General features: G+C 65.4%; 49 protein-coding genes (1 of these 49 running past the window's edge). 24 read left to right on the plus strand and 25 right to left on the minus strand.

Annotated elements, in window-relative coordinates; all coding sequences use genetic code 11:
• Positions 1-312 precede the first annotated feature (312 nt).
• The 7 genes from J6595_RS13005 to J6595_RS13035 form a co-directional block, all read right to left on the minus strand.
• Positions 313-462, minus strand: a complete 150-nt coding sequence (locus tag J6595_RS13005) for a lmo0937 family membrane protein (protein WP_209595001.1) — start codon at positions 460-462, stop codon at positions 313-315.
• A 111-nt stretch (positions 463-573) separates the two neighbouring features.
• Positions 574-1,428, minus strand: a complete 855-nt coding sequence (locus tag J6595_RS13010) for an alpha/beta hydrolase (protein ID WP_342453179.1) — start codon at positions 1,426-1,428, stop codon at positions 574-576.
• A gap of 107 nt (positions 1,429-1,535) precedes the next feature.
• The gene (locus J6595_RS13015) at positions 1,536-2,237 is read right to left on the minus strand and encodes an ABC transporter ATP-binding protein (protein WP_209595002.1); all 702 of its coding nucleotides are present in this window, start codon (positions 2,235-2,237) and stop codon (positions 1,536-1,538) included.
• Between the two features lie 16 nt (positions 2,238-2,253).
• The gene (locus J6595_RS13020; protein WP_209595003.1) at positions 2,254-3,009 is read right to left on the minus strand and encodes an ABC transporter ATP-binding protein; all 756 of its coding nucleotides are present in this window, start codon (positions 3,007-3,009) and stop codon (positions 2,254-2,256) included.
• Positions 3,006-4,043, minus strand: a complete 1,038-nt coding sequence (locus tag J6595_RS13025; RefSeq protein ID WP_209595004.1) for a branched-chain amino acid ABC transporter permease — start codon at positions 4,041-4,043, stop codon at positions 3,006-3,008. The genes J6595_RS13020 and J6595_RS13025 overlap by 4 nt, the downstream gene beginning before the upstream one ends.
• A complete protein-coding gene (locus tag J6595_RS13030) occupies positions 4,040-4,966 on the minus strand; it encodes a branched-chain amino acid ABC transporter permease (RefSeq protein ID WP_209595005.1) in 927 nt (308 codons plus the stop codon). The genes J6595_RS13025 and J6595_RS13030 overlap by 4 nt, the downstream gene beginning before the upstream one ends.
• 257 nt (positions 4,967-5,223) lie before the next feature.
• Positions 5,224-6,405 (minus strand): ABC transporter substrate-binding protein, encoded by a 1,182-nt coding sequence (locus J6595_RS13035; protein WP_209595006.1) that lies wholly within the window; start codon positions 6,403-6,405, stop codon positions 5,224-5,226.
• A gap of 284 nt (positions 6,406-6,689) precedes the next feature.
• On the opposite strand from J6595_RS13035, the gene pyrC reads away from it, so the two are divergent.
• A complete protein-coding gene (gene pyrC / locus J6595_RS13040) occupies positions 6,690-7,739 on the plus strand; it encodes a dihydroorotase (protein ID WP_209595007.1) in 1,050 nt (349 codons plus the stop codon).
• A 628-nt stretch (positions 7,740-8,367) separates the two neighbouring features.
• Here the strand turns inward: pyrC and J6595_RS13045 are convergent.
• The gene (locus tag J6595_RS13045; protein WP_209595008.1) at positions 8,368-10,410 is read right to left on the minus strand and encodes a TRAP transporter large permease; all 2,043 of its coding nucleotides are present in this window, start codon (positions 10,408-10,410) and stop codon (positions 8,368-8,370) included.
• Entirely contained in the window at positions 10,407-11,051 is a 645-nt protein-coding gene (locus tag J6595_RS13050; protein WP_209595009.1) for a TRAP transporter small permease subunit, read from the minus strand. Before J6595_RS13050 ends, J6595_RS13045 begins: the two co-directional genes overlap by 4 nt.
• A 388-nt stretch (positions 11,052-11,439) precedes the next feature.
• Here J6595_RS13050 and J6595_RS13055 point away from each other — a divergent pair, with 388 nt between their 5' ends.
• Together J6595_RS13055 and J6595_RS13060 are read left to right on the plus strand one after the other, a co-directional pair.
• The gene (locus J6595_RS13055) at positions 11,440-14,934 is read left to right on the plus strand and encodes an indolepyruvate ferredoxin oxidoreductase family protein (protein WP_280891006.1); all 3,495 of its coding nucleotides are present in this window, start codon (positions 11,440-11,442) and stop codon (positions 14,932-14,934) included.
• A gap of 87 nt (positions 14,935-15,021) precedes the next feature.
• Complete coding sequence (locus J6595_RS13060; RefSeq protein WP_209595011.1) at positions 15,022-15,273, plus strand: hypothetical protein; 252 nt, start codon at positions 15,022-15,024, stop codon at positions 15,271-15,273.
• A 96-nt stretch (positions 15,274-15,369) separates the two neighbouring features.
• Here J6595_RS13060 and J6595_RS13065 read toward each other — a convergent pair whose 3' ends face one another.
• Positions 15,370-15,678 (minus strand): hypothetical protein, encoded by a 309-nt coding sequence (locus tag J6595_RS13065; protein WP_209595012.1) that lies wholly within the window; start codon positions 15,676-15,678, stop codon positions 15,370-15,372.
• 133 nt (positions 15,679-15,811) lie between these two features.
• Here J6595_RS13065 and J6595_RS13070 point away from each other — a divergent pair, with 133 nt between their 5' ends.
• From J6595_RS13070 to J6595_RS13080, 3 genes are all read left to right on the plus strand, one after another.
• The gene (locus tag J6595_RS13070) at positions 15,812-16,753 is read left to right on the plus strand and encodes a LysR substrate-binding domain-containing protein (RefSeq protein ID WP_209595013.1); all 942 of its coding nucleotides are present in this window, start codon (positions 15,812-15,814) and stop codon (positions 16,751-16,753) included.
• Positions 16,754-16,902: 149 nt separating this feature from the next.
• Complete coding sequence (locus J6595_RS13075) at positions 16,903-17,451, plus strand: regulatory protein RecX (protein ID WP_209595014.1); 549 nt, start codon at positions 16,903-16,905, stop codon at positions 17,449-17,451.
• 153 nt (positions 17,452-17,604) lie between these two features.
• Complete coding sequence (locus J6595_RS13080; protein ID WP_209595015.1) at positions 17,605-18,168, plus strand: type 1 glutamine amidotransferase domain-containing protein; 564 nt, start codon at positions 17,605-17,607, stop codon at positions 18,166-18,168.
• A gap of 21 nt (positions 18,169-18,189) precedes the next feature.
• Here J6595_RS13080 and J6595_RS13085 read toward each other — a convergent pair whose 3' ends face one another.
• Both J6595_RS13085 and J6595_RS13090 read right to left on the minus strand, forming a co-directional pair.
• Positions 18,190-20,238 carry a GumC family protein gene (locus J6595_RS13085; protein WP_209595016.1) on the minus strand — a complete coding sequence of 683 codons (2,049 nt, stop codon included), beginning with the start codon at positions 20,236-20,238 and terminating at the stop codon, positions 18,190-18,192.
• 172 nt (positions 20,239-20,410) lie between these two features.
• Complete coding sequence (locus J6595_RS13090; RefSeq protein WP_209595017.1) at positions 20,411-21,583, minus strand: endo-1,4-beta-xylanase; 1,173 nt, start codon at positions 21,581-21,583, stop codon at positions 20,411-20,413.
• A gap of 30 nt (positions 21,584-21,613) precedes the next feature.
• On the opposite strand from J6595_RS13090, the gene J6595_RS13095 reads away from it, so the two are divergent.
• Positions 21,614-22,927: a lipopolysaccharide biosynthesis protein gene (locus J6595_RS13095; RefSeq protein WP_209595018.1), complete on the plus strand. Its 1,314-nt coding sequence runs from the start codon at positions 21,614-21,616 to the stop codon at positions 22,925-22,927.
• On the opposite strand, the gene J6595_RS13100 is transcribed toward J6595_RS13095, so the two are convergent.
• From J6595_RS13100 to J6595_RS13115, 4 genes are read right to left on the minus strand one after another with little or no spacing between them, the layout of a single operon-like run.
• Positions 22,899-23,855 carry a DUF6492 family protein gene (locus tag J6595_RS13100; protein WP_425342153.1) on the minus strand — a complete coding sequence of 319 codons (957 nt, stop codon included), beginning with the start codon at positions 23,853-23,855 and terminating at the stop codon, positions 22,899-22,901. The genes J6595_RS13095 and J6595_RS13100 overlap by 29 nt on opposite strands.
• Complete coding sequence (locus tag J6595_RS13105; RefSeq protein ID WP_342453182.1) at positions 23,855-24,628, minus strand: WecB/TagA/CpsF family glycosyltransferase; 774 nt, start codon at positions 24,626-24,628, stop codon at positions 23,855-23,857. The genes J6595_RS13100 and J6595_RS13105 overlap by 1 nt, the downstream gene beginning before the upstream one ends.
• A gap of 35 nt (positions 24,629-24,663) precedes the next feature.
• The gene (locus tag J6595_RS13110; protein ID WP_209595021.1) at positions 24,664-25,902 is read right to left on the minus strand and encodes a glycosyltransferase; all 1,239 of its coding nucleotides are present in this window, start codon (positions 25,900-25,902) and stop codon (positions 24,664-24,666) included.
• A gap of 5 nt (positions 25,903-25,907) precedes the next feature.
• Positions 25,908-26,075: a hypothetical protein gene (locus J6595_RS13115; RefSeq protein WP_209595022.1), complete on the minus strand. Its 168-nt coding sequence runs from the start codon at positions 26,073-26,075 to the stop codon at positions 25,908-25,910.
• A gap of 50 nt (positions 26,076-26,125) precedes the next feature.
• On the opposite strand from J6595_RS13115, the gene J6595_RS13120 reads away from it, so the two are divergent.
• Together J6595_RS13120 and J6595_RS13125 are read left to right on the plus strand one after the other, a co-directional pair.
• Complete coding sequence (locus tag J6595_RS13120; RefSeq protein ID WP_209595023.1) at positions 26,126-27,106, plus strand: glycosyltransferase family 2 protein; 981 nt, start codon at positions 26,126-26,128, stop codon at positions 27,104-27,106.
• Entirely contained in the window at positions 27,075-28,391 is a 1,317-nt protein-coding gene (locus J6595_RS13125) for an O-antigen ligase family protein (protein WP_209595024.1), read from the plus strand. The genes J6595_RS13120 and J6595_RS13125 overlap by 32 nt, the downstream gene beginning before the upstream one ends.
• 39 nt (positions 28,392-28,430) lie before the next feature.
• Here the strand turns inward: J6595_RS13125 and J6595_RS13130 are convergent, their stop codons facing one another.
• Positions 28,431-29,612, minus strand: a complete 1,182-nt coding sequence (locus J6595_RS13130) for an acyltransferase family protein (protein ID WP_209595025.1) — start codon at positions 29,610-29,612, stop codon at positions 28,431-28,433.
• Positions 29,613-29,865: 253 nt separating this feature from the next.
• Between J6595_RS13130 and J6595_RS13135 the strand changes: the two genes are divergently transcribed.
• The 4 genes from J6595_RS13135 (at position 29,866) to J6595_RS13150 (ending at position 32,845) form a co-directional block, all read left to right on the plus strand.
• Positions 29,866-30,318 carry a DUF2948 family protein gene (locus J6595_RS13135; protein WP_209595026.1) on the plus strand — a complete coding sequence of 151 codons (453 nt, stop codon included), beginning with the start codon at positions 29,866-29,868 and terminating at the stop codon, positions 30,316-30,318.
• A gap of 107 nt (positions 30,319-30,425) precedes the next feature.
• On the plus strand, positions 30,426-31,718 hold the full coding sequence (gene hisD / locus J6595_RS13140; RefSeq protein ID WP_209595027.1) for a histidinol dehydrogenase: 1,293 nt from the start codon (positions 30,426-30,428) through the stop codon (positions 31,716-31,718).
• A 13-nt stretch (positions 31,719-31,731) separates the two neighbouring features.
• Positions 31,732-32,220, plus strand: a complete 489-nt coding sequence (locus J6595_RS13145) for a UPF0262 family protein (protein ID WP_209595028.1) — start codon at positions 31,732-31,734, stop codon at positions 32,218-32,220.
• A gap of 145 nt (positions 32,221-32,365) precedes the next feature.
• Positions 32,366-32,845: an arsenate-mycothiol transferase ArsC gene (locus tag J6595_RS13150; RefSeq protein WP_209595029.1), complete on the plus strand. Its 480-nt coding sequence runs from the start codon at positions 32,366-32,368 to the stop codon at positions 32,843-32,845.
• 6 nt (positions 32,846-32,851) lie between these two features.
• On the opposite strand, the gene yihA is transcribed toward J6595_RS13150, so the two are convergent.
• The 4 genes from yihA to rpmH form a co-directional block, all read right to left on the minus strand.
• Positions 32,852-33,520, minus strand: coding sequence for a ribosome biogenesis GTP-binding protein YihA/YsxC (yihA, locus tag J6595_RS13155; RefSeq protein WP_209595030.1), 669 nt, complete (start codon positions 33,518-33,520; stop codon positions 32,852-32,854).
• Positions 33,521-33,589: 69 nt separating this feature from the next.
• The gene (gene yidC, locus J6595_RS13160) at positions 33,590-35,401 is read right to left on the minus strand and encodes a membrane protein insertase YidC (RefSeq protein ID WP_209595031.1); all 1,812 of its coding nucleotides are present in this window, start codon (positions 35,399-35,401) and stop codon (positions 33,590-33,592) included.
• Positions 35,401-35,790: a ribonuclease P protein component gene (gene rnpA, locus J6595_RS13165; protein WP_209595032.1), complete on the minus strand. Its 390-nt coding sequence runs from the start codon at positions 35,788-35,790 to the stop codon at positions 35,401-35,403. The genes yidC and rnpA overlap by 1 nt, the downstream gene beginning before the upstream one ends.
• 34 nt (positions 35,791-35,824) lie before the next feature.
• Complete coding sequence (gene rpmH / locus J6595_RS13170; protein ID WP_163465494.1) at positions 35,825-35,959, minus strand: 50S ribosomal protein L34; 135 nt, start codon at positions 35,957-35,959, stop codon at positions 35,825-35,827.
• 363 nt (positions 35,960-36,322) lie between these two features.
• Here rpmH and J6595_RS22550 point away from each other — a divergent pair, with 363 nt between their 5' ends.
• A complete protein-coding gene (locus J6595_RS22550) occupies positions 36,323-39,148 on the plus strand; it encodes a LysM peptidoglycan-binding domain-containing protein (protein ID WP_245198280.1) in 2,826 nt (941 codons plus the stop codon).
• Positions 39,149-39,209: 61 nt separating this feature from the next.
• On the opposite strand, the gene J6595_RS13180 is transcribed toward J6595_RS22550, so the two are convergent.
• Entirely contained in the window at positions 39,210-40,796 is a 1,587-nt protein-coding gene (locus J6595_RS13180; RefSeq protein WP_209595033.1) for a gamma-glutamyltransferase family protein, read from the minus strand.
• A gap of 502 nt (positions 40,797-41,298) precedes the next feature.
• Between J6595_RS13180 and J6595_RS13185 the strand changes: the two genes are divergently transcribed.
• Positions 41,299-42,642, plus strand: a complete 1,344-nt coding sequence (locus tag J6595_RS13185; protein WP_209595034.1) for a L,D-transpeptidase family protein — start codon at positions 41,299-41,301, stop codon at positions 42,640-42,642.
• Between the two features lie 597 nt (positions 42,643-43,239).
• Here J6595_RS13185 and J6595_RS13190 read toward each other — a convergent pair.
• The 3 genes from J6595_RS13190 to J6595_RS13200 form a co-directional block, all read right to left on the minus strand.
• On the minus strand, positions 43,240-43,971 hold the full coding sequence (locus J6595_RS13190) for a proteasome-type protease (RefSeq protein WP_209595035.1): 732 nt from the start codon (positions 43,969-43,971) through the stop codon (positions 43,240-43,242).
• Between the two features lie 177 nt (positions 43,972-44,148).
• On the minus strand, positions 44,149-45,102 hold the full coding sequence (locus tag J6595_RS13195; protein ID WP_209595036.1) for an alpha-E domain-containing protein: 954 nt from the start codon (positions 45,100-45,102) through the stop codon (positions 44,149-44,151).
• Between the two features lie 3 nt (positions 45,103-45,105).
• Positions 45,106-46,500, minus strand: a complete 1,395-nt coding sequence (locus J6595_RS13200) for a circularly permuted type 2 ATP-grasp protein (protein WP_209595160.1) — start codon at positions 46,498-46,500, stop codon at positions 45,106-45,108.
• A gap of 273 nt (positions 46,501-46,773) precedes the next feature.
• Between J6595_RS13200 and J6595_RS13205 the strand changes: the two genes are divergently transcribed.
• From J6595_RS13205 to J6595_RS13245, 9 genes are all read left to right on the plus strand, one after another.
• Entirely contained in the window at positions 46,774-47,727 is a 954-nt protein-coding gene (locus J6595_RS13205; protein ID WP_209595037.1) for a sugar-binding transcriptional regulator, read from the plus strand.
• A 227-nt stretch (positions 47,728-47,954) separates the two neighbouring features.
• A complete protein-coding gene (locus J6595_RS13210; RefSeq protein ID WP_209595038.1) occupies positions 47,955-49,277 on the plus strand; it encodes an ABC transporter substrate-binding protein in 1,323 nt (440 codons plus the stop codon).
• A gap of 291 nt (positions 49,278-49,568) precedes the next feature.
• Complete coding sequence (locus tag J6595_RS13215; RefSeq protein WP_209595039.1) at positions 49,569-50,441, plus strand: carbohydrate ABC transporter permease; 873 nt, start codon at positions 49,569-49,571, stop codon at positions 50,439-50,441.
• A gap of 69 nt (positions 50,442-50,510) precedes the next feature.
• Positions 50,511-51,341: a carbohydrate ABC transporter permease gene (locus tag J6595_RS13220; RefSeq protein WP_209595040.1), complete on the plus strand. Its 831-nt coding sequence runs from the start codon at positions 50,511-50,513 to the stop codon at positions 51,339-51,341.
• A 12-nt stretch (positions 51,342-51,353) separates the two neighbouring features.
• Positions 51,354-52,379 carry an ABC transporter ATP-binding protein gene (locus tag J6595_RS13225; RefSeq protein ID WP_209595041.1) on the plus strand — a complete coding sequence of 342 codons (1,026 nt, stop codon included), beginning with the start codon at positions 51,354-51,356 and terminating at the stop codon, positions 52,377-52,379.
• Between the two features lie 151 nt (positions 52,380-52,530).
• Entirely contained in the window at positions 52,531-54,003 is a 1,473-nt protein-coding gene (locus J6595_RS13230; RefSeq protein WP_209595042.1) for a mannitol dehydrogenase family protein, read from the plus strand.
• Between the two features lie 363 nt (positions 54,004-54,366).
• On the plus strand, positions 54,367-55,416 hold the full coding sequence (locus J6595_RS13235) for a fatty acid desaturase (RefSeq protein ID WP_342453183.1): 1,050 nt from the start codon (positions 54,367-54,369) through the stop codon (positions 55,414-55,416).
• 114 nt (positions 55,417-55,530) lie between these two features.
• The gene (locus J6595_RS13240; RefSeq protein WP_209595044.1) at positions 55,531-57,198 is read left to right on the plus strand and encodes an FGGY-family carbohydrate kinase; all 1,668 of its coding nucleotides are present in this window, start codon (positions 55,531-55,533) and stop codon (positions 57,196-57,198) included.
• Positions 57,199-57,267: 69 nt separating this feature from the next.
• Positions 57,268-57,671 carry the 5' portion of a DUF3429 domain-containing protein gene (locus tag J6595_RS13245; protein WP_209595045.1) on the plus strand. The gene runs 103 nt beyond the window's last position, so the window shows 404 of its 507 coding nt (coding positions 1-404); it begins with the start codon at positions 57,268-57,270; the stop codon falls past the right edge of the window.

Here is a 57,671-nt window from a genome sequence, read left to right on the forward strand (position 1 = left end):
CGCCCTCGGTGCCATTCGCGCAAACACCCGTTTCAAGAGCTTCTTTCAAGCCGTCGCCGAAAGATCGGGATCGAAGAAAGTCGGCATCATCGCCGTCGCCAGAAAGCTTCTCACTGTTCTCAACGCCCTGCAGAGAGACAGAAAGGCGTTCGAATGAACACAGTTGCCAGAAACGTCTGACACAACAGAAGCTTAAACGGCGCACTGGATGCTCGGGACGGGGCCCGAGCATGACGAGCGCGATAAAAGCGGACGCCCAATCTCAGACTGTCAGGCACGCAATAAAGCACGATGCCGTGGGACGTCCGGCCTCTACAGCCTGCGGCGGCCGGTGACGAGCTGGTAGATGACGACGATCACGGCGATTACCAGGAGAAGATGGATCAACCCGCCGGCGACGTGGAACGCGAAGGCGCCCAGCAGCCAGAGGATCACGAGAATGACGGCGATCGTCCAGAGCATTGCTAGTCTTTCATTCTGTAGGAGATTCGGGCCGAAACGGCCCGTTGAGGACTATAACAACGGCGTGAACCGTTCGCCCGTTCCCTTCAGATCCGCGACGAGGCCCGCTGGTCACCCCGTTTGCGTCAGAAAAGCCAGAAGTTCGCTCGAAGGCGCAATGAGCTCGTCGACGACGTCGAAATGGTGCCGGCCGGGCGCTTCGACGGCACGGGTCCTTCCGCCGAAACCATGCCAGACATTGGCAAGAAGACTGTTCTGCCGGCGAAATTCCGGCAGCTCAGCGCCGCCGCAAAGGCACAGGAGATCGATCCCCGCGCGAGGCTCCAGAAGCGCCGGGCTTTCGGCCCGGGCGGTCGCGGCATCGAGGCCGAGAACGGCGTTCATGCCCGTGCGCATGATCGGCCGGAGGTCATGGCAGCCGCTGATCGAGGCGACGCGGTCGATGCGGCCGGCGGTGGCCGGCGAGATCGGGGCGTTGCTGCAGAGCATGCGGGTGACGAGGTGGCCGCCCGCCGAGTGGCCCGAAAGGCGGATCGGGCCGGCGTCCCTTGCCGCGACCTCATCCAGAAAACGGGCGATCTCCTGCGTGATTTCGGGGATCGTCGCTTGCGGGCAGAGCGTGTAGTCCGGCAGGGCGACGGCAAAGCCGCGATCGAGCGCGCCTTTGGCAAAATGCGACCAGTTGCCGATTTCCTGCCCTTTCCAGTAGCCGCCATGGACGAAGACGACGAGGCCCTTCGGCTCCTCTTGCGGTTGGAAGAAATCGTAGATCTGGCGGCGTTTCTCGCCATAGGCCAAGCCGAGTTCGGCGCGGTCCGCCGCCGCCAGGGCATCGCGAAACGCGCGCGCCTCTTCCTGCCAGCGAGGCAGATAGCTCTTTGCGTCGGCGATCGATCCGCCATTGTCGTAGGCGCGGTCGTAGTCGCAGATCGGCTCGCCGCCGGTCCAGATCGTGTCAGATGCCACGGGTTCGTCCCTGTAAGATCGTCATTTCGCCCGCTCGGGTCGTCGCGAAAAGATCGCGTCGATCGCCCCGCCCTCGGCCGTGGACGACTGCGCCGCGAGGGTTCACCTCACACATGCAAGAACCGCTCCTTGATCTCAGGCGTCGCCTTGAGATCGGCCGTCGTGCCGGCCCAGGCGACGCGGCCCTTTTCGATGACGACGTGGCGATCGGCGAACCGCGCCAGGGCGTCGACATTCTTGTCGATGACGAGGATCGCCTCGCCGGCATTTCTGATCTCGGTCAGGCACGTCCAGATCTCCTCGCGGATCAGCGGGGCGAGCCCTTCGGTGGCTTCGTCGAGAACGACCAGCCGCGGGTTGGTCATCAGCGCGCGGCCGATGGCCAGCATCTGCTGTTCTCCGCCCGAGAGCTGGTTGCCCATGTTGCGGCGGCGCTCCTTGAGGCGCGGAAACAGCCGGTAGATCGTTTCGAGGGTCCATTTGGCGGCGCCGGAGCGATCGCTGCGATGGGTCGCGACCAGATTTTCCTCGACGGACAGCGTCGGAAAGATCTGCCGCCCCTCGGGCACGAGGCCGAGGCCGCGCCGGGCGATGACATGGGGCGGCTTGCCGGTGACGTCTTCACCGTCGATCGTGACCCTGCCGCCCTCGGGCTTGAGCAGCCCGAAGATCGACTTGATCGTCGTCGTCTTGCCCATGCCGTTGCGTCCGAGCAGCGTGACCACCTCGCCGGCGCCGACGCCGAGATCGATGCCGAACAGGATGCGGCTGTCGCCATAGCCGCTTTGAAGGCCTTCGACTTTCAGCATGAGGGTGCTTTCGGCATCAGGCGGCCGTCTCCTCGCCGAGATAGGCGGCTCTGACGTCCCGATGGTTGCGCACCACTTCGGGCACGCCGGTGGCGATCAGCTGGCCGTAGACGAGGACGCTCACCCTGTCGGCCAGCGCGAAGACGGCGTCCATGTCGTGCTCGATCAGGACGAGGGTATGCGTTTCCTTCAATTCGCGCATGAGCGAGACGAGAACCGCCGATTCTTCGCGGCCGGTGCCGGCCAGGGGCTCGTCGAGGAGAAGGAGCCTTGCGCCGGTCGCCAGCGCGATGGCGATCTCGAGCTGGCGCTTTTCGCCATGCGACAGGCTTCCCGCCCGCCGATGCGCCCGGTCGTCGAGCTTGACGCGCGCAAGGGCGGCCATCGCCGCGTCGTTGATAGGCGCCTCCCTTGCCGCGGAGCGGAAAAAGCGGAAGCTCGATCCCGATCTCGCCTGGACCGCAAGCGCCGCGTTTTCAAGAACGGTGAAGGCTTCGAGGATCGAGGTGATCTGGAAGGAGCGCGCAAGGCCCCGGCGCACCCGATCGACCATGGACAGCCGCGTAACCTCATCGCCGGCGAACGAGATCGCGCCGGAATCGCTCGCAAGGCTGCCGGAAAGCTGATGGATCAGCGTCGTCTTGCCGGCGCCGTTCGGGCCGATGATGGCGTGGAGCTCGCCCGGCGCGACGTTAAAGCTGACGTCGTCGGTGACGGCCAGCGCGCCGAAAGACTTGCGAAGGTGGGAGACGGAGAGGAGTGGCTCGCTCAAGACGGCGCTCTCCTGAACAGTCGCTCGATGCCGCCGGCGATGCCGCCGCGCGTGAAGAGGACGAGGCAGACGAGGAGAACGCCGAGCCCGAGCTTCCAGTGCTCGGAAAACTTCGCCAGCCAGTCCTCCAAGAGCAGGAAGGCGATGGCCCCGCCAATGGCGCCGACCAGCGTGCCCATTCCGCCGAGGACGACCATGACGATCAGCTCGCCCGAGCGCTGCCAGCTCATATAGGCGGGCGAGACGAACTCCGCCTGATTGGCGAGGAGGACGCCGGCGACGCCGGCAAGCGCTCCGGCGATGACATAGGCCGTCAGCTGGTAGGCGAAGGGTTGAAAGCCGATCGCCTGCATGCGGACAGGGTTTTGGCGCGTGCCCCGCAGCACCCGGCCGAAACGGGAGAAAATGACGGCGCGCAGCCCCACGAAGGCGAGCGCCAGGACGCCGAGCGTCAGATAGAACAGCGTCAGATCGCTGTTGAGAACCGGCAGGCCGAGAAGCGTCGAGCGGGCGGCGAGCGTCATCCCGTCGTCGCCGCCATAGGCCGAGAGCGAGACCATGAAGAAATAGGCCATCTGGCCGAAGGCCAGCGTGATCATGATGAAGTAGACGCCCTTGGTGCGCAGCGAGATCGCACCGGTGACGAGGGCGAAAAGCGCCGAGGCGAGGATCGCCACAAGCGTCTGGATGAGAATGTCCGAGGTGCCGTTCGCCAACAGGATCGCCACCGAATAGGCGCCGAGACCGAGGAATGCGGCGTGACCGAAGGACACCATGGCGCCATAGCCGAGAACGAGATCGAGCGACAGGGCGGCGATGGCGAAGATCATGATCCGCGTCGCCGTGACGACGAGAAACGGATCGCCGATGAGAAGGGCGATCGGCGGAAGCAGCGAAAGGGCGAGAAGGAGGAGGACGGCCGCGAGTGCCGCGCCGCGGCCATCGACGATGCCGCGCCGGCGATCGCGCGCAAGATCCGGCGTGGTGCGAGCGGTCTTTCCGCCAAGTGCAATCTTGCTCTCGCCGGCGCTCATGCCGCCGCGCCCTTGGCCGGAAACAGCCCGGAGGGGCGGAAGAACAGGACGGCCGCCATCAGGATGTAGATCAGCATCGGCGCCAGCGTCTGGCCGGTCTGCGAGGCGGCGGAAGGGTCCATCAGGCTGCGCAGAACGATCGGGCCGAAGGTGCGGCCGAGCGTATCGACGAGGCCGACGAGGATCGCCGCGACGAAGGCGCCGCGCACCGAGCCGACGCCGCCGATGACGATGACGACGAAGGTCAGGATCAGGATGCCGTCGCCCATGCCGGGCTCGACCGAAAGGATCGGCGCGACCATGGCGCCGGCAAAGCCGGCCAGCATCGCCCCGAAGCCGAAGACCAGCATGAACAGCCGGCGGATGTCGACGCCGAGCGCCGAGACCATCGGCGCGTTGACCGCGCCGGCCCGCAAAAGCATGCCGACGCGGGTGTGGTTGACGAGGAGCCACAGGCCGACGGCGGTCGCGAGCCCGGCGGCGATGATGACGACCCGGTAGAACGGATAGCGCAAGGGGCCGATCAGCGGGATCGAGCCCGAGAGAATATCCGGGATCGGCACGCTCATCGGCGCCGCGCCCCAGAGGATCTTGACGCCCTCGTTGAGGATCAGGATCAGGCCGAAGGTCGCCAGCACCTGATCGAGATGATCGCGCTCGTAAAGATGGCGGAAGATCAGGAATTCCAGAACGAGACCGAAAAGGAGAGCCGCCGGCAGCGCGATGGCAAGGCCGAGCAGGAAGTCGCCGGTGAGCGCGGTGAAGGCCGCCGCGAAATAGGCGCCGACCATGTAGAGGACGCCGTGCGCGAGATTGATCATGTCCATGATGCCGAAGATCAGCGTCAGACCCGCCGCGACGAGGAACAGGAGGATCCCGAACTGGACGCCGTTCAGCGCCTGGAGGAGGAAGAGGTTGAACACGTGTCCTACGTCGTTCTCATGGCTTTGGAGCGTTCAGGCGCCCTTGACCGTCAGTCGCCCCTCATCCTGAGGTGCGAGCAAAGCGAGCCTCGAAGGGCGAGGGGCGGGCGCTGCCTTTTCAAGGAATGCGCGCGCGGAAGAAGATTGACCGGAACGGTCGAGCGAGCCGCCCCTCGCCCTTCGAGGCCGCCTTCGGCGGCACCTCAGGATGAGGGGCGGCTGATGCGCGTCACTCTCCGCCCCATATCTGGCCGACCTCAATCCATCTTGCAGTCCTTGGCATAGGTGTCGGCATAGTCGGTGAAGATCGGCTTTTCGATCTCGGTCTGATACTTGCCGTCGTCCCGCTTGGCGACCTTGACGAGGTAGAAGTCCTGGATCGGGAAGTGGTTCGGGCCGAACTTGAAATCGCCGCGCAGCGACTTAAAATCGGCGGCCTCGAGCGCCTTGCGCAGGGCGTCCTTGTCGGAAAGATCGCCGCCGGTGGCCTTCACGGCGCTGGCGATGAGGAGCGCGGCGTCGTAGCCGTGCATGGCGTAGCTGCCCGGCACGCTGCCATACTTCTTCTCGTATGCCGCGACGAAGGTCCTGGACTTTTCGTTGTCCATGTCCGGCGCCCAGTCCGAGCCGCCGTAAAAGCCGACGGCCGCGTCCTTCTGGGCGGGGAGCGTCGTCTCGTCGACGGTAAAGGCCGAGAGGAAGGGGATGCTTTCGAGGCCCGCCTGGCGATACTGTTTGACGAGATTGACGCCCATGCCGCCGGGCATGAAGGTGTAGACGGCGTCGGGCTGCATCGCGGCGATCTGCGCGAGTTCGCCGGAAAAGTCGAGCTGGCCGAGAGGCGTGTAGAGCTCGCCGACGATCTCGCCCTCGTAGGAATGCTTGAAGCCGGCGAGCGCGTCCTTACCCGCCTGGTAGTTTGGCGCCATCAGGAAGACCCGGCCGTAGCCCTCGTCCTTGGCATATTGGCCGAGAACCTCGTGGTTCTGGTCGTTCTGATAGGAAACGGCGAAGAAATTCTTGTTGCACTCGGCGCCGGCGAGGTTCGACGGGCCGGCATTCGGGCTGATCAGGAAGGCGCCGGCGTCGGTCACGGGCTTCACGATGGCGCCGGCGATGTTGGAGAAGATCGGGCCGACGACGAAGTCCGCATCGTCGCGCTCGACGAGTTCCCGCGCCTTGTTGGCCGCGACGTCGGGTTTTAGCTCGTCGTCCACGGTGACGACGTCGGCCTCGACCCCGCCAAGCTTGCCGTCCATGTCTTCGAGCGCCAGCATGAAGCCGTCGCGCGCCTGTTCGCCGAGGACGGCTGCGGGGCCGGACAGTGTTAGCATCAGCCCGACCTTCAGCTTTTCGTCGGTCTCGTCTTGTGCACAGGCCGATCCGGCAAAGGATGCCGCCGCGATAAGGCCGATGGCGACGGTGCGGATAGCTGTCATTCCTGCATCTCCCATGCACAAGTTCTTCGGCGACCCGGTCGTTTTACCTGCCGCCTTTAGGCGTTGCTCGATCTCGACTGGACGCCTGCCCCATTCTCCAACGGCAAGAGATGTTTCACATAAAATATCCAGCCGCAACGGGCGGGAGCGGATTTTGTGGCCGCCCGCCGCCGCTGTGATACGGGCGTCGGATGCTCTGGACAGGGGCGCGAAGGTTTGGTCAAACCGCCCGGCCATCGGCCGTGATGGCGCCGCGCCGCAGACATTCGGGAAAGGGCAGAGCCATGACCGCCGAGATCGAGATCATCCGCCCCGACGACTGGCATCTGCATTTGCGCGACGGCGCCATGCTGAAAGCCGTCGCGCCGGTCAGCGCCGCCAGCTTTTCGCGCGCCATCGTCATGCCCAACCTCGTGCCGCCGGTGCGAACCCTCGCCGACCTGCGCGCCTATCGCGGGCGGATCGAAGCCGCGCTGCCGGCGGGAATGAGCTTTCGCCCGCTGATGACGCTCTACCTCACCGAGACGACCGATCCCCGGACGATCACCGAGGGAGCGGGGAGCGGCGAGCTGGCGGCCGTGAAACTCTATCCGGCCGGCGCGACGACGAATTCCGACGCGGGCGTCAAGGATTTCTCACGCGTCCACGGCGTCCTCGAGGCGATGCAGAAGGCCGGCGTGCCGCTCCTCGTCCATGGCGAGGTGACCGACCCCGAGGTCGACATCTTCGACCGCGAGGCGGTGTTCATCGAACGGGTGCTGAAGCCGCTGCGCAAGGATTTCCCGGGCCTGCGCATCGTGATGGAGCATATCACGACCGAGGAGGGCGCCTCCTATGTCGGCGAGGCGGGCGACAATCTCGCCGCGACGATCACGCCCCAGCATCTGATCATCAACCGCACCGACATCTTCAAGGGTGGCATCCGCCCGCATTTTTACTGCCTGCCGATCGCAAAGCGCGAGAACCACCGCCAGGCGCTCAGGAAGGCCGCGACGTCGGGCAGCGCGAAGTTCTTCCTCGGCACCGATTCCGCGCCGCATCTGTCGTCCCTGAAGGAATGCGCCTGCGGCTGCGCCGGCATCTTCAACGCCCCGGTCGCCATTCCGTACGTCGCGCAGGTCTTCGACGAGGAGGACGCGCTGGAGAAGCTGGAGGGCTTCGTCTCGCGTAACGGCCCGGCCTTCTACCGGCTGCCCGTCAATACTGACACGATCCGGCTGCGGCGAGAGGCGCCGGACAAGACGGTCTTCCATTCGGTCGACGCCGGCGAGGACGGGCTGGTCGTGGTGTTCAAGGCCGATCAGCCGCTGATGTGGTCGGTGGTCGAGAATTGACGAGATCGGCCCGGACGCCGCACCCACATCCTGGCAACTTTGAAGGCGCCGTCACGGCCGCGGTTGTCTGGCGCAAAGCGGATGGCTGGGATGCGCTGGCCCCGACGCGTCGTCATTCTCGCGCGCCGTCCCGAGAATCCAGGGGGGTTACGACCACATTCACCGCTCCGAGCGACTGAAATGACGTTCAGAGGTGTCCGAGACGATGCATTCCCGGATCATCCGCAAACGCCTGCCGAGTGAGATCGAGGCAGTTTTCTTGGACAGTTGCAGGCGTTTGAGCCTGTGACTCTGGATGCTCGGGACGGGGCCCGAGCATGACGACGCGGATATGTGACGGCCGCTCTCGGTCGCTTTTTGGGGGTCTGGGACCGGCGGGCAGGCTCGATACCGCCTTGCGCGTATGCCCGCTTCAAAGACGAGCCGCTGCCGCCGACGCCTCGTCATCCCGGGCTTGACCCGGGACCCATTCCTCTGAGCTGGACGAGCCCCTTCGCTTCAAAAAATCAAGACGATAGCGCTCGCACGCTTCGACAGCGTCGATGGTTTGGAATGGATCCCGGGTCAAGCCCGGGATGACGAAGCTGTCGGGCGGGCGGCCAGTCTGAATTGACCGTGTCGCCGTCCGTCAGTTGAAGGACGGCGGCTTCGAGAGATCGACGCCGCCAGATGCGTCGTTGCCGGTGGCGGGTTTTTGGCCGTTCGCCGGCTTTTGCGGTTGTGTGGTGCCGGATGCGGTGCCATTGGCGTCACCCTGTGAGCCGGTCGGCTTGTTGCCGAGCTCCAGCGGTGGCAGGCCGAAGGCCGGGGCCTGTGACTGGCCGGCCTGGCCAGCGCTGCCTGCGCCCGAAGTGCCGCCCTGGCTGCCCGTTCCGCCCGGCGCCGGCTGGCTGCCGGGGAAGGTCAGCGGCGGCAGGCCGAAGCCGCCATTGCCGGACGTGCCGGATCCGCCCGTCGAACCGGAGCCATTGCCACCGCCGGGGGTGCCGAAGGAGGGCGCTCCGCCGAGCGGCGGCAGGCCGAAACTCGGGGCGTTGCCATTGTTGCCGCCGGTGCTTTCGCCGAAGCCGGGCACCTTGAAGTCCTGGGAAGCCGGCGGCGGAGCCTCGCTCTTGTAGCGCATCACCATGCCCGGGAAGGCGATGGTGAGGCCGACCATGACCACCTGGATGCAGACGAAGGGCACGGCGCCCCAATAGATCTGCCCGGTCGTCACCGGCTCCATGCGCTTGCCCGTCACACGATCGAGATAGGGCACCTTCGCCGCCACCGAGCGCAGATAGAACAGTGCGAAGCCGAAGGGCGGATGCATGAACGAGGTCTGCATGTTGATGCCGAGGAGGACGCCGAACCAGATGAGATCGATGCCGAGCTTGTCGGCGACGGGCGCCAAGAGCGGCACGATGATGAAGGCGAGCTCGAAGAAGTCGAGGAAGAAGGCGAGGAAGAAGACCAGCACGTTGACGACGATGAGGAAGCCGGTCTCGCCGCCGGGAACCGAGGTCAAAAGCTCCTCGACCCAGATATGGCCGTTGACGCCGTAAAAGGTCAGCGAGAACACCCGCGCGCCGATCAGGATGAACAGAACGAAGGCCGAGAGCTTGGTCGTCGCCTCCATCGCCTGGACCATCAGCGTGGTGTTCAGCCGGCGCTTGGAGAAGGCGAGGATCAACGCACCCACTGCACCCATGGCACCGCCCTCCGTCGGCGTCGCGACGCCGAGGAAGATCGTGCCGAGGACGAGGAAGATCAGCGCCAGCGGCGGCACCATGACGATGATCACCTGCTGGGTCAGATAGGAGAGAAGCTTGAGCTTCAGCGCCTTGTTGAGGACGGCGACGGTGTAGATCGCGACCACGCCGACGACGGCGCCCCAGATCGCGGCGCCCTGCTGGACCTCGCCTTCGAAGTAGAGGGTCGCGACATAGGCGATGGCGACGGCCGCGACGATTGACAGGAAGAGCGAGGTGACGCCGCCGCCCAGCGTCCGCGCCTCCGGCGGCAGGGCCGGGGCGGATTTCGCGTTCAGCATCGTCACGGCGAACATGTAGAGAAGATAGAGGCCGGTCAGGACCAGCGCCGGCACCAGCGCGCCGGAATACATGTCGCCGACCGAGCGGCCGAGCTGGTCGGCGAGAACGATCAGGACGAGCGAGGGCGGGACGATCTGGGCCAGCGTGCCCGAGGCGACGATGACGCCGGAGGCGAGTTTGCGATCATAGCCGTAGCGCAGCATGATCGGCAGCGAGATGAGGCCCATGGCGATGACGGAGGCGGCGACGACGCCGGTCGTGGCGGCAAGCAGCGCGCCGACGAAGATGACGGCATAGGCGAGGCCGCCGCGCAGCGGGCCGAACAGCTGGCCGACGGTTTCGAGCAGATCCTCGGCCATGCCCGAACGCTCGAGGATCAGCCCCATGAAGGTGAAGAAGGGGATGGCGAGCAGCGTGTCGTTCGACATCACCCCGCCGAAGAAGCGGTCCGGCAGGGCTCCGAGCAGCGGCCAGAACAGGTTGATGTCGGAGGAAAGCGGCGCCAGCTCGACGCCGATGACGAAGAAGCCGAGGCCGATCGCGGCGAGCGAGAAGGCCACCGGATAACCGAGCAGAAGCACGACCACCAGCGTGACGAACATGATCGGCGCGAGGTTGTGGGCGATGAATTCGGTCACCGGCGCGGCTCCTCATTGGTCAGGGAGCCCTTCGCGCCGGTCGGCAGTTCCGTGCCGCCCTGGGGCTGGTCCGGGGCGAGTGCGGCGAGTTCCGACGCCTCGGCGGCGTGGCTGGCGCCGGTCGGCGTTTCGTCCGGATAGCCGGCAAACAGCACGGCGCCGCGCTTGATGAGTTCCGAAATGCCCTGGAACAGCAGCAGCACGAAGCCGGCGAGAAGCAGCGCCTTGGCCGGCCAGACGATCAGCCCGCCGGCATTGGGCGAATATTCCTGGATTTCGTAGGACCGCAGCGCATAGGGGAAGAGCAGCCAGACCATCAGCCCCGCGAATGGCAGCAGGATGACGATGTGGCCGATGAAGTCGATCCAGTCTCGGGTGCGCTTGGACAGGGCGTTGGAGACGATGTCGACGCGGATGTGCTCGTTGCGCTGCAGGGTCCAGGCGGCGGCGAGCATGAAGATCGCGCCGAACAGATACCACTGGAGTTCGAGCCAGGCGTTGGAGGAGATGTCGAAGACCTTGCGGATCACCGCATTGCCGGCGGATACGATGACGACGACGAGGACGAGCCAGGCGACCGATCGCCCGACGAAGGTCGTGACCTTGTCGATGCCTCGCGCAAAGGACATGAGAGCCGACATGCGGCGTTCCCCCCAATCGGCGGGGATCGACGCTCAGGACCGATCGTGCCGGCTCGCTCGTCCACCGCTCGTCGTTTTGTAATCCGCCCCCGAAAGGCAGCTGTCAGGAGAGTGCGGCGGTTCCTTCTCCGCGCTCGAAGATGCGCGTTGCGTTAAGCAAATTCACGCGTTTGCGCAAGAGTGGCGCTGCAACGGCTGAATAAGCGCAAGTCATCGTTGCGGTTGGCGACGATCGGAACTTGCGAAGGGTAGCGTGCGCCGCTTCGCGCTGCGGCGGCACGGCGGGCCGCGTTCGAAAGCCTTTGACGAGCCGTCCGCGAAGGCTCACAAATGCCTGAAAAGAAGCTATAATCGATGTGAGAGTGAAGCGGCTTGGCCGGTTCCGGCGCTGGGAGGCGCAAGGCCGCTCTCGGGGAGGAAAAGCATGACAGTTCGCCGCGTCGCCCTCGGCGACAGGTTCGATCTTTTGGTCGATGACGTGCTTTTGTCCGGCCCTCAGGCGGTCGTCCGGCTGATGCTGATGCAGGCCGCGCGCGACAAGGCGGCGGGGCTTTCGACCGCCGCCTATGTCACCGGTTATCGCGGCTCGCCGCTCGGCGGGCTCGACCAGCAGTTCGTTCGTGCCGCAAAGGAGCTTGCGGCAAGCCGCATCGTCTTCGAGCCCGGTCTCAACGAGGATCTCGCGGCAACGGCGCTTTGGGGCGCTCAGCAGGCGGAACTGCGCGGCGAAGGGCGCCATGACGGCGTCTTCGGGCTCTGGTACGGCAAGGGGCCGGGGGTCGACCGTTCCGGCGATGCCTTCCGGCATGCCAATCTCGCGGGCACGTCGCGCCATGGCGGCGTCATCGCGCTTCTGGGCGACGACCATACGTGTGAATCCTCCACTTCGGCCCACCAGTCCGAATTCGCGTCGATCGACGCGATGATGCCGATCTTCCACCCCGCCGGCGTGCAGGAAATCCTCGATTACGGTCTCGCCGCCTATGCCCTGTCGCGGTTTTCGGGCCTTTGGACGACGATGAAGCTGGTCAAGGACACGGTGGAATCGACCGCCACCGTGAACGCGTCCCCGGATCGACTTGCGTTCGTCCTGCCCGGGAGCGACGGGCCGCCGGGCTTTCGCAACATTCGCCGAGCCGCCCATCCGCTCGAGCAGGAGGCGATGCTGCACGAGCACCGGCTGCCGGCGGCCCATGCCTTCATCGCGGCGAACGGCCTCGACCGGATCGTCCATTCCGGCGGCAGATCGCCGAGGATCGGCATTCTGTCGCTCGGGAAATCCTGGCTCGATGTCGAACAGGCGCTCGATGCGCTGGGCATCGACGAGGTGGCCGCGGCCGGCTTCGGGCTGAGGCTGGGTAAGGTGGCGGTGCCCTGGCCGCTGGAACCCGGCTTCGTGCGCCGCTTCGCCGAGGGGCTCGAACGCGTGATCGTGGTCGAGGAAAAGCGCGGCGTCGTCGAGCCGCAGGTCAAGGAGATCCTCTACCGCACGGCCGGCGCGCCGGAAGTGGTCGGCAAGACCGGCGCAAACGGCGAGCCGCTGTTCAAGGTCAAGGGCTCGCTCGACACCAACGACATCGCGCTCGTCATCGGCCGGGCGATCCTCGATCGGATGCCTCATGAGGGATTGCAGGCAAAGGTCGCAGGTCTCGGGGCGCTGCAGGACGATCTTGCGGCAACGCCGGAGATCGCGGCCCGCACACCTTATTTCTGCGCCGGCTGTCCGCACAACAGCTCGACCCGCGTGCCGGAAGGATCGCGGGCCTATGCCGGCATCGGCTGCCATTACATGGCCCAGTGGATGGACCGCGAGACTGAGGGCTACACCCAGATGGGCGCCGAGGGCGCCAACTGGATCGGCGAGCGGCACTTTTCGAAGCGCGAACACGTCTTCCAGAATATCGGCGACGGCACCTACAATCATTCCGGCATCATGGCGATCCGTGCGGCAGCGGCCTCCGGCGCCAACGTCACCTACAAGATCCTCTACAATGACGCGGTCGCCATGACCGGCGGCCAGCCGCACGAGGGCGGGCTCACCGTGCCGATGATCGCCGCGCAGGTCGCCGCCGAGGGGGCGAGGCGGGTCGTCGTCGTCTCCGACGAGCCGGACAAGCATCGCGGCAATGGGCAGCTTCCGGCCGGCACGACGCTGCATCATCGCCGCGAGCTCGACGACGTCCAGCGTGACCTTGCCGCAATCCCGGGCCTCACCATCCTGATCTACGACCAGACCTGCGCGGCGGAAAAGCGCCGGCGCAGAAAGCGCGGCACCTTTCCCGATCCGGACCGGCGGGTGATCATCAACGAGCGGGTCTGCGAAGGCTGCGGCGATTGCGGTGTCCAGTCCAACTGCGTGGCGATCGCAGCGGTCGACACCGAATTCGGCCGCAAGCGCCAGATCGACCAGTCGGCCTGCAACAAGGATTTCTCCTGCCTCGAAGGCTTCTGCCCTGCGCTGGTGACGGTGCATGGCGCCGAGCTGAAAGCGCCGGCGACGGGAAGGCTGGAGGCGCCCCAAACGCCGGAGCCGCCCCGTGAAGGGCCGGATGGCTCGGTCGGCATCGTCATCACCGGCGTCGGCGGGACGGGCGTCGTCACCGTCGGCGCGTTGATCGCCATGGCCGCCCATATCGACGGCCATGGCGCCGGCGTCATCGACATGGCGGGGCTTGCGCAAAAGGGCGGACCCGTCACCAGCCATGTGCGCATTGCCCCGCGCCGCGAGGACGTCAAGGCGATCCGCGTCGCCGCCGGCGAGGCTCGGCTGGTCATCGGTTGCGATCTCGTCACCGCCGGCTCGGCGAAGGTCCGCGCGTCGATCACGAGGGGCAGGACGAAGGTGGTGCTCGACACCCACGAGACGCTGTCGGGCGAGTTCACCCACAATGTCGATTTCTCCTTTCCCAACCGGCGGCTGATCGAGGCGATCGAGAGGGCGGCTGGGCGGGACGAGGTGGTGCGGATCGACGCCGAGGCGGCGGCGACACAGCTCTTCGGCAATACGATCTTCGCCAATACGCTGATGCTCGGCATGGCCTATCAGACCGGCGCGCTGCCGGTTTCGCGCCAGGCGCTTCAAACCGCCATTCGCCTCAATGGCGTCGATGTCGAGACCAATCTCTCGGCCTTCGAATGGGGCAGGGCGCTGCATGCCGACCGGGGCGCGTTGCCGCGCAGCCTGCCACACGAAGGCGAGCGTATCGACCATCGCCGGCGATCCGAAACCCTGAACGAGACCATCGCCCGCCGGATCGCGGATCTGACGGCCTATCAGGATGCGGCCTTCGCAAGAGCCTATGAGGCGAGCGTCGCTGCGGTCCGCAAGGCGGAGCGGCGCGTTGCGCCCGGCCGTGAGGCGCTGACCGACGCGGTCGCCCGCGAGCTCTACAGGCTGACCGCCATCAAGGACGAATACGAGGTCGCCCGGCTCTACAGCGACGGCAGTTTCGCAGCCCAGCTGGCGGGAAGCTTCGAGCGCCATGGCAAGCTGACGTTCCACCTCGCACCGCCGGTCTTCGGCGAGACGGGACCTGGCGGCCGGCCAAAGAAGCGCGTCTTCGGCCCGTGGATGCGGCCGGCCTTGCGGCTGCTTGCGGCGATGCGGCGGATCAGGGGGACGGCGCTCGATCCATTCCGCTTTTCCGCCGAACGCAAGGAACAGCGTGGGGAACTCGCGCGCTACGAGGCAAGCGTCGAGATGATTCTGAGCCACCTTTGTGCCGAGAACTACGACGCGGCGGTCGCTCTGGCGAAATGGCCGGAGGGGCTGAACGGCTTTGGTCCGGTGCGCCGCAAGAAGGCCGAAGCGGCCGAGCTGCGCCGCAGGAACGCCGAGGCCGCGTTCGAAAACGCACACCACGTCGCGGAGGCCGCGGAATAGGTCTCGCGGCTGTCTGATCTCGCGCCGATCCGTGCGAGATTAGCGTTTGACTGGACAGCGGGCCAAAGCCCGGGCATCTCTCACCTCATGTCCGAGGAACCCGATCCGCACTGGCCGCGCTTCATGACCGACAAGGAGCTGCGGGCCTATTTCGGCCTGTCCGAGCGGGCCTTGCGCCGCTACCGGGCGCTGAAGGAGTTTCCGCAGAAGGACATCGTCGTCGGCAAGACCGATTCGGTCGCGGTGACGCGGTTCTTCGACTGGGTCGCCGGACTGGCAGATGCCCCGCCTCGCCCGAACAGCCGCTATGTGCCCTCCGCCGAGAAGGACAAGCGCTGACCCGCCGGTTGCCGAAGCCGTGTCAGGCCCCGCAAGGCGCGGGGCGAGACGCTTCGATATCGTCCGACGCGGCATGCGCCGGACCTTTTGCATTATCTATTTGGTGAAATCGGCTCCGGAGCCCGGGACCAGGATCGCGCGGCGCTGGACGAAGCCGGAGTCGTTTTCGGCGCGGGACTGCTGCTGCGTGAGGGTCCTGCGGGATGACGAACTCGCCTGGGAGCCGTAGGACTTCGTCGAACCGGTCGAGATCTTGTCGTCGTCCCGGTAGGTCGTCGTCTTTTCAACCTTCGGGGCCGGGGTGAAGTCGGCGCCCGATCCCGGCACCAATCCGCCTGCGAAAGACGCCGCCGGCGCGAACAGCAATCCGCCAGCCATGGCTGCGACAGCGAGAGAGTTCTTCATCGTCATACTTTCCTCGATGATACACAAGGCCACGCGGCATCACCGCTTCAGACCCTGATTGCGGTCTATCAGCGGGACATAAAGTCCTGTAGACATATTAATGGGACATCCTGTCCCATATGCGGGACAAGGCATGCACGATCTCAACGACTTTCGTTATTTCGAGGCGGTGGTGCGCAACGGTGGCTTCAACGCCGCTGCGAGGGACATCGGAGTTGGAAAATCGACCCTGTCGCGGCGCATCATGGCACTCGAACAGGACCTCGGCGTCCGGCTGATCGAGCGCACGACCCACAGCTTCGCTGTCACGGCGCTGGGCCGCGACTTCTACGAAAAGTGCCGGGTCGCCGTGGCCGAGCTTCAGTCGGCGGAAATGCTGGCGACGGCAATGAGCGCCGAACCGCGTGGTCTCGTGACGGTCGCCGCGCTCCCCGGCGCCTGCGCGGCGACGCTCGGCGCCGGACTGCCGGAGTTCCTGGAGCTCTACCCGAAAGTGCGCGTCCGCCTGCTCCTGGGCATGCGCCATTTCGACCTCGCCGAAGAACAGATCGACGTCGCCATTCGCGGCGGCCGGCTCGACGGACCCGGCGATGGCGACCTCATCGTCAAGAAGATTGCGGAAGTGCCCTGGTCGCTCGTCGCCAGCCCCTCCTATCTGGCGCGCACCGGCCTGCCGAAGTCACCCGAGGATCTGACACGGTACGAGACACTGGCGAGGGACTCGGACGACGGCGGCAACTGGCGCCTGCTCCACCGCGATGGCGAAAGACGCAGTGTGCGCATCCAGCCACGCCTGATGTCGCCTGCGCTCGCGGTTCTCGCCCAGGCCGCCAGGAACGGCGGCGGCATCGCGATCCTCCCCGAATTGTTCACCGCCAGCATGGTCCAGTCGGGGGAGCTCTTGCGGGTCCTGCCGGAGTGGTCCGGCGAAACCGAGATCTTGCACCTCGCCTTCCCCTCGCGCCGATCCATGCTCCCGGCCGTCCGCGCCTTTGTCGATTTCGCCCATGACCGGATGACGCGGCTCATTCAGGGCAAGTGCGACAGCCTCGCCGATTTCGTCGACGCCGCCTGAAGCCGTCGAAGCTGCGCATCGTGCTGGTTCGTAAATCGATTTCGAGATCCGGCCGATGCCGCAGGGGCAATGCCGATTGCGGCCAGACGGCATCATGGCGCGCACCCGCGCCATTGCCCATGCCGCATCGCCCGGCTTATGAAGCGGGAATGGCAAACAAGCCCGTCAAGACCAAGCCCGTCAGCGCCGATTGGCTGATGCGCGCCGGCGCCCATTATCTCGAGCGCTATGCCACATCCTCGCAGAACCTGCGCAAGGTCCTGCGGCGCAAGGTCTTGCGGCGGGCACTCGCCCTCGGCGAGGCGCCGGAGGCCCATGAGCCTCTCGTCGAAACCACCGTCGCACGCTTCGTCGAACTCGGTCTCGTCGACGATCAGGCCTATGCCGAGGCAAGGGTCGCCAGTCTGCGGCGGCGGGGAACCTCACGAGCCATGACGGCGGCCAAGCTCATCGAGAAGGGCCTTCCCCGGGAGATCGTCGATGCGACGCTTGCGGCCGATGAGACCGAGGAAGAGGCAGCTGCCATGGCCTATGCCCGCAGGCGTCGCTTCGGCCCTTACCGAAGTCCCGGTCGCGGTGATCGCCGCGACAAGGAAATTGCCGCGATGATCCGTGCCGGATTTTCGATGCGACTTGCGATCGCGGCCGTCGACGCCGAGCCAGATGTCACGGAAAAGCCATCGTTCGGACCGGATTGAACAGCCCGTCCAATGATTTATCTCCCTCGGGAGACGGAACCGGGATCGATTGCCCTCGTTGTCTCATCAACAACAGCAACAAGACGCCGATCCCTCGCGACATCTTGTGATCGTCGCTCGAGACCTGGTGTCGATATTGAAGGGTCAATCATCATGCCGAAGATTACCGAAGCAAAGATCGCCATTCTCGCCACCGACGGCTTCGAGCAGTCGGAACTCACCGAACCGCTGGAGAAGCTGCGTGAGGCAGGGGCGACCGTGCACGTGATCTCGCCCAAGGGCGGCTCGATCACTGGATGGGATCAGGATCACTGGGACAAGAAGATCCCGGTCGACAAGGAGCTCTCCGAGGTCCGCACGGCCGACTACGACGCTCTCGTCCTGCCAGGTGGCCAGATCAATCCGGACGTCCTGCGCGCCGATGCCAAGGTGGTGAGCTTCGTGCGCGAATTCTTCAATTCCAAGAAGCCTTTGGCGGCCATCTGCCATGCCCCCTGGCTGCTGGTCGAGGCCGACGTCGTGCGTGACCGCAACGTCACGTCCTACAAGTCGATCAAGACCGATCTCGTCAATGCCGGCGGCAAGTGGCAGGACGAGTCCGTGGTCTGTCACGAGGCTCTGATCACCTCGCGCAACCCCGGAGACCTGCCGGCGTTCATCGCCAAGATCATCGAGGAGGTCGAGGAAGGCCGCCACCCGGATCGCCGCGCGGCCTGATTTCTCGGCTGCGTGAACTGATCACGCCGAACTGGCCGGTGGAGTTCTGAGCGAACTTCGCCGGCTTCTTGCTTCCGCAAGGTTTTGTTTGACGGCGAGGATGTCGTTCTGCAGGCGGGCGATGTCTTCGTTGTAGACGGCGAAATTCGGCCGTTCCTGCGATTCGTCGTCGAATCGCGCCTGCTCGGCGATCGTGCGGAGCTTTTCGCGCAGGATGTCGCGTTCCTCACGCGAGCGCGGCGGCAGGGCCGCTTCCGCTTTCGCCATGGTGGTCGCACGTCTCGCGCCGTGCTCCCCGTCATCGCCAGCCGCATCCGGCTGCACGGCCAGCGCCGGTCTCGCAAGGGTCTCGGTGAGGATCGCTTCGGCAAGAAACACCCGGTCGGCCATCTGGTCCTGGCCTTGCGGGCCCTTCCCCCGTCGGGGCCGCTCGGGGACGACCCGGCGGATTTGTTCGGGCGACAGATGGATCGTCGGCCGCACGGCCGACGAGAGGTCGTCATCGTCATACCGCTCGTCGCGGTCGAGGCCATCGGGCGCCTCTTTGGCGGGCATGGCTGTTGCGGCAGGGACCATTGCGCCCGCGCGTGACGCTTGCCGGCTCGGTCCTTGCGTCTGCAGGCCCTCGGCGCGACGTTGTCCGATGAAGCGGCGGATCAGCCGGATGCCGGCAATCGCGCCTGCCAGGCCGAGCCCGACGATCAGCCCGGCGATCGTCGCCGCGATCACCACCAGCTTGCGGCTGGTGCTCGACGGGTTGAGCGGCGGGTTGGCGGACGAGATGACGCGCACGTTCACCGTGCTCATGCCCTCCTGCTCTCCGGTTTCCCGTGCCCGCAGGAGGAACGCCTCATAGACGGCCCGCGAGGCGTCCACCTCACGCTCCAGCTCGCGCAGCTTGACGAAGGACGCGCTGGTCTTCAGCTGCTTGTCCTTGAGGGTATTGACCTGTGCCGTCAGCTCGCGGTCGGTCTCCTCGGCTCGCGCAAGCTCCGTCTGCGCCGCCGCGACGATGCGCTGCAATTCCTGCTGGATGGCCTCGCGAACGGAGGCAAGCGCCTGCTCGGCCGCGATCCGCCGCGGATGCCGCGGCCCCAGCGTCGAGGCGAGGTTGGCCGTCTGCTGGGCGAGTTCGGAATAGCTGTTGCGCAGGCGGTTGAGCGTGTCGGATGTGAGTTCCTCGGGGAACGTGCCCTTGACGACGTCGTCGACGCTCGCCTTCTTCATCTGCTCGGCGCGCACGCGAATGCTCGTCGTGTCGCCGCGAGCCTTGGCCAGCTGATCGTTGATCCTGACGATGTAGTCGTCGTCGACGAGGCGGCCGCCGACGCCGACGAGCCGGTTCTCGCTCTTGTATGTCTCGACCGCGCGTTCGGCGGCGACGACGCGCTGGCGCAGCTCGGTCAGCCGCGAGGAGAGGGCGTCGCTGGCGCGCCGTGCGGTGTCCGACTGGACCTTCGCCAGCTGGTCGATGAAGGAATCGGCGACGAGGTTGGAAAGACTCGCCGCTTTTTCGGGGTTTCGGCTGGTGACCGCGATGTTCAGGACAAAGCTCTTGGGATCGCGCGTCACGTTCAAAGCGTCGCGAAGATTGGCGAGCGTGACCAGTTCGCGGCGACGGATGGTTTCGTCGTCGTCGTCCTTGTCGCCGAACAGCGACAGAAGCGGCGTGAGAAGGGTCTTCGCGTCGCCGTTGAATTCGGTGTCCTGAACCAGATCGGCCTTGTCGACGACAGGCATCAGGACGTCGTTCGAATAGATGACCGCAATCTGGCTCTCGATCAGAGCAAGGGTCGCGTCGCTCGGCAGGCCGTTCGGCGTCACCTCGTTCTGCACGACCTTGATGTCCCGAGGGTCGATGAAGACCTCCGAGACGGCGGTGTATTTATGGGGCGTGGAGAGAGCCAGAAGAACGCCCGCCGCGATCCCGAGAAGGGTCAACAGGACGACGAGCCATTTCAGCGACCAGATTTCGGCGAGGACCTGCAGCGGATCGAACAGGGAGCTTGAATCCGAGCGGGTCGGAAATCCGGCGTCAGCCCGGGCTTCCGATGCGTCGGATCCTCTCAAGCTCTGTTGCGAGCCGGCTCTAGCAAACATTCGCACCACCCAAAGGTGAATAAATCACAACCATCACCGCACAAAATCAAGGTTTATGCTGAAGAAACCATTAATATCCAGTTGGATCGCGCCGATTTCACCGGCCGATCGTCGATGATGGCGGCTTTGCTGAGACCGGCGATCAGGCCTCGGCCAGGCGTTTGCGAAGCGTCTCGAACCAGGGTTTCGGCAGCAGGGCACGGTCGAAGGGGAGCGGCCGGCTCTCGGCTCCGTCCGGCCGCGGCATTACGTCGTTCACCCAGCTATAGCGGTCGGTCAAGCCCCAGGAAACCACGAGTTCCGGCGCCTTGAAAGCGAAGACGGCATCGAGAAACCGGGTGACGAGCTCCGCGGCCGTCTTGTCCTGCGACTGCGCTCCGGCCGGCGATTTCCAGTCGATGATGTCGAGTTCGGTCACGATGAGCTTGACGCCGAGCGCATCGAGGTCCCGGTGGAAGCGGTCGATCGCGTCGACGTCGATCACCTTGTCGGCATAAAGATGCCCCTGCAGGCCGACGGCGTCGATCTTGACGTTGGCGTCCTGTAACTGGCGCACGATCGACAGGACGATGGTCCGGCGCTCGTCGTAATGCGGACCCTGATATTCCAGATCGTAGTCGTTGAGGACGAGGTCCGCCGCGGGATCGGCGTTCGCCGCCGCCTTGAAGGCGATGGGAATGTGGCGGGGGCCGAGAACGCGCAGCCAGTAGGTGTCGCGGAGCGAGCGGTTTTCGTAGAGCGGATCGTTGGCGACGACCTCGTTGGCGACGTCCCAGCCGCGAAGCTTGCCCTTGTAGCGATCGCCGACACGCTCGATATGCTCGACCAGCACCTTTTCGGCTTCGGAAGGGCTCTCGATCGCCTTGACCCAGTCGGGCGTTGCCCCCCACCACACGTGACAGGTGCCCCGCGTGGTCTTGCCGTTGCCGAGGGCAAAATCGACCACCTTGTCGGCCGGGGCGAAGTCCCAGATATCGCGGGTCGGCCGCAGCAGGCTGAACTTCAGGGCGTTCATCGGCATGACGAGATCGCAGTTCTTCAGGAAGAGCTCGCGATAGGAGGGATCGCCGTTCATCAGCTCGGTCTGGATCGCCGCGCCGAAGGGCACCCTGCCATCGGCGGCGTAAGCGGAACGGGACCGGCCGAGCGAAGGCAGAGCGACGCTCGCGGCAGCGGCGCCGACGAGCAGCGAACGACGTGTTAAGGGTCGTGTGGTAGGCTTCTCGCGGATGCTGGACGTCGATATGCCGGCGCTGCGATCGTCGCCGCGCGGCTGCGACGACAACCGGCCTGTCGTGTCGTTGGCAGATTTCATTGGGCGTCCCCTCCTCCTGGGAAAGCAGTCATGTCACTTCGCTCATACTGGATCGGAAGATGTAAGGAGAACTTCGGTCTAATTCGTGACTATGCGTCCCTGCTTTCGGGCTCGGCCGGGCGACTGGTTCTGTCGCTGGCCTATTTCGTTTCGGTGGCGAACGGCCTGTCCGTCGCCGACTTCGGGCTCTTCGCCACGGCCTCGGCGACCGGCGTCGTCCTGTCGCGCATCGCAGGCTTCGGTTTCGTCTCGCCGCTCTACCGGACGGCGACCCGCCGGCCCCGCCTGATCGGGGCCTATACCGCCGGCTTTCTGGCCGCCTTGCTCGCCTCCCTGCCGGTCGTCGCTCTGGCCGCTGCCGGCTTCTTCCTCGTGTTCTTCGAAGGCGACATGGCTCCGGCGGCCTTCGCCGCCGTGGTCCTTGCCGAGGTGCTCTGCTGGCGTTCGCTCGAGGTCGTGGTCATCGTTAATAACGGCCTCGGCCGCTTCTTCACGGGCGCCGTCATCGTCGTCGCCGGATCGGGCGTTCGCGCCTTCGCAGCGCTCGCCTTCGTCGGCCTTGCCGACGGCACGCTTTCGACCTGGGCGCTCTATTATCTCGGCGCCAACGCCCTTTCGATGCTCGGCGCGGTGATCCTGTGCTATCCGCGCCGGCGGCTCAGATGGACGCCGCATCTCTATCTCGCCCGCATGCGCGACAGCCTGGCGGTCGCCGGGGCGGAAATCGTCTTCTATCTGCAGTCCGAGCTCGACAAGCTGCTCGTGCTCTCGTTCGGCGGGCCGCAGACGGCGGGCATCTACGCGATCCTGATGCGGCTGATCGATCTGACCGCCTTGCCGATCCGCTCGTTCAACACGATGATCGTGCAAAAGCTGATGAAGTCTGCGGATCTCATCGCCGCCTGGCGCGTGCGCTGGGGCATCGAGGCGGGGATCGCCGCCGTCTCGGTCGCGGGCCTCGCCTTTCTCGGCATCGTCCTGCATTTCTTTCCCCGCGCGCTCGGGGACAACGTCGCCGATGCCGCGCCCCTGGTCCTGATGGCGCTCCTCGTTCCAGCCTTCCGCAATCTCGTCGAATACGAGGGCGAGCTCCTCTATGCCCGCGGACAGACGACCAGCCGCGCCGTCATCATGGCCTGTGTCGGGCTGATCAAGGCCGGTCTCCTGATCGCGCTCCTGCGCGGCTATCCCGATCAGATCGACTGGATCGTCGGCCTCAATGTCGTCTTCCTCGCTTTGTGGATCGCGTCGGCGACGGCGAGCTACACCATGCTCGACTGGCAGCGACGGCCGGTCCGTTGGCTGCCGGCCCGCTTCAGCTCAGCCCCGCAACCTGGCGAATGAACGTCGGATCGGTGGCGGTGAAGGACTGGATGCCGGCGGCGACCTGATCCGGCTCCAGGCCTTCGACGAAGCGCATCAGCGTGTCGCGATCCATCGGCGCGCCAGACCAGTACATGCGGCAGAGCGATGCCTCGGTCGGCACGTATTCGTCCATTCGGCCCTCGACCTCTTCGACGAAACGCCCATAGATCGTGCATTCGGAAAGGATGCGCGTTGCGGCGAGGGCCGAAAGCCATGGGCGCCCCGCAACCTCTGCGATCCGCTGGACCATTGCCTTGACCGCAAGGGTCCGCCAGGGGATCAGGGTCGCGACATAGCCGGTATCGGTCGTCTCCGGCGCATCGATGCCGAGAAGCTTGCCGGCCTTGCGCGACCAGGCGAGATGTTCGTCCCTGTAAGGCGGCGCGACGTCCGACATCGCTTTCGGCCGGCGGAAGAACAGGGTTTTCCCGCCAGGAGAGAAGGCCGAAACGTCGAAATCCCTCAGGAACACGACATCGGAATCGATCGAGACCATGACCTCTTCATCGAGGCTTGCGGCGAGAGCGATCCGCCTCAGCTGCTGCACGTGCCAGCCGCGCAACGGCAGACCGTAGGGCGACAGCCAGACGCGCCGCCGGCCCAAGGTCGTCGGATCGGGAAACGGGCGCAGAAAGAACGGCAGCAGATCGCGCTCATCGACGATCTCGCGTCCGGGACCTTCGAGCTGTCTGAACAGGGGAATGTCGGCGGCCTCGACGAGGATCAGATGGCGGGTGTGCCCGCGCACGCGCGCATCCATGCTCTCGCACAGCAATCGACAGCGGTCGAAATCGCCACGGTAGCTGGCAGTGGCGATGGCCGTTGGCACGATGAATTCACTCCGCTGATTGTGCCCCGCAACATAGCGGCCGAATGGCCGGTTCAGTGTTTCAAAGTGTCTCAGCATCACGTTTTTGTGTTACGCCGGGCACCGCGCAGCCTGTCGAGGACGACGTCCTTCAGGAAGACCGGGTTTCCCACAACATAGCGGCGGAACAGTCGTTTCGGTTCCAGCATAAGGCGCCAGACCCATTCAAGCCGGAGTTTGCGCACCGGCCGGGGAGCGCGGACGACGCTGCCTGCAAGGAAATCGAACAAGGCGCCAACCGCCACGAACACCGTGCCGTGGCCCTCCGAGAGATGGCGGGCGATGAAGAGTTCCTGGGCCGGCACGCCGAGGGCGACGAGAACGATGTCGGGTCGAAAAGCCGCGAGCTTGTCGAGGACTTCGCCACGGCCCGCCTCGCCGAAATAGCCGTCGGCGACAGCAACGATCTCATGTTGCCGCGCGACGGCGGACAATCCGGCGGCCGCGCGCTCGGCGACCCCCGGTGCCGCGCCGACGAGGGCGATCCGGCAGGGTTTCGTCAAGGCGGCGAGAAGCCTCGGCACGAAGTCCGTACCGTTGAGGTTTTCCGCAAATCGCCGACCGTGGAGAATTCTTGCTCCGACATCGACGCCGATCCCGTCCGGCAGAAGCAGGAACTCGCCGAGCGCCTCGCGATAGCCGGCATCGCGCCGGGCGACATTGACGCAGTGGGCGTTGATGAAACCGACATTGAGGCGCTGGCGGCTTTCGACCGCAGCGGCGACGCACGAAATCGCTTCGACGCCTGACAGATCCGCTATCGCGATGTTGGCGATTTCCATCTGGTTTCCCCGCAGCGTGGCGCTTTTCACGCTTGCCGACCTTGTTTCCGCGGTTTCGACAAGCATCAGCTACGCTCCGGCGCTTGAGAGCGGCGATTTTGGGGCGCCGTACCTGAAATCGCGGTTCCCGCCGGGTTATTTCGGGCGGCGTCGAACAGCGTGAGGCCGCGCGCGATACCGGCGTCGAGGGCTGCTTGTTGATCTCGTGAAAAGCGCGAGCCGTCGAGCCTCAGCGAAGCGCCGGCGCGCTCGGCCGCGACGAGATCGACGAGCGCTGCGGCAAAGCCCTGCGGGTCGTCGGCGACGCGCACATTCGCGGGCACGGCGTCGATGCCGCGAAGCGCGGCGGGCGTCGCGACGGCGGGCAGGCCTTCCTCGAAGGTCTCGATGGTCTTCAGCTGGACGCCGGTGCCGCCCTTGGTGGCGAGCGCGATGACGCGGGAGGACCGCACGAAGTCCTGTGCGTCGGGCACGCGGCCGAGAAAGCGGACATTTTCAGGCGCTTTCGGCGGCGAGCCGTCCAGCCTGCCGGCGATCGCCACTTCGATATCGGCCGGCAGAAGCGGGACGACATGCTCGAGCAGCCAGTCGAGGCCGACCCGGTTCGGCGCCCAGCTCCAGGTCCCGATCAGGCCGACGTCCTGGCGCCGCTCGCCCGCGTCGCGCGCCGGCGCGCCGCGGCCGATGGACAGCGCGAGCGGGATGGCGCGTTGATCGTCTGCGAGGCCGAGGCCCGCGCGATCGTCCCGGCTCAGCGTGTGGATGACGGCGGCCGAACGGCAGATCCGCGCCTCGTTGCGTTTCAGGAGCCGGGCCTCGCGCCGGTAGAGAAGGCGGTGGACCGGATGGCCGGCATTTTCGGCATTCTCCTCGGCCGAGCGATGTTCGACATTGTGGGCAATGAAGATCGCCGGCCTCTCGTCCGCCAGAAACGGATAGGCGATCGGCATCTGCACGGAATTCATGACGTAGCCGTCGACGGGGCCGGCCTGCGCCAGGCGCCGCCCGAGATCGGCCCTCGAAAGGCCCGCGAGCTTTTCCGCCGCGACCGTGCGGTCGGAGGCGAGGGCGCCGAGGAGCCATCGCACTTTCCGGCCCCGCGTCGCGGCGGCGTTTTCGAGGACGATGGTTCCAAGGTCGATCTCGCCCTCTTCTGCCGGGCGCGCGCCCTCCCGGCGAAATCCGGCGACCGTCAGCTTAACGCCCTGTCGGCGGTAGGCTGAAAGGATCGCGGCATTGGCGATCTCGAAGCCGGTCGTGGGCTGGCCGTCGGGAAGCAGCGAAGATAGGAACAGAAGATGCATTCGCCTCAGCCCGGTTGCCCGTCAATGCCGACACCGTAGGGCCCGCAGGTTTCGATCCGCCTAAAGCTGGTCACGGAAACTTCGCTCTTGCAGCGTTTCGCGCTGCCGTCGAATTCTGGCAAGTTTGCCGCCTTTGGCACGCAATTCTGCGGCAAGGACCAGACTTTCTTCATGAAACTCGGCCTACCGTGCCGTTGGACCCTGAACCGGCGAGAAATTCCGCATGTCGCAAGCGATCACCGTTGAATGCGCCTCGCCGGGCCTGATCGACGCCGAGATCGTGACGGTCGTGACGCTGCCGACGTTTCGCCGGCCCGAACATCTTCTCTTGACGCTCGACAGTCTTCGCGCCCAGTGCCGCGCGCCGGGTGTCGCCGTCATCGTCATGGAAAACGACGCCGAGGGAAGGGCCGGGCTTCAGGCGGCGCGGCCGCTCTTCGAAGCTGGCACGCTCGAAGGGCTCATTCTCGTCGCCCATGAGCGCGGCAACTGCTCGGCCTACAATGCCGGCTGGACGACCGCGCTGGAGCGCTTCGCCAATCTGCGCCAGATCCTCGTCATCGACGACGACGAGATCGCCGCCGAGGACTGGGTGGCGCGCCTGATCGAGGCGGCCGACACGCTCGGCGCCGATATCGTCGGGGGTCCGCAGGTGCCGCGCTTCGAGGCGGGCGCCGAGCCCATCTACGAAAAGCACCCCGTCTTCACGCCCCACTACAAGGCGACGGGGGAAGTGCCGATCCTGTATTCCTCCGGCAACGTCCTCGTCCGGCGCCATGTGCTCGAGGCGATGGGCGCGCCTTTTCTCGACACCGCCTTCAATTTCATTGGCGGGGGCGACGCCGACTTCTACTCCCGCTGCAAGGAGCGCGGCTTTCGCTTCGGCTGGTGTGCCGAGGCGCCCGTCTTCGAGACCGTGCCGGCGCGGCGGACGGAATTTTCCTGGCTGAATGCCCGGGGACTGCGCAACGGGGCGATTTCGGCTATCATCGAGCGGCGCCGAAGCCGGGGCAGGCGTGGCGCGGCAAGGCGCATCGCCAAGAGCCTGGCTCTCCTCGCCGTCTCGCCGTGGCGCTCCTTGAAACTCGGCCTCGGCACGGGTTCGGCGACGATCGGGCTTTATCACTGCCAGGTCGCGATCGGGCGGCTTCTTGCGGAATTCGGACGGGTCAATGAGCAATACCGCCAGGCTGAACGGAACTGACGCCGGCCAGAGCGCTCCGCCGATAGACTTCATCGGCTTTGCCGGTTTCTTCATCGCGGCGGCCGTGCTGTCGGCTGTTCTCGTCACCTTCACGCCTTTCGTCGTGACATTCAGCGGCAATCTGAATTCGGGCGATCTCGCCAATCAGCTCGGCTATTCCTCGCTGGCCGCCGTCGTCATTGCCGGCCATCTGCTTCTGTCCGACCGGCATGTGCTGGTTTCGCTGCTGCGGCCGACCTGGATCCTCATGGCGGCGTGGCTCTTTGCCAGCGCGCTCTGGGCGCCGAGCCCGGAGAATGCCATCAGGTCGGCGCTGTTTACGCTGCTCGCCATGACGGCGGTGACCGGCGTCTACGCCTTTCCCCGGGACGCCCGGGCATTTCGCTGGGTGCTCGTCGTTGCCGCCTTTGCCGTCCTTGGCCTGTCCTATTTCGGCGTCATCGCCCTTCCACATCTGGCGATCAACGACGGCTCGGGCTCGGAGCCCGACCATATCGGACTGTGGCGGGGGATCTTCTCGCACAAGAACATCGCCGGCGCCGTGATCGGCTCGCTGTTTTTCTTCGGGGTCTATCTCCTGCGGGCGCGCATGGTGTGGATCGGCCTTCTGATCATGGGACTTGCCGGCAACTTCGTCCTCCACACGGGCTCGAAGACGTCGACGGGGCTTTTGCCTCTCGTCACGCTCATCGTCATCCTCGGGCGGCTCGTCACAGGTCGCGTGCTTCTCAGCGTCTTCGTTTTTCTCGCCATCGTCGCGATGGCGCTCCTGACGCTCGGCACGATCTTTTCGCCGACGCTCGACGCGATCGTCCAGTGGGTGGCCCCCGGCACCACCTATACGGGGCGCATGGACCTGTGGCGCTTCGCTGTGGAAGTCTGGCACGGCCACGAATGGACGGGCTTCGGCCTCAACGCATTCTGGCAGACGAATGTCGTCGCGGGGACCGAGAAGAATTTCGAGCTGTCCTGGGATCCGCGCGGCAGCCCCAATGCCCACAACGGCTATCTCGACGTGGCGATCTCGATGGGCATTCCCGGCCTCGTCATCGCCGTCTTCATGCTGGTGATCCTGCCGCTCGTCGACTATGCGCGGATGCCGCGCGACGCCGAGAGCACGCGGCTCGGCGATTCGCTTTTGATGATCCTCTTCTACCTCCTCCTCAATTCCTTTCTCGAGAGCTTCCTCTTCGAGCGCGCGAACCCGGTCTGGATGATGGTGTGGTTCGCCGTGGTCGGACTGCGGCTTCTGGCCCGCCACAGGATCGAGCCGGCAACGGGCTGATCGCCCGCGACGTGTCCATCGCGCCGTGCCGTGATCTGCTCAGGCCGCCTGGGGCGTCCCGCTGCTTCCCGCGCCCTGGTTCGACCGGGCGAGCAGGCGGCGGCCGAGCGCCATTCCGGGCTGTTCGACGAAGCGCCAGGTGATGGCGCTGAAGAGAAGCGTCGCGACGATGATGGCGAGGAGAATGAGGGAGCCCAGCCATCCGGGTGTGGCGATGAGCTCGCGCTGATAGGCGGCGGTGAAAAAGAGCTCCTGGCCCGTCATCCGCCCGATGGCCGAGACGACATTGTGGAACCGGTCGATGACGAAGGCATGGGTCATGTAGATCGAATAGGAAATCAGACCGAGAAAGGCGAAGGGGCGTGACTTCAGGCCTTGGCTGACGATGCCGCCCTCATGGGCGAAGACATAGAGCGCCAGGCCGAAGACGAGGGGCGCGGCGACGGACAGGACGGTCCCGCCGACGAGAACCACGAACACGACGACGAGGACCATGGCGGCGAGTTCCGCAAGGCTCCAGCTTAGCGCATGGGACTGGCTCTGCCGTCTCGCCTCGTCGCGCCAGACGACCCGGCGCAGGATCACACCGACGGCAAAGCCGGCAACGCATCGCAGCCAGCCGAGATTCGATGAGACGTCGATGCCGCCGTGGACCACGGCGATGATCGGCAGTCCGACGATGACGGCAAGGCCGGCAAGCGGCACGATCAGCCTTGGCACGGTGACCATCACCAGGCCGAAACAGGCATAGGCGACGACCTCCGCCGAAATCGACCAGCTCGGATAATTCCAGCTCAACGTGTCGAGGAAGCCCAGAGACTGTACCATCAGGAGATTGTAGACGAGCGCCGGAACGGAGGTCCCGCCCTCAAAGGCCGAGCCCGGCCCCCTGGTCAGCAGCAGCGCGAGTTCGAACCCGACATAAAGGACGAGCATGAACAGATGCAGCGGATAGACCCGGAACAGGCGAAACAGGAAGAACCGGCCGAAGTCGCGGCTCTCACGCAGCTTCTCGAAGAAGGCATGGGTGATGACGAAGCCGGACAGGACGAAGAAGAAGTCGACGAACAGGAAGGCGTGGCGGATGAGGCCGCTCGTCTCGGCGAACCCCGTGACCGGCGCATGAAAGCATACGACGAGGAGGGCGCAAACGCCGCGCCAGCCGTCGAGCGCCTGAAAGCGCGCGCCGTCATTCTTCACTGCCGCACGGCCCTCGATCATCGATCCGGCCTTCCTTCCTGGTACGACATATCCGATCCGAACTCTCGAACGGACGGCGATATCTCGCATCTTGACGGAAAGGAAGCGTTAAAGATGCACTGTGCCTTTCGCAGATCGTAAGCGAGGGCCGATTTTGCGTGACGCCATCAACCGTGTCGCACGATCGCCACAGGCGCTTCCTTGCAGCATGGCGCCCTGGGCCTAAGTGAGGCGCCTTGAGATCTTTTCATTCGAAACCGAGGTTCCCGTCCGCATGGATCAATTGCGCCTGCTCGCCGTCGATGCGGAGGACCTTGCGATCGTCTCGGCCCATTGCCAGGATTCCGTGATCCGGGTGGAAGAGCTTCATTACGCTCCCTCCGAAAGCAAGTTCGTCGTCGAGATGAACCGCTTCGTGTGGGAAAAGCTCGTTCCGCCCAAGCGCTTCACCCTGTTTCGCCGGCCCGACTACGAGCGCCGCCGGTCGATCCTGCATTTCGACCGGGTGCGGGCGGCCTCGCGGCTCGGCTTCGAACGGCTGACGCCCGACGACGTGCTCGTCCTTCTGGCCATTCGGTTCGAGCCGAGCGAGGCGCCGTCGGGCGTCGTCGAACTTGTCTTTGCCGGCGGCTCCGCGATAAGGCTGGAGGTCGAAGTGATCGAGGCGCAGTTCGCCGATGTGGGCGGTGCCTGGGGAACGCTGGCCCGGCCCAAGCACGGCGCCTGACCAGGGTCTGTCATGGACGCAGCCGGGCGGGCCGCAGCCGGGCGCGTGCCGGTCATTTTCCGTGAAGTCTCATTGCCCGCTCGCGGCAGACAAAGAGGACATCGAAATTGCCCTGGCGCCTCCTTTCGACCGATGCTGATTTCGAACGGGAGTTCGTCGCCCTTCTCGGCGCCAAGCGCGAGCAGTCGGCCGATGTTGATGCGGCGGTCCGCGCGATCGTCGCAAGGGTCCGGGCGGAAGGCGACGAGGCGGTCATCGCGCTCACGCAGCAGTTCGACCGGCTCGAGCTGACGCCGGCGACGATGCGCGTGACCGAGGCCGAGATCGACGCGGCCTACGAGGAAACCGAGCCCGCGACCCTCGATGCGCTTCGGCTCGCCCATGAGCGGATCGCCGCCCACCACCGCCGGCAGATGCCAAAGGACGACCGCTACACCGACGCTGCGGGTGTCGAGCTGGGCAGCCGCTGGACGGCGGTCGAATCCGTCGGTCTCTACGTTCCGGGCGGAATGGCGAGCTATCCGTCCTCGGTACTGATGAACGCGGTCCCGGCAAAGGTTGCCGGCGTCGCGCGGATCGCCATGGTGGTTCCGGCAATGCGCGGGGCGCTGAACCCGCTGGTGCTTGCGGCCGCGAAGATCGCCGGCGTGTCCGAAATCTACCGCATCGGCGGGGCGCAGGCCGTCGCCGCGCTGGCCTATGGCACCGAGACGATCGCCCCCGTCGCCAAGATCGTCGGTCCCGGCAACGCCTTTGTCGCCGCCGCCAAGCGCCAGGTCTTCGGTCACGTCGGCATCGACATGATCGCCGGACCCTCGGAAATCCTCGTCATCGCCGATGGCGAAAACGATCCGGACTGGATCGCCGCCGATCTCCTCAGCCAAGCCGAGCACGACACCGCCGCCCAGTCGATCCTGATCACCGACGACAGCGGTTTCGCCGATGCCGTCGCGGCAGCGGTCGAGCGCCAGCTGAAGACGCTCTCACGCGCCGAGACGGCGGCTGCGAGCTGGGCCGAGCATGGCGCGATCATCGTCGTCCCGCAGCTCGACGACGCGGCGCCCTTGTCGGACCGGATCGCGCCCGAGCATCTGGAACTCGCCGTCGAGGACCCCGAAGCGCTGTTTTCCAGGCTTCGTAACGCCGGCGCGGTCTTTCTCGGGCGGCACACGCCGGAAGTCATCGGCGACTATGTCGGCGGCTCGAACCACGTTCTGCCGACCGCGCGGTCGGCGCGCTTCTCGTCGGGGCTCTCGGTTCTCGATTTCGTCAAGCGGACATCGATCCTGAAGCTCGGGCCCGACCAGCTGCGCGAGCTCGGCCCCGCGGCGATCGAGCTGGCAAGGGTCGAAGGGCTCGACGCACACGGACGTTCTGTCGCGATCCGGCTCAATCTCTGATAGGGATGGTCGGATGGCCGATGACAGCAAAGCGGGAAGCGGTCGCCTGATCGACGTCGAACTCGACGAAACCATCGGTCGCGCGACGCCAGATGTCGAGCATGAACGAAACGTCGCGATCTTCGATCTCGTCGAGGAGAACGTCTTCGATCCCGTCGGCGCGCCGGAGGGCGTGAAGTTCAAGCTGAAGCTCTCCCTCGTCGACAAGCGCCTCGTCTTCGACATCCGCGACGAGGCCGGCGAGACGCTCGTCACCCATATCCTGTCGCTGACCCCCTTCCGCAAGGTGATCCGCGACTATTTCATGATCTGCGACAGCTATTACGAGGCGATCCGCTCGGCGACGCCGCAGCAGATCGAGGCGATCGACATGGGCCGGCGCGGCATCCACAATGACGGGTCGCAGACGCTGATCGAGCGTCTGGAGGGCAAGATCGCGGTCGATCTCGACACGGCGCGCCGGCTGTTCACGCTGATCTGCGTCCTCCACTGGCGGAACTGACACCGATGACGGCCCGCAAGAGCGTCCTTCCTTGGGTCGTTTGGTCGCCAGGCGACATCGCGCGGTCGAAGGTCCCCGCCCATGCCCGGATCGACCGGCCTGCGGGCGGCGCTGACGTTGATGCCAGGCGCCGAGGGGTGGCTGCATGAGCACTGAGGAGGAGCCCGAGCCGCAAGAGGCCGGCGCCTCGGGTGCGGCGTCCCGCGCGAAAGTCTCCTCCGTTCTCTTTCTGTGCGGGATGAACTCCATCCGCTCGCCGATGGCCGAGGCTCTGGCCCGCGAGATCCTGCCACAGACCGTCTATCTCGCCTCTGCCGGCGTTCGCCAGGGCCAGCGTGATCCCTTCGTCGACGCCGTCCTGGCCGAGCGGGGCCTCAGCCTCGGCGAGCGCGAGCCGCAGCGCTACGAAGACCTCGAAGACGGCTATTTCGACCTGATCGTCACCATGGCCCCGGAGGCGCATCACGCCGCGCTAGACGCGACCGGTATGGCTTCGGTCGATGTCGAGTTCTGGCCGATGCCCGACCCCTCCGTCGTCACCGGCTCGCGCGAGCAGATCCTCGAGGCCTATCGCGACGTCCTGAAGCGCCTCGACGAGAGGATCACCAAGCGCTTCGGCGCCTGAAGCGGATCATTCCGCCAGCGTTAGGACCGCCTCGCGCAGGTCGTCGAGGCCGACGCCCTTTTCCGACGAGGTGACGATCAGGCTCGGAAAGGCGGCGGGACGCTTCTTCGTGCGCTCCAGGGTCTCGACAACCAGCTTGTCCACGGCAGGGGCCTTGATCTTGTCGGTCTTGGTGAGAACGATCTGATAGGACATCGCTGCCTTGTCGAGGAGCTTCATCACCTCCTCGTCATTCGCCTTGATGCCGTGCCGCGCGTCGATCAGAAGGAAGACGCGCTTCAGGCTCGGCCGCCCGCGCAGATAGTCGAAGACCAGCCGCGTCCACGCGTCCACCTGGTCCTTGGGCGCCTTGGCGTAGCCATAGCCCGGCATGTCGACGAGGACGATCGGCGGCAGCCCGGCCTCGACCACGCCATAGCCGTCAGGAACGAAAAAGTTCAGCTCCTGCGTTCGTCCGGGCGTATTGGAAGTGCGCGCAAGACCCTTCTGTCCAAGGAGAGCATTGATCAGCGAGGACTTGCCGACATTCGAGCGGCCGGCAAAGGCGATCTCCGGCGGCCCCTCAGGCGGCAGGAATTTCAGTGCCGGCACGCCGCGCACGAACACCCAGGGCTTGGCGAAGAAGCGCCGGTCGGCTTCGCTGGCCTCTGTAGAGGGGGCATCCGGTGGGGTCATGTCGCGGCCTTCTCTCGCCACTGGCTGGCGCGAAAAAGGCGGACATGAAGTGTCCGCCTTTCGATCTCTTCAGGAAGACGAGGTCTTGGGTTTTCGTCGGAACGTGCCCTTCAGATTGTCCCACAGCTCGATCTTGGCGCCGTTGCGCTTCATGATGACGCTCTGCTGTATGATCGACAGCGTGTTGTTCCACGTCCAGTAGATGACGAGACCGGCCGGGAACGATGCCAGCATGAAGGTGAAGATCACCGGCATCCAGGTGAAGATCATCTGCTGGGTCGGATCCGGCGGCGTCGGATTGAGGCGCATCTGGATGAACATCGTGATGCCCATCAGGAGAGGCCAGACGCCGACCATGAGAAGATGCGGCAGGGTGATCGGGATCAGCCCGAACAGGTTGAAGATCGACGTCGGATCGGGCGCCGCAAGATCCTGGATCCAGCCGAAAAACGGCGCGTGGCGCATCTCGATGGTGATGTAGAGGACCTTGTAGAGCGCGAAGAAGACCGGGATCTGGATCAACATCGGCCAACAGCCGGCTGCCGGATTGATCTTCTCCTCCTTGTAGATCCGCATCATCTCCTGTTGCTGCTTCTGCTTGTCGTCCTTGAAGCGCTCGCGCATCTCCATGATCTTGGGCTGGACGGTCTTCATCCGCGCCATCGACTTGTACGACTTGTTGGCGAGCGGGAAGAAGAACAGCTTCAGGACGACGGTGACGATCAGGATTGCAACGCCGAAATTGCCGACGAGCTTGTAGATATAGTCCAGCGCATGGAACATCGGGCGGGTGATGAAATAGAACCAGCCCCAGTCGATCAGCTGGCCGAACTGCCGGATGTCCAGCGTGTCTTCGTAGCCGTCGATGATGTCGACCACCTTGGCGCCGGCGAAGGTCCGCGTGGTTTCGGTCGCGGTCTGGCCGGGGGCGATCTGGATCGGATCGGACACGAACTCTGTCTGATAATGCGGCCGCTGGCCGGTCAGATAGAGGAACTGGCTGTTGAAGGGCCGCGAGCCCTCGGGGATCAGCGTCGTCGCCCAGTATTTGTCGGTGATGCCGAGCCAGCCGCCGGTGGTGGAAGTGGGTTCGGCGTCCTTCTTGTCCTCCTCGATCGCGGAGTACTTGACCTCCTTGAGGCCTTCGTCGCCGAAAACGCCGAGCAGCCCTTCGAAGAGGACATAGGCCGAGGCGACCTCGGGCTTGGAATAGCGCACCACGCGGCCATAGGGCTTGACGCTGACGGCGGCGCCGCCGGTGTTGGCGATCGAGTCCTCGACGGTGAACATGAAGTTGTCGTCGATGGAGATCGTGCGGTTGATCGTCAGACCGTCGGCCTCGGCGGTCAGCGTGACCGGCGTCGACGGCGTCAGCCTGGCGCCTTCGGGAGCCTGCCATTTGGTGGAAGCGCCGACGACGGGGCCCTTGCCGTCGACGATCAGGCCGGTCTCGGCGAAATAGGCGTTGGGCAGCTGTTCGGGGGAGAGGAGGACGATGGTCGGGGACGTGTCGTCGACGGTCTCGTGATACTGCTTCAGGCGAAGGTCGTCGATGCGCGCGCCGGTGAGGTTGATGGAGCCGGACAGTTGCGGGGTGTCGATCGGGATCCGCTGGCCGCTTGCAAGGACGGCTTCGCGGTCTTCCGAAAGCGGCAGCTGCGGGCTGGAGATCACGCTTTCGCGGCCCGATGGCGCGGCCGTGTCGCTCTGCTCTGTGCCGGCCGGTGTCTGCGGCGTCTGCAGCGAACCCTGCTGCGCCTGGCTGGTCTCGGCCACCTGACGCTGGGCGTCCATGCGCGGGCTGACCACGAAGAATTGCCAGCCGACGAGAACCGCAATGGAGAGCGCCATGGCGATCAGGAAGTTGCGGTTGTTTTCCATCAATCAGACCCCGATCGGCCCCCGGGCACGTCGTGTCCCTTGGCGGCCGCCTTGCGATTCGGCCCGGCCATCCGGGCAAAGCGTCGCCGCAATTCCTGCGACAAGATGGTGAACGGCGCCGTCATCGCGTCGCGGCGCGCGACGATCACATAATCGATGCCGGGCGCCATGTCAGCCTCCGCGGTGACGCGGATCGCCTCGCGAAGGCGGCGGCGGATCCGGTTGCGTTCGACTGCATTGCCGACCTTGCGCGTCACCGTCAGGCCAAAGCGCGGCGGACCCTCGTCGCCGCGTTCCAGCGCTTCGACGAAGAAAAACGGGCCGTTCAAGCGACGGCCCCTGCGCGCTGCCAGAAACTGGGCGCGCTTCTTGAGCTTTTCCGCGACCATGCCGGGCGGTCATGCGACCGCCCCCGGGCCAGCGTCAGGCCGACAGGCGCTTGCGACCGCGTGCGCGGCGCGCCGTGATGACCTTGCGGCCACCCTTCGTTGCCATGCGGGCACGGAAGCCGTGGCGGCGTTTGCGGACGAGCCGCGAAGGCTGATAGGTACGCTTCATCGTCAAATCCCGCGTGTTTCAAGAACGCGGGCCCTTCAGTCGTGTGTGATCCGGGAAACCGGCGCGGCCATCCGAGCGCAGAACGCCGTCGCGCGGAGCGCCGCCCGCTCGCTTGGAGGGCTTATAGGAAGGCGAAGCGGCAAAAGTCAATTCCCGTCTTCGATTTCGCTGCGGTGTTTCTGGCCCGGCCGACCCGCTCGTTAGGCGAAGCAGAGCGGTTGTGTCGCGCCCGCACGGCTGCACTGCCTGCTTGCATGGCCGGTTGGAGCAAGCGCTTGTGGTGCCTGGCCTGGTTCGGTAAATGTCTGGCCTGTCTTTGCAATATATGCGGCGGCGACACGTCCGCCCCGATCGAGCGGTGATATGCAGCGCAGAGCCCTAGGCATCGTTCTCTTCTGTCTCGTCCTCCTGGCGGCCATCGTCGCCGGCTACTGGGACATGCTGGACACGGAAAAACTGAGAATCGCCGGGCGCGACGGCTCGAATGGGCAGGTCGCGGGCGAAACCGCCGACGGGTCCGTCGAACCGACGGGGTCTCCCGACGCCGGGACGGCGGATGAAGCCGCATCGCCCGCGAGTGAGGCGGCCCCGCAATCCACGGCGAGTGACGTTTCGGCCTCAGGGGATGGCGAGGCGGAGGGGGCCTCAACGTCCGAGACGCAAGCGTCGGGCGCTTCTTCGCGGCGGGCGGCGGGTTCAGACGATCCGTCGGCAGGCGACCGGATCGCTTCGGGCAAGTCGGACCGACAGGCGGCGTCCGGCGCAGCCGCTTCGGCGCCGGACGATGCTCCGCCGGCGGCCGAGCGGTCGGCAATGTCCGACACGCCCGAGGCCAATGGCGCCGCGACCGAGCCGTCCTCCGGGGCGCCGGATGCCGGCGGGCCGGCCAGGAAAGCGGCGGGACCGGCCATATCGCCGGAAACGGACGCGCAACAAGAGCCGCTGATGGCTGGCAGCAGCGAAGACTCGGCCGCACAAAGCGCGCCGGCCGGTGCGCAGGATCCGGCGGGCGACGAGGTCGGGACCGAGGCGGGTGCGGCGGCGTCCGTGCCGGGGGCGGCCTCGGGCGGGCAGACCGCAGGGAATGGAGAGAGCGAAGAGCGCTCCCTGGCGCAGTCGGGCGCATCGCCTGAACAGGAGGCACAGCTTGCCGGCGCGGCGGATGAGGCGCAGACGCTGCCCCAGGCCGCAAGCGGCAAGACCAGAGGACAATCCGAGGGGGACGATCCTGCGGCGCGGGCAACCGGGGATGCCTCGGTCGCTGCCGTGGAGCCACGCTTCGACGTCCTTCGCGTCGAGCCCGACGGCTCGACCCTCGTTGCCGGCCATAGCGCTCCCAACAGCACCGTCACGCTGCGCGACGGCGACAGGGATCTCGGCAGCGACAAGGCGACCCGTGACGGCGATTTCGTCATCGTCCTCGACAAGCCGCTGGAGGCGGGCGACCATTCCATCCAGATCCACGCCGAGGACGATACGGGCGCTGCCCGTCTTTCGAGCGAAACGGCCGTCGTTTCGGTTCCGCAGGACGGGAAGGCGGGGGATCTGCTGGCGATGATCGAAAAGCCCGGCGCCCCGTCGCGGCTGATCGATACGCCATCGGCAAGGTCCGCGCCGATGACCGCGGCTGACGACAAATCTGCGGACGGGGCCTCCGGCGACACTGCGTCCTCCAGTCAGGATCAGGCCCCGGCCGATGCGGCGTCGAAGATCGGGGATCAGGCGGAAGCGCAGGCCGATCCCGCGACATCCCGGCCCGATTCTACCAACAAAGGTGCGGGCAGCGAACTCTCCGGCGACGACAGTGGCGCCTTTAGCGAGAATCAGGTCGCGAGTGACCCGTCCGAGGGATCCGAGACCCGAACGTCTTCCGCTGGCAACGCGCGACCGGAAGCGGCCGATGGCGACGCGGGCCGGCAGACGGCAGAGCAGGCGGGCCTTGCCGAATCCGTGAGATCTTCGAGTGGAGCCGCGCCTGCAGCTCCAAGCCGCGCGCTCCGCGTCGAGGCGGTGGAGATCGATGGTGGCGAGATCTTCGTCGCAGGCGCAGCCGAGCCGGGCTCTACCGTCCGTGTCTATGTCGACAACGCGCTCTTTGCCACGGGAACCGCAGACCGCAGCGGCCGCTTCGTGGTTTCCACCGACCGCGCGCTTGCCGTCGGCGATCATCTCATTCGCGTCGATCAGCTCTCCAGCTCCAGCGATGTCGCCGCCCGTGTCGAAGTGCCGTTCTTTCGCCCGCAAGGCTCGTCGCTCGCCGCCGTCGCTAAGAACGATGCCGGAAAGCCGGCGCGCGAGGATGGGGAAGGGCAGGCCGACGGCGGACAAGTCGCCGACACGGACGCCTCTTCGTCGCCGCCCTCCGCGGACAGGCAGCCCGTGGCGGCTGCACCGAACGGCACAGCCGAACCCTCGCAATTGGCCGGCAACGCCCCGGCGTCGTCGAAAGAGCCGTCGCAATCCGTTTCCGGCGAAGATGGCGAGCCTGGCGAAGCCACAACCGACCTCGCCGCGCGCTTCGGCAGCGGATCGGCCGGGCCGGATGCAACGCCGCCCGCCTCCGGGCCGCGTTCTTCGGTCTCGGCCGGCGGCGATGCAGGCGGATCGACATCTGCCGATGAAAGATCTGCGGGCGCGACGGCGACCAACACCCCGCCGGCCCTCGATCCGCTGGGGAGCCTCGCGCCCGGCGAGGCATCCGGCGGCGATCGGCTCGCGGGTCTCGAGGATGACACGCGCTCGAAGCGGGGAGAGCGCGTCATGCGCGCGGCGCCCGGCTCGAAGGGGCCGTCGGCAGATGCTGTCGGGGAGACCGGCGCCGGAGGCGGCGAAGCTGACGATGGCGCAGGGCAATCCGCTTCCACGGACAAGCCTGCACCGTCACAGGAGATCGGCGATGGGGCCGCGGCGACATCGGCCGACAAGTCCGACCGCATTCCCGTCCAGCGCCAGCCGGCGCTTTCCGCGTCGAAGACCGCGCGCGTGATCATCCGCAAGGGCGATACGTTGTGGCGGATCTCCCGCGATACCTACGGCCTGGGGAACCGCTATACCGTGATCTATCTCGCCAATGGCGACCAGATCCGCAATCCCGACCTGATCTATCCGGGTCAGGTGTTCCGGATGCCGGGCGACGATCAGAAAGGCGGCGAGGCACAATCCGTCCCCGCCGAGACGACCGCCAACTGACCTTCGCTGCGCTGGGCTGAGGGATTGCGGGACACCGCGCCGCCGCCTCCGGCCGTCCCTGTCAAAATGCCAGGGCGGCCCCATCGGCGCGCGGGTCGCTGGCGCCCTCCAGAACGCCGTCCGGATGGCGGACGACAGCGCCGGCATGCCCTGCCATGTCGGAAAAGGCGGGGATGATCTCGGTGTCGTGGCCGGCCTCGCGGAGCGCTTCGACGAGGGCGGGATCGAAGCGATCCTCGAGCTTCAGCGTCGTCGTCTGATCGCCCCATGTCTTGCCGAGCAGCCAGCGCGGCGCCGTCACCGCTTCCTGCAGCCCCATGCCGAAAAGCGCGTAGCGCGAGAAGACCGCCCCTTGCGTCTGCGGTTGGCCTTCGCCGCCCATCGTGCCATAGGCCATCACCCGGCCGTCCTTGAGGCGTGCGAGCGCCGGGTTCAGCGTGTGGAACGGCCTGCGACGCGGCCCGATCTGGTTCGGCCCGGGGGCGAGCGAGAAGCCCGCGCCGCGATTTTGGAAGAAGACGCCGGTCTCCGGGCAGGTCAGCCCCGAGCCGAATTCCCAAAAGACGCTCTGGATGAAGCTGACCACCGTGCCCTGTTTGTCCGCCGCGCCCATCCAGATCGTGTCGCCGGGCTTTGCCGGATGCGGCCAGGGCAGGGCCTTGTCGCGATCGATCTTCGCCGCAAGCTCGGCGAGCGTTGCCTCGTTCAGCCATTCCCCGGCCGGCCGGGCCATGAAATCGGGATCGCCGAGATCTGCGTTGCGAAGGGTGAAGGCCTGCTTCGTCGCCTCGATCAGCCCGTGAACGTGATCGAAGCTTTCGCCTTGCCGAACACCCAGCCGATCGAAGAGGGCGAGGATCATCAGCGAGGACACCCCTTGCGTCGGGGGCGCCATGTTGAACAGTCTGCCGGCCGAGATCTCCACCGTCAGCGGTTCGGGGCTTTCGGCCTCGTAGTGGTAGAAGTCGTCGAGCCGCAAGGGTGAGCCGGCCTGTTCGAGAAACTCAGCATGGGCCTTGGCAATCGGCCCGCGATAATAGGCATCGAGGCCCTCGTCGGCGAGAATGCGCAGCGTCCTCGCCAAGGCCGGCTGTCTGAGGATCTCGCCGGCCTTCGGCGCCCGCCCCTCGATCAGGAACGTCTCGGCAAAGCCCGGCACGTCCTTCAGCCCGTCGATCTTCGCCGCCGTCGTGTGCGCCTGATTGCCGGTCACCACCATGCCGTTTTCGGCGTAGGCGATGGCGGCCTTCAGGAGTTCCGGCAGCGGCAGCCGGCGATGCGGGGGGACGAGGTCGAGCGCCTTTTCCCAGCTCGACACGGCGCCGGGCACGGTCAGTGCCGCATGGGCGCCTCTGGTGGGCATCGCTTCGCCGTGGCCACGCTCGGCATACCATTGCGGCGTCGCGAGCGCCGCCGCACGGCCGCAGCCGGCGATCGCGACCGGCTCTTCGCCGGGGCGGTGAACGATCCAGAACCCGTCGCCGCCGATGCCGTTCATGTGCGGATAGGTGACCGCGATCGTGGCGGCCGCCGCGACCATGGCCTCGATCGCGCTTCCGCCCTTCGAAAGTATCGCCTGACCGGCGAGCGCTGCCGCCGTATGCGGCGCCGAGACGCAGCCATTGAGCCCTTTGGCGCTGTTGAGCATGATCGATCGTCCTTCCCAGTCGGCCCCATTGTCAGCGATAACGCCAAAGCCGGCAAAGGCTATTTCGCCGATCGGGCATCGAATGGGCAACAAGCGCAAGAGGCCGGCTTGCCCGATGTCACCGGGGCGGTCCGACCAAGGCAAGAAGCGGTCGCATCTGCCTGAACTCTTTCGCATTTGCAGAAAAAACCCTCTCTACGTCCACGTTTGGCCATATTGAAAGGCTTAGGAGACGGACGGGCTGATATCTTCCGGCAGGTGGTTTGCACATCCTCGAACGCGATTCGAGGTGTCGACGATCTGGTTCGCGGCCACCGTTCGAGGGGATTCGTTCGGCTGCAGCGGAACTGTGGCGCGAGAAGAACCACACGGTACCGGCAGGGGCAGCGTCCGCCGCAAGGCATGCCCAGCGATCTTGGTGGCAGCTTATTGAATGGCATTTGCCTTGCGCAGGCCTCGCACAGGCTTCGAAGGCGATCTTATCTCGAAAACGGGGGCAGGTATGACGAAAGCGACCGATCGAAAGAGCCAGGCGGCGACGCGCCGGCAGTTCCTTCTGGGCGCCGCCGCCGCAGGCGCGGGTCTCGCGCCGGGCGCAGCCTTCGCCCAGAACGCTCTGTCGGAAATCTTGAACGCGCCGAGCCGCGGCAACTGGGACGACCAGTTCGATACGCGCGGCTCCAGCGTCCGGCAGGTGGCGTCGAACACGCCGATCTTCTCGAACGAGACGCTGAGATCGACGCAGAGCGCGGTCGGCATCTATCAGGGTATCGCGGCCTCCGGCGGCTGGCCGCAGGTGCCGCAGAGCGAAGTGCTGCGGATCGGCTCGCAGTCGTCGGCCGTTCCCCTCCTGCGGCAGCGCCTCGCGATCGCCGGCGATCTTTCGACGTCGATCGGCGACTCGGCGGTGTTCGATTCCTACGTCGATGCCGCGGTCAAGCGTTTCCAGGCCCGCCACGGCCTGCCGGCCGACGGCGTCGTGGCCGACCATACCTACAAGGCGATGAACGTTCCCGCGCAGCTTCGCCTCAACCAGCTGATTACCAATGTGAGCCGGCTGCAGGAAATGGTCAGCAAGGATCTCGGCGGCCGCTTCGTGATGGTCAACATTCCCGCCGCCTCTGTGGAGGCGGTCGAGAACGGCCGGGTGGTCCAGCGCCATACGGCGATCGTCGGCAAGATCGATCGGCAGTCGCCGATTCTGGAATCGAAGATCACCAACCTCAATCTCAATCCCTACTGGCACGCGCCGGCCTCGATCGTCCGCAAGGACATCATTCCGCTGATGCGCAAGAACCCGCAATATCTCGCGGAATCGAACATCCACATCTATGACGGTCAGGGCAACGAGATCCCGCCCGAGACGATCGACTGGAACACCGACGAGGCGGTCAAGTATCTGTTCCGTCAGGACCCGGGCAAGAACAACGCCATGGCCTCGGTGAAGATCAACTTCCCCAACCCGTACGCCGTCTACATGCACGACACGCCCCAGCAGGGCCTCTTCTCGAACCTGATGCGCTTCGATTCCTCCGGCTGCGTTCGCGTCCAGAACGTTCGCGACCTCATCGTCTGGCTCGCCCGCGACGAGCCGGGCTGGGACCGCCAGCATATCGAGCAGGTGATCGCCTCGCGCCAGCGCCAGGACATCGACCTTTCAAATCCCGTCCCGGTCTTCTTCACCTATATCAGCGCCTGGGCGACCGATCCGAACGTCGTGCAGTTCCGCGACGACATCTATCACCGCGATGGCTCCGAGCAGTTGGCGATGAGCGAACTTCAGGCCGAGCCCTATCAGGGCGGCCAGCAGAACCCCTATGCGCAGGGCGACGACATCGTCCGCTGAGCGGGCGTCGGTTCCCTTCGACGGATAGGACTTCCAAAGGCGTTCGCGGGGCACTGCGGGCGCCTTTCTCGTGTGCTGTCAAACGTCGCGAGAGGCGGCGGTCCCGGCTCGATATACCCAGGCTCATGCGCCTCGAAGCCGTCGACGGACGCGCGTGGCCTCAATCGGTGCGGGTGCATCGGCTTGTACCATTTATCGGCGAATCATAGGATCGAAAAGAGGGCAGAAGTAGCGGCGTCTCCCAGCCGGCGCATCGCGGAGGATGAGCCACAGCGGCCGAGGCAACGGCTTTGCCCTCGAGGGAGTGACGGATATGTGGATGATTCCATGGACCGTCGTGCTTAAAGTGAAAAGGACCCGGACGGGCTGGGCGCTCGAAATCCGGGTCCAGTTCTTCACCTAAGCAAAGGAGGCCGGAGTTCGCGCTCCGGTCTCCGCTCCTTGAATATATGCGAATTCAACTTGAACGGCAAATCGCGCGAGCGGGTGCGTTGCTACAGCATCGGCCCAAAAATCGGAATCGATTTTTGGAAAGCACGATGCGGTGATTCAATAGGTTAGAGCGTCCTTTGTGCGTCCATTCGGACGCACGGCGCTCTAGCGCTGGAAGGGTGGCAGGGCGTCGAAGGCGCTCTTCAGCGAGTCCGACCAGCCGTCCGAGACCGTCCGGTAATACTCGTCCTTGCCGTCGAAGCGGCGTCGATAGCCTCTGACGTAGCTGTCCAGTTCGTAGAACTGCATGTCGATGGGAAGGCCGACCGACAGGTTCGACTTGATGGTCGAATCGAAGGAGACGAGCAGCAGCTTGGCACAGTCTTCCAGCGACATCTCCGGATCGTAGGTCCGGATGATGATCGGCCGACCATATTTGTGCTCGCCGATCTGGAAGAAGGGATTGTCGCGCCCTGACTCGATGAAATTGCCTTCCGGATAGATCATGAACAGCCGCGGACGCCCGCCCTTGATCTGGCCGCCGAAGATGAAGGAGGCCGAAAACACCGAATCGGCGCTCTGTCCGCCCTGGGCGTTGCCGGCGATGACTTCCCTGACGGTTTCGCCGATCAGCTTGGCGGTCTGGAACATCGACGGCTGGGTCAGGATGCTGGGCTGGCGCTCGGCCGGTGCGAGCATGCGCTCGTCGAGCAGCGACACCGTCGCCTGGGTGGTGGCGAGGTTGCCCGCCGACAGGAGGCACAGGAACCGCTCTCCCGGCACTTCCCAGGTCTTCATCTTCGAGACGACGGAGATGTTGTCGAGCCCGGCATTCGTCCGTGTGTCGGACATGAATACCAGACCCCGGTCTACCAGAAGTCCCACGCAATAGGTCATTGAAGTCCGTTGCCCCCATAAGGACCGGCAGAATCGCTGCCTCGACCTGCAGGCCGATCAATCCTCCAAGTTTTGGTCCCTGACAACTAGCATGGCCTACTTGCCACAACCTTTTCCAAGCGTGTTGCTTTGTCAGGGACGCTAAAGGGGACGTCTGGGCGCGCTGGGGCTTTGGCCTCAGGCCCCCGGGTAGAACCGGTAGTTCTGGCCGATCTCCTGGGCGAGGCGGTTGTTGTCGCGGATGAAGACCTCCAGAAACTCGTGCAATCCGCCGTCGATGATCTGCCTTACGCTCGATCCGGACAGGCGCTCGTTGAGCGCGGTCGCGGTCTCGAAGCAGGTGTGGCGGATCTCGTAGTTGCGGCCGAGATACTTCAGGCTCTCCTCGATCACCGTGTAGCAATAGCCGAGTGAACGGGGCATGCGACGATTGAGCATCAGGAAATCGATGATGTTCACCGCGCTGTACTGGCCGTCATACTCCCAGGCATAGGATCGGTGGGCCGAGACCGAGCGCAGGATCGACCGCCACTGGAAATCGTCGAGCGCCGAGCCGACCTGGCTGTGTTCGGGCAGGAGCAGCCAGTATTTGACGTCGAGGATGCGGGCGGTGTTGTCGGCCCGCTCGATGAATGCGCCGAGATTGCAGAAGTCGAAGATCTCGTTCCTCAGCATCGTGGTCTGGAAGGCGCCGCGGATGAGAGCGCCCTGACGTTTCACGAGATCGATCACGGCCGGCAGCTCGCGCGCCGTCACCGGGGAGGATAGCCGGCGTTGGACGACGAGCCAGCTCTCGTTCAGCGCTTCCCATACCTCGCGCGTCAGCGCCGTGCGCACCATCCGCCCGTTGGTGCGGGCGGTTTCCAGCGAGGCGCGCACGCTCGACGGGTTGTCCCGGTCGCGCAGCATGAAGTCGACGACGGTCTCGGGGTCGTGAGTGTCATATTTGGCGTTGTAGGCCGCCTCGACCCCGGCCGAGACGAGAACGGACTGCCATTCGTCCGGCTCCGAGGACAGGTTGGTCAGGGAGATGCGCTGGCCGGCATCGAGCAGTCGCGCGGTGTTTTCTGCCCGCTCGATGTAGCGGAACATCCAGAACAGGCCGTTTGCGGTGCGTCCGAGAAGTGCCATCGATCAGTCCCTCAAAACCCAGGTGTCCTTGGTGCCGCCGCCCTGGCTGGAATTGACCACCAGGGAGCCCTCCTTGAGGGCGACGCGGGTGAGGCCGCCGGGAATGATGCGGACCTTGTCCGAAACGAGGACGAAGGGGCGCAGGTCGACATGGCGCGGAGCCAGTCCGCCATCGACGAGGATCGGCACGGTGGAGAGCGCCAGCGTCGGTTGGGCAATGTAGTTCGTTGGTCGCTTTTTCAGCTTTTCGGCAAACATCTCGCGCTCTTCGCGGGTGGATGTCGGGCCGACCAGCATGCCGTAGCCGCCGGAACCGTGAACTTCCTTGACGACCAGCTCCTCCAGATGTTCAAGCACGTATTTGAGGCTGTCCTCTTCGGCGCAGCGCCAGGTCGGCACGTTCTGCAGCTTGGCCTTTTCGCCGGTATAGAACTCGACGATCTCGGGCATGTAGGAATAGATCGCCTTGTCGTCGGCGATGCCCGTGCCCGGGGCATTGGCGATCGTGATGCCGCCGTTCTTGTAGACCTCCATGATGCCGGGAATGCCGAGCATGGAGGCGGGGTTGAACACCTTGGGATCGAGAAAGTCGTCGTCGACGCGCCGGTAGATCACGTCGATCGGCTTGTAGCCCTCGGTGGTGCGCATCTGGATGCGCCCGTCGATCTCGGCGACGTCGGAGCCCTCGATCAGTTCGACGCCCATCTGGTCGGCGAGGAAGGCGTGCTCGAAGAAGGCGGAATTGTAGATGCCGGGGGTCAGCACCGCGATGGTCGGCGTGCCCTCGCAGGCGGGCGGCGCGACGGCGGCAAGCGAGCGACGCAGGTGATGCGGGTAGGTTTCGACCGGCCGCACGCGGTTTTGCGAGAACAGCTCCGGAAACATCTGCATCATCGTTTCCCGGTTCTCGATCATGTACGAGACGCCGGAGGGGGTGCGGGCGTTGTCCTCGAGCACGTAGAACTCGTTCTCGCCGCAGCGTACGATGTCGGTGCCGATGATGTGGGTATAGACGCCGCCGGGCGGTCGGAACCCCCGCATCTGCGGCAGAAAGGCCTCGTTGCCGGAGATCAGCCTCTCGGGCACGATGCCGGCCTTGATGATCTCCTGGTCGTGGTAGAGGTCGTCGAGGAAGGCGTTGAGCGCGATCACTCGCTGCTCGATGCCCTCGGCCAGACTGTCCCACTCGGCCTTGGCCATGATGCGCGGGACGAGATCGAATGGGATCAGCCGCTCGGCTGCTTCCTCCTGCCCATAGACGTTGAAGGTAATGCCGGTCCGCCGGAAGAAGGCTTCCGCCTCTCCGGCCTTTTCGCCCAGCGCTTCGCCGTCCTGCTCGCGAAACCATTCGTTGAAGCGGGCATAGGGATCGCGGACTTCCTTGTCAGATATCAGCATCTCGTCGAATGGTTTCACTGGCGCCCTCCGTCTCTAAGGCACCTAAAGAGAAAGCCGGCGACGAGAAAATCAAGTCGCGCGGCTGTTTTGAATTCCAATGCCTAATATTTTATCAGACAGCTTCGTCTTGTCATCGGATCTTGCGCGCAATGGATGCAGCCTGGCCCGCAAATGGGGATGGCCCGCACGGTCAGGACGGCCTTCAACGAGAGGATGTTTGCAAGCCGGGCGCATCTCCCATTTAACTTGCGCGGCTTGGAGGGATGGCTGGCGATGGCGAAAACGCGCGAGGATGAGGCGACACGGCTGGACGAGGCGGCGCGGGCCGGCTGGCTCTACTACGTCGCCGGCAACACCCAGGACCAGATCGCCTCGAAGCTCGGCATCTCCCGTCAGGCAGCCCAGCGCCTCGTTTCCCACTCGGTCGCGGCGGGCCTCGTGCGCGTGCGCATCGATCATCCGATCGCCGCTTGCCTGGAGCGCGCGGAAAGCCTCAAGGCGCGCTACGGCCTCAAATATTGCGAAGTCGTGCCGTCCGATCCCGCTTCCGCCTCGACGATCCTCGGCGTCGCCGAGGCCTGCGCCGTGGAGATGGAGCGCCGGCTGCGCCGCGACGAGCCGACGATCCTCGCCGTCGGCACCGGCCGGACCCTTCGTGCGGCGGTCGAGCATCTGCCGCCGATGGCCTGCACCCAGCATCGCATCGTCTCGCTCACCGGCAATATCGCGCCGGACGGCTCGGCCTCGGTCTATAACGTCATCTATTCGATGGCCGATCAGGTGAAGGCCCCGCATTATCCCATGCCGTTGCCGGTCGTCGTCTCGACGCCGCGCGAGCGCGAGCTCCTGCATCGCCAGAAGGTGGTGGAGCTGACGCTGCAACTGGCGGCGAAAGCCGAGGTGACCTTCGTCGGCGTCGGCGAGGTCTCGGCCAGGGCGCCCCTCGTCGTCGACGGCTTCATCACCGCCGACGAGCGCGAGGATCTCGATCGCCAAGGCGCCGTCGGGGAGATCGTCGGCTGGGTCTATGACAGCGCGGGCCGGCTGATCGACTGCCGCTTCAACGAACGCGTGGCGAGTGCTCCGATTCCTCCGACCAGCCGCGGCGATGTCATCGCCGCCGCCATGGGCCCGGCCAAGACCCCGGCCATCCGCGCAGCCGCTACGGGCGGGTTGATCAACGGGCTGATCACCGACGAGGCGACGGCGCACCGGCTGCTGGACTGACGCGACGGGGGGCGATCCGGTGACCCGGCCCGATACGGCGGCGCTCATTCCCGTCCCGTTGCGCGGAAGGATTGCAAATCACGGTCGTGTCTGTTTCCTTTTCAATGAGCGAGGCCAGGGCTTTGACTGTTGCAGTGCGGAATGGAATTCGGTTGACAATGCCCCTGTAACAGTGAAGTTTTGCTCCGCCATTGAATAATTGCTCAAACGAGAGCTGGGAGGCCTTCATGAGATTTTCCGTGCTGACGGCGGGCGCAGCCGCGCTCCTCGCCGTCGCGACGACGGCCGCGTCCGCGCAGACGACGCTGACGATCGGTACCGTCAACAATTCCGACATGATCCGCATGCAGGGCCTGACGCCCGAATTCGAAAAGCAGCATCCGGACATCAAGGTGAACTGGGTGACGCTGGAGGAGAACATCCTGCGCCAGCGCGTCACCACCGACATCGCCACCGGCGGCGGCCAGTTCGACATCATGACCATCGGCACCTACGAGGTTCCGATCTGGGCCAAACAGGGCTGGCTGAAGCCGCTCGACGGGCTCGGTGACAATTACGACATGGACGACCTGATCCCGGCGATCCGCTCGGCGCTGTCCTCCGACGGCAAGCTCTATGCGGCGCCGTTCTATGCCGAGAGCGTGCTGACGCTTTACCGGAAGGACCTCTTCGAGAAGGCCGGGCTGACCATGCCCGACAAGCCGACCTGGGACTTCATCGCGGAAGCCGCCGAGAAGGTGACCGACAAGGACGCCGGCGTCTACGGCATCTGCCTGCGCGGCAAGCCGGGCTGGGGCGAGAACATGGCCTTCCTCGGCAACATGGCCCGCGAGTTCGGTGCCAACTACTTCGACGCGGATTGGAAGCCGCAGTTCGAGTCGGAAGGCTGGAAGAAGGCCGTCAGCCTTTATGTCGACCTGATGACCAAATACGGTCCTCCGGGTGCCGCGTCCAACGGCTTCAACGAGAACCTTCAGCTCTTTGGTCAGGGCAAGTGCGGCATGTGGATGGACGCCTCCGTCGCGGCATCCTTCGTGACCGATCCCAAGCAGAGCCAGGTGCCGGACAAGGTCGGCTTCGCTGCTGCACCCTGCGGTACGGAGAACTGCCCGAACGACGGCTTCAACTGGCTGTGGGCCTGGTCGCTGGCGATCCCCGATTCCTCGAAGAAGGCGGACGCTGCGCAGACCTTCATCTCCTGGGCGACCTCGAAGGAATATCTCGATCTCGTCGCTTCGAAGGAGGGCTGGGCCAACGTGCCTCCCGGCACCCGCACCTCGCTGTACAAGAATTCGAAATACACCGAGGCCGCGCCCTTCGCCGACGCGACGCTGAACGCCATTCAGCATGCCAACCCCGAGCCGACGGCCGACAAGCCCTATTACGGACTGCAGTTCGCCGCGATCCCCGAATTCCAGGGTCTCGGCACGGCGGTCGGCCAGCAGATGGCTGCGGCGCTCTCCGGCTCGACCTCGGTCGACCAGGCGCTGAAGCAAAGCCAGGCGATCGCCACCCGCGAGATGACGCGCGGCGGCTACATCAAGAACTAAGTCCCTTCAACGGGACGACGAACCGGGTACGGGCGGCCGATCAACGAGCCGCCCGGCCCACAGGCCGAGGGAGGAAGACCCGAGTTCCGCACAGACCGCCAGATTTTGGCGGCCCCCGAATTCGTTTCTGACGCGATTTTCTCCCGACGCTTCCGGCCCCGTCCGATCCGGCGATCCGCCCGCGACGGGCGGTGACGACGACGGCAGGAGAGCGGTCCTCTCGCCGATGGCGGGCCGCTTCCATTTTTCAGCGCATCATGCCGATGCGACGCGGCAGAACGGGCAGACGCCATGGCCACCTTGCACACGAAGAATGCGGCACGCGCCATGATGGCGCCGGCGGTGATCGTCCTGTTGATCTGGATGATCGTCCCACTCGCGATGACGCTGTATTTCTCGACGCTGAACTACACGCTCTACAATCCGTTCTCGACCCCCTTCGTCGGCTTTGAGAACTACAGCTACTTCCTCACCGATCCGACTTTTCTCGCCGCCCTTGCCAACACGCTGATCCTCGTCATCGGCGTCCTGGCCATCACGGTGATCGGCGGTGTCCTGATCGCGCTTTTGCTCGATCAGGAGTTCTACGGCGTCAATATCGTCCGGCTCATGGTCATCGCGCCGTTCTTCGTCATGCCGACGGTGGCCGCGCTGGTGTGGAAGAACATGATGATGAACCCGGTCTACGGGGTGATCGGCCAGATGCTGTCGGCCATCGGCCTGACGCCGATCGACTGGATGACCGAAGTGCCGCTGCTGTCGATCGTCATCATCGTTGCCTGGCAGTGGCTGCCCTTCGCGACGCTCATTCTCCTCACCGCGCTGCAGTCGCTGTCGAGCGATCAGAAGGAGGCCGCCGAGATGGACGGGGCGGGGGCTCTGTCGATCTTCTGGTACATCACCCTGCCGCATATGAGCCGGGCGATCACCGTCGTCATCCTCATCCAGACGATCTTCCTTCTGTCGATCTATGCGGAAATCCTGGTGACGACGCAGGGCGGGCCGGGGGCACAGTCCACCAACATCACCTATCTCGTCGCCCAGCAGGCGACCTCCTACGGCGATATCGGCGCGGCGTCTGCCGGCGGCATCGTCGCGGTCATTCTGGCCAATATCGTCGCGATCTTCCTCGTCCGCCTGATCGGCAAGAACCTCGACGCCTGATGATGAAAGCCAGGAACAACGAATACCGGTTTTCCGTCCGGATCTGCGGAACGTAAAGGAGGGCAGACCATGGCACGCAAAGTCACGACCGGCCGGAAAATCGGAACGACGATCTTCGCCTGGTTCGTCGGGCTGGTGATCTTCTTCCCGATCCTGTGGACCTTCCTGACCTCGTTCAAGACCGAGCTGCAGGCGATCTCGATCCCGCCGGTCTTCGTCGGTTTCGACTGGACGCTGGAAAACTACCGGACCATCCAGACCCAGTCGAACTACTTCCACTTCATGGCGAACTCGATCTACCTGTCGCTCGGCTCGACGGCGCTCGGCCTGATCTTCGCCATTCCCGCCGCCTGGGCGATGGCGTTTTCGCCGACCAGACGGACGAAGGACGTCCTTCTGTGGATGCTGTCGACCAAGATGCTGCCGGCCGTCGGCGTGCTGATCCCGATCTACCTTCTCTTCGTGCGCTTCGGCCTGCTCGATTCAAGGCTCGGGCTGATCGTCGTCCTGTTCCTGATCAACCTGCCGATCCTCGTCTGGATGCTCTACACCTATTTCAAGGAGATCCCCGGCGAGATCCTCGAGGCCGCGCGGATGGACGGGGCGAGCCTTTCCAAGGAGATCACCCAGGTGCTGGCGCCGATGGCCGTGCCGGGCATCGCCTCGACGGTGCTCCTCAACGTCATCCTGTCGTGGAACGAGGCGTTCTGGACGCTGAACCTCACGACGTCGAACGCCGCGCCGCTCACCGCCTTCATCGCGTCGTTCTCCAGCCCGCAGGGCAATTTCTACGCCAAGCTCTCGGCCGCCTCGATGCTGGCCATCGCGCCGATCCTGATCGTCGGCTGGTTTTCGCAGAAGCAGCTCGTGCGCGGCCTCACTTTCGGCGCCGTCAAGTAAGGAACAACCGCCATGGGACAGATCCATCTCGAAAAGGTTCGCAAGGCCTTCGGCGACGTCGTCATCATCCCGGACCTCGACCTGAAGATCGAGGACGGCGAATTCGTCGTCTTCGTCGGGCCGTCGGGTTGCGGCAAGTCGACATTGCTTCGGCTGATCGCCGGGCTCGAGGACGTCACCGACGGCCAGATCGTCATCGACGGCCAGGACGCCACCGAGCTGCCCCCCGCCAAGCGGGGCCTTGCCATGGTGTTCCAGTCCTATGCGCTCTATCCGCATATGAGCGTCAGGAAGAACATCGCCTTCCCCTTGAAGATGGCGGGCATGGACAAGGCCGAGATCGACAAGCGCGTCGACTATGCGGCCAAGACGCTGAATCTCGACGCCTATATCGACCGGCGGCCGGCGAACCTGTCCGGCGGTCAGCGCCAGCGCGTGGCCATCGGCCGGGCGATCGTCCGCGAGCCCAAGGCCTTCCTCTTCGACGAGCCGCTGTCCAACCTCGATGCCGCCCTGCGCGTCGGCATGCGGCTGGAGATCTCCGAGCTGCATCAGCGCCTGAAGACGACGATGATCTACGTCACCCACGACCAGGTCGAGGCGATGACCATGGCCGACAAGATCGTCGTCTTGAGGGCCGGCAATATCGAGCAGGTCGGCTCGCCGCTGGAGCTCTACTCGCACCCGCGCAACACCTTCGTCGCCGGCTTCATCGGCTCGCCGAAGATGAACCTCCTCGGCGGCGCCGAGGCCGAAAAATATCAGGCCGAGACGATCGGCATCCGGCCCGAGCATGTCCGGCTCTCGACCACCGAGGGCAGCTGGAAGGGGACGGTGAAGGTCTCCGAGCATCTCGGCTCCGACACCTTCCTGCATGTGGAATCGCCGGTTCATGACGAGCCGCTGACGGTGCGCGCCGATGGCGAGTTCCCGGTCCATGCGGGCGACGTCGTCTATCTGACGCCGGAAGAAGACAAGATCCACCGCTTCGACGGCGAGGGGCTTGCCATGAAGACGAACAGTCGGGCCGTCGCCTGACATCAGCAAGCGGCAGGGCAAGCCTGCGCAGCGAGGCGATCGTGCCGGGCGGAGGCGTCAATCCCTCACCGGCCGCATCTGCCGCACGATTTTAATGAATGTCGCTCCGGCCTCGTGCCGGGCGGCGATCCCGAAATTCTGGAGACCCTTCATGAGCGTGAGGCTTTCCGCTGACACCCTCTCCGACATCGCCGGCAAGGCAGCCGTCCCCGGCTACGACCGCTCCGGTCTTGCGCCCGGCATCCTGCATTTTGGCGTCGGCAATTTCCACCGCGCCCATCAGGCGGTCTATCTCGACGAGCTGTTCGAGAAAGGCGAGGGCCACGACTTCGCGATCGTCGGCGCCGGCGTCATGCCCTCCGACGCGGCGATGCGCGACAAGCTCGCCTCGCAGGACTATCTCACCACCGTCGTGGAACAGGACAATGCCCGCACCAGCGCCCGCGTCACCGGGCCGATGATCGACATGCTGCCGGTCGGCGATACGGCCGCAATCATCGACAAACTGGCCGATCCGGCGATCAGGATCGTTTCGCTCACCGTCACCGAGGGCGGTTATTTCATCGATTCCGATGGCGTCTTCGACCCGAGCCATCCGGCGATCGCGGCGGACGGTCAAAATCCCGATGCGCCGAAGACGGTCTTCGGCCTCATCGGCGCGGGGCTGAAACTGCGCCGCGAGCGAGGCGTTCAGCCGTTCACGGTCATGTCCTGCGACAACATTCCCCATAACGGCAAGGTCTGCCGGGGCTCCGTCGTCGGCACGGCGAGGCTTTCCGACCCTGATTTCGCCGCGTGGATCGACCAGAACGTCGCCTTTCCGAACGGCATGGTCGATCGCATCACCCCGGCGACCAGCCAGCGCGAGATCGACCATTGCCGGGAAACCTTCGGCATCGACGATGAGTGGCCGGTCTATTGCGAGGAATTCAAGCAGTGGGTGCTGGAGGACGACTTTCCCGCCGGGCGCCCGGCGCTGGAAAAGGTCGGCGTCCAGTTCGTGCCGGATGTCGCACCCTACGAGGCGATGAAGATCCGCATTCTCAATGGCGGCCATGCGATCATCGCCTATCCGGCCGGGCTGATGGACGTCCATTTCGTCCATGAGGCGATGGAGACCGATCTCGTCGCGAAGTTCCTCGACAAGCTGGAAGCCGAGGAAGTGCTGCCGATCGTGCCGCCGGTGCCGGACACCGATCTCTCCGACTATTACGCCCTGATCAAGCGCCGCTTCGCCAATCCGAAGATCGGCGACACGGTCCGGCGGCTCTGCCTCGATGGCTCGAACCGACAGCCGAAGTTCATCGTGCCGTCGATCCTCGACAATCTGAAGGCCGGCAAGAGCCCCGATGGCCTCGCTCTGGAAAGCGCCCTGTGGTGCCGCTATTGCTTGGGCGTGACGGATTCGGGCGCGACGATCGAGCCGAACGATCCGAACTGGGACAAGCTCACCGAGCGCGCCAGGGCCGCCGAGAGCGATCCGACGGCATGGCTTTCGATGACCGACGTCTACGGCTCGCTCAAGGACGAGCCCCGCTTCGCCGAGCCTTTCGCGAAATGGCTGAAGATGCTCGCCGAGAAGGGCACCGCCGAGACGCTGAAGGCCTATCTCGGCGAGGGGTAAGGCGCGGACGGCCCTCTTCGGTGCCAGCGAGACCGGCGGTGTCGAAAAGGCGATCTGCAAGAATCGTCGCCGACCGGCGATTACGACCCTCGACGCGGCCCTGCCCGCACAGGAAAACCGGCGCAGTTCTGGCACGGGTTGCCGGGGATCATGTTTCCAGCCGGCTTTTCTTCGAAACATCTTGCGTCGAGGCTCGATAATCACCACCTGCGAGCGGACGAGAGAGGATTGGTCTCTGCGTTGGGCTGATCGTCCTTGCACGGGCCGGATTCATCTTCCATCTCTCGCTGGCTACTTCTGGTCGCCGCCATATCGAGGCCGAATGACCATGAAATGCGCCGTCTCTCACCTGGAACAGATCTCGTGACCGTCACCGCACCATCCGGGGCCTGCGCACCCTCCGACGCGCCGGTCTGGTCTCGGCTTCTCGCCAGATACCGCCAGCCGGATGCCCTGCGGAGCGCGTTCGAGATCGCCATTACGGTCGTTCCGTTCGTTGCCCTATGGGTTCTGGCGGCGCTCGCCGTTGCGCACGGCCACTATTGGGGCCTCGTCCTGACGATCCCCGCCGCCGGGTTTCTGGTGCGGCTGTTCATGCTGCAGCACGACTGCGGCCATGGTGCGCTGTTTGCCTCGCGCAGCGTCAATGACTGGACAGGCCGGGTGATCGGCGTCCTGACCTTCACGCCTTACGACTACTGGCGGCGTGTCCACGCGGTCCATCACGCGACGACCGGCAATCTCGACAAGCGCGGCATCGGCGATGTCGATACTCTGACGGTCGGCGAATACCGGTCCCGGTCGAGATGGGGCAGGGCGCGTTACCGGCTCTACCGGCATCCGGCGATCATGTTCGGCTTCGGACCTGCCTGGCTGTTCATCTGCCAGTATCGCCTGCCGGTGGGGCTCATGCGAGCCGGCGTCGCGCCCTGGACATCGACGCTGGCGACCAACCTTGCCATCGCCGTTCCGGCGGCCGCACTGATCTGGCTGATGGGCCTGTGGCCGTTCCTCGCCGTGCAGCTGCCGATCACGCTCATGGCGGCGACCATCGGCGTCTGGCTGTTCTATGTTCAGCATCAGTTCGAAGAGACCCACTGGTCCGAAGGCAAGGACTGGAAATTCCAGCATGCCGCCCTGCATGGCGCCTCCCATTACGATCTGCCGGCCGTGCTTCGATGGTTCACCGGCAATATCGGCATCCACCACGTCCACCATCTGTCGAGCACCATCCCGTTCTATCGGCTGCCGAAGGTCCTCGACAACCATCCCGAACTGCGGGCCATGGGCCGCATCACGCTCTGGCAGAGCTTGAGCTGCGTCAAGCTGGTCCTATGGGACGAAACGGCCAAGCGGCTGGTTTCCTTCAAGGAAGCCAGGGCGGCCAGGGGCGCGCATCTGGCGCCCGCCTGAGCGCTCCCGGATGTAGCCGAATGGCTGCGCCTTCTTTCGGCGAATATGCGCCGCACTTCCCATCCCGCCCAAATTCCGGCTAGGTCGCTTCCAAGAGGATTTGGGGAGGCGGCATTGGCTGAGGCGTTTCTCGGCATCGACGTGGGAACGGGCAGCGCCCGGGCGGGTCTGTTCGATCGGGCCGGCCGGCTGCTCGGCTCCGCCAAGCGCCCGATTCGGCTGTGGCGCGAGGATCCGAACGTCTTCGAACAGTCCTCGGACGACATCTGGCAGGCGATCTGCGCGAGCGTTCGTGCCGCGCTCGAAGCGGCCGGGCTGTCGGGCGCGGACGTGAAGGGCCTCGGTTTCGACGCCACCTGTTCGCTGGTCGTCCTGGATGGCTCCGGCCGGCCCCTGAGCGTCAGCCGGTCCGGCGACGACGCCCGCAACGTGATCGTCTGGATGGATCACCGGGCGCTCGATCAGACGAGCCGGATCAATCGCATCGGCCATCCGGTCCTGCGCTATGTCGGCGGGCGGATCTCGCCCGAGATGGAGACGCCGAAGCTCCTCTGGCTGAAAGAACGACTGCCCGCGACCTACCGGCGCGCCGGACACTTCTTCGACCTTGCCGACTTTCTCTCCTACCGCGCGACGGGCAGCCTGGCGCGCTCGATGTGCACGCTGACCTGCAAATGGACCTATCTCGCCCATGAGCGCCGCTTCGATGCGAGCTATTTCCACGCTATCGGCCTTGGAGAGCTCGCCGATGAGGGCTTTTCGCGCATCGGGTCCGACGTCGTCGATATCGCGACGCCGCTCGGCGACGGGCTGACCCCTGAGGCCGCCGAAGACCTCGGCCTGATGCCGGGCACGCCCGTCGGCGCCTCGCTGATCGACGCCCATGCCGGCGGGGTCGGCACGGTCGGTGGCGGAGCGGGCAGCGCGGCAGGCGGCGACGGCGCGCAAGCCGATCCGACCGAGCAGCTCGCCTTCATCATGGGCACCTCCTCCTGCACCATGACGCTGACCCGCGAACCTGCCTTCGTCGATGGGGTCTGGGGGCCGTATTTCGGCGCGATGGTGCCCGGCTTCTGGCTGCTCGAGGGGGGGCAGTCGGCCTATGGCGCGGCGCTCGATTTTCTGGTGCCGCTGCATCCGGCCTATCCCGCCGCCGAGCGCGCCGCCGCAGAGGCCGGCCTGCCGGTGCTCGATTTTCTGGAGACGCTGGCCGTCGAGATGGCGGGCTCGCTGGAAGACGCGGCGTTTCTCGGCGCCGAGCTGACCATCGTGCCGGAATTTCTCGGCAACCGTTCGCCCGAGGCGGACCCGCACGCGCGCGGCGTCGTCTCGGGGCTGACGCTCGCCTCCAGCCGGGAGAGCCTCGTTCGGCTGTTCGTCGCCACACTCTGCGGTCTTTGCTACGGCACGAGGCAGATCGTCGAGGCGAACCGGGCAAAGGGGGTGAGGCTAGGCACGATCGTCGTGTCGGGCGGGGCGGGGCATTCGCCGCTTCTGCGCCGGCTTCTGGCGGACGCGACCGGACTTTCGGTGGCGCTGCCGCAAACGAGCGAGCCCGTGCTTCTCGGCAGCGCCATGGTCGGCGCGGTTGCGGCGGGCGCCCATGCCGCACTCGGCGCGGCGGCGGCGGCCATGTGCCACACCGGTGACGTCCTGGAGCCTGCGGGAGGGAAAGCCGCGGAGTTCCATGCCGCAAAGTTTCAGGCCTATGAGCTGCTTCAGCGCTGCGAGCGCGAAACGCGGGCGATCATCCGCTTCTGTTCGCGCAGCCCCTGTCCTTGAGGTCGGCGTCGTCCATATCAGCCATGCCCGCGCCGCGGCCGGGCGCCGAGTTTTCATCGAGGACCGCAAATGGCCAGCGACCGCCAATCCCGCACGATCACCGCGAGCGAACCAGCCGAGCCGCCGCCGCTCGGCGCCGCGCTCGCCTTTCTCGCCATGCTGCCGATCGCGGCCGGCGCCGTCTATCTGTGGATCGGCAGCGAGGCGCAGTCCTTCTTGACCGTCAATCTCACGCTCTTGTGGGCCGCCGCCATCCTGACCTTTCTCGCCGGCGTCAGGCGCGGTGTCAGCTTCCGCCAGCCCGGCGGGCCGACGCTCACCCAGCTCGTCACCATGCTCTGGCTGTTCGGGCTCGGCTTTGCGGCCATCGTCGAGACGGTCTGGGCCTATACGCTGACGGCGACCGTTCTTGCTATCAGCGGCTTCGTCAGCCTCGCGATCCTCGATCCGATCGCCGCCCGGAATGGCGAGGC

Origin of the sequence: Jiella mangrovi, from assembly GCF_017815135.1 — a bacterium.
Lineage (GTDB): Bacteria > Pseudomonadota > Alphaproteobacteria > Rhizobiales > Rhizobiaceae > Jiella > Jiella mangrovi.

Coding starts and splice junctions, on each gene's coding strand:
- J6595_RS13015 (WP_209595002.1), bottom strand. CDS start 2,237: ATGCTGAAAGTCGAAGGCCTTCAAAGCGGCTATGGCGACAGCCGCATC.
- J6595_RS13080 (WP_209595015.1), top strand. CDS start 17,605: ATGCCGAAGATTACCGAAGCAAAGATCGCCATTCTCGCCACCGACGGC.
- J6595_RS13190 (WP_209595035.1), bottom strand. CDS start 43,971: ATGACCTATTGCGTGGGACTTCTGGTAGACCGGGGTCTGGTATTCATG.
- J6595_RS13145 (WP_209595028.1), top strand. CDS start 31,732: ATGGCCGATGACAGCAAAGCGGGAAGCGGTCGCCTGATCGACGTCGAA.
- J6595_RS13110 (WP_209595021.1), bottom strand. CDS start 25,902: ATGCATCTTCTGTTCCTATCTTCGCTGCTTCCCGACGGCCAGCCCACG.
- J6595_RS13115 (WP_209595022.1), bottom strand. CDS start 26,075: ATGAAGAAAGTCTGGTCCTTGCCGCAGAATTGCGTGCCAAAGGCGGCA.
- rnpA (WP_209595032.1), bottom strand. CDS start 35,790: ATGGTCGCGGAAAAGCTCAAGAAGCGCGCCCAGTTTCTGGCAGCGCGC.
- J6595_RS13220 (WP_209595040.1), top strand. CDS start 50,511: ATGGCACGCAAAGTCACGACCGGCCGGAAAATCGGAACGACGATCTTC.
- J6595_RS13230 (WP_209595042.1), top strand. CDS start 52,531: ATGAGCGTGAGGCTTTCCGCTGACACCCTCTCCGACATCGCCGGCAAG.
- J6595_RS13090 (WP_209595017.1), bottom strand. CDS start 21,583: ATGAAATCTGCCAACGACACGACAGGCCGGTTGTCGTCGCAGCCGCGC.
- J6595_RS13050 (WP_209595009.1), bottom strand. CDS start 11,051: ATGTCGGCTCTCATGTCCTTTGCGCGAGGCATCGACAAGGTCACGACC.
- J6595_RS13225 (WP_209595041.1), top strand. CDS start 51,354: ATGGGACAGATCCATCTCGAAAAGGTTCGCAAGGCCTTCGGCGACGTC.
- J6595_RS13135 (WP_209595026.1), top strand. CDS start 29,866: ATGGATCAATTGCGCCTGCTCGCCGTCGATGCGGAGGACCTTGCGATC.
- yidC (WP_209595031.1), bottom strand. CDS start 35,401: ATGGAAAACAACCGCAACTTCCTGATCGCCATGGCGCTCTCCATTGCG.
- pyrC (WP_209595007.1), top strand. CDS start 6,690: ATGACCGCCGAGATCGAGATCATCCGCCCCGACGACTGGCATCTGCAT.
- J6595_RS13120 (WP_209595023.1), top strand. CDS start 26,126: ATGTCGCAAGCGATCACCGTTGAATGCGCCTCGCCGGGCCTGATCGAC.
- J6595_RS13025 (WP_209595004.1), bottom strand. CDS start 4,043: ATGAGCGCCGGCGAGAGCAAGATTGCACTTGGCGGAAAGACCGCTCGC.
- J6595_RS13195 (WP_209595036.1), bottom strand. CDS start 45,102: ATGGCACTTCTCGGACGCACCGCAAACGGCCTGTTCTGGATGTTCCGC.
- J6595_RS13095 (WP_209595018.1), top strand. CDS start 21,614: ATGTCACTTCGCTCATACTGGATCGGAAGATGTAAGGAGAACTTCGGT.
- J6595_RS13215 (WP_209595039.1), top strand. CDS start 49,569: ATGGCCACCTTGCACACGAAGAATGCGGCACGCGCCATGATGGCGCCG.
- rpmH (WP_163465494.1), bottom strand. CDS start 35,959: ATGAAGCGTACCTATCAGCCTTCGCGGCTCGTCCGCAAACGCCGCCAC.
- J6595_RS13070 (WP_209595013.1), top strand. CDS start 15,812: ATGCACGATCTCAACGACTTTCGTTATTTCGAGGCGGTGGTGCGCAAC.
- J6595_RS13205 (WP_209595037.1), top strand. CDS start 46,774: ATGGCGAAAACGCGCGAGGATGAGGCGACACGGCTGGACGAGGCGGCG.
- J6595_RS13065 (WP_209595012.1), bottom strand. CDS start 15,678: ATGAAGAACTCTCTCGCTGTCGCAGCCATGGCTGGCGGATTGCTGTTC.
- J6595_RS22550 (WP_245198280.1), top strand. CDS start 36,323: ATGCAGCGCAGAGCCCTAGGCATCGTTCTCTTCTGTCTCGTCCTCCTG.
- J6595_RS13185 (WP_209595034.1), top strand. CDS start 41,299: ATGACGAAAGCGACCGATCGAAAGAGCCAGGCGGCGACGCGCCGGCAG.
- J6595_RS13130 (WP_209595025.1), bottom strand. CDS start 29,612: ATGATCGAGGGCCGTGCGGCAGTGAAGAATGACGGCGCGCGCTTTCAG.
- yihA (WP_209595030.1), bottom strand. CDS start 33,520: ATGACCCCACCGGATGCCCCCTCTACAGAGGCCAGCGAAGCCGACCGG.
- J6595_RS13100 (WP_425342153.1), bottom strand. CDS start 23,855: ATGCTGAGACACTTTGAAACACTGAACCGGCCATTCGGCCGCTATGTT.
- J6595_RS13075 (WP_209595014.1), top strand. CDS start 16,903: ATGGCAAACAAGCCCGTCAAGACCAAGCCCGTCAGCGCCGATTGGCTG.
- J6595_RS13035 (WP_209595006.1), bottom strand. CDS start 6,405: ATGACAGCTATCCGCACCGTCGCCATCGGCCTTATCGCGGCGGCATCC.
- J6595_RS13125 (WP_209595024.1), top strand. CDS start 27,075: ATGAGCAATACCGCCAGGCTGAACGGAACTGACGCCGGCCAGAGCGCT.
- J6595_RS13060 (WP_209595011.1), top strand. CDS start 15,022: ATGTCCGAGGAACCCGATCCGCACTGGCCGCGCTTCATGACCGACAAG.
- J6595_RS13210 (WP_209595038.1), top strand. CDS start 47,955: ATGAGATTTTCCGTGCTGACGGCGGGCGCAGCCGCGCTCCTCGCCGTC.
- J6595_RS13180 (WP_209595033.1), bottom strand. CDS start 40,796: ATGCTCAACAGCGCCAAAGGGCTCAATGGCTGCGTCTCGGCGCCGCAT.
- J6595_RS13150 (WP_209595029.1), top strand. CDS start 32,366: ATGAGCACTGAGGAGGAGCCCGAGCCGCAAGAGGCCGGCGCCTCGGGT.
- J6595_RS13200 (WP_209595160.1), bottom strand. CDS start 46,500: ATGCTGATATCTGACAAGGAAGTCCGCGATCCCTATGCCCGCTTCAAC.
- J6595_RS13005 (WP_209595001.1), bottom strand. CDS start 462: ATGCTCTGGACGATCGCCGTCATTCTCGTGATCCTCTGGCTGCTGGGC.